General features: G+C 67.7%; 50 protein-coding genes, 1 tRNA gene and 3 pseudogenes. 15 read left to right on the forward strand and 39 right to left on the reverse strand.

Annotated features, from left to right (window positions below):
- From ACRDTL_RS16685 to ACRDTL_RS16715, 7 genes and pseudogenes are all read right to left on the reverse strand, one after another.
- Positions 1-379: pseudogene (locus ACRDTL_RS16685) on the reverse strand (cysteine--1-D-myo-inosityl 2-amino-2-deoxy-alpha-D-glucopyranoside ligase); the annotation flags it as partial.
- A gap of 23 nt (positions 380-402) precedes the next feature.
- Positions 403-1,170 carry a 3'(2'),5'-bisphosphate nucleotidase CysQ gene (locus ACRDTL_RS16690; protein WP_431507818.1) on the reverse strand — a complete coding sequence of 256 codons (768 nt, stop codon included), beginning with the start codon at positions 1,168-1,170 and terminating at the stop codon, positions 403-405.
- An 86-nt stretch (positions 1,171-1,256) separates the two neighbouring features.
- Positions 1,257-2,081 carry an SCO1664 family protein gene (locus ACRDTL_RS16695; RefSeq protein WP_431507819.1) on the reverse strand — a complete coding sequence of 275 codons (825 nt, stop codon included), beginning with the start codon at positions 2,079-2,081 and terminating at the stop codon, positions 1,257-1,259.
- Complete coding sequence (locus tag ACRDTL_RS16700; protein WP_431507820.1) at positions 2,065-2,652, reverse strand: DUF3090 domain-containing protein; 588 nt, start codon at positions 2,650-2,652, stop codon at positions 2,065-2,067. Before ACRDTL_RS16700 ends, ACRDTL_RS16695 begins: the two co-directional genes overlap by 17 nt.
- A gap of 67 nt (positions 2,653-2,719) precedes the next feature.
- Positions 2,720-3,424: a histidine phosphatase family protein gene (locus ACRDTL_RS16705; protein ID WP_431507821.1), complete on the reverse strand. Its 705-nt coding sequence runs from the start codon at positions 3,422-3,424 to the stop codon at positions 2,720-2,722.
- Positions 3,421-4,251: an undecaprenyl-diphosphate phosphatase gene (locus ACRDTL_RS16710; RefSeq protein ID WP_431507857.1), complete on the reverse strand. Its 831-nt coding sequence runs from the start codon at positions 4,249-4,251 to the stop codon at positions 3,421-3,423. Before ACRDTL_RS16710 ends, ACRDTL_RS16705 begins: the two co-directional genes overlap by 4 nt.
- A gap of 50 nt (positions 4,252-4,301) precedes the next feature.
- On the reverse strand, positions 4,302-4,610 hold the full coding sequence (locus ACRDTL_RS16715; protein ID WP_431507822.1) for a hypothetical protein: 309 nt from the start codon (positions 4,608-4,610) through the stop codon (positions 4,302-4,304).
- A gap of 176 nt (positions 4,611-4,786) precedes the next feature.
- Between ACRDTL_RS16715 and ACRDTL_RS16720 the strand changes: the two genes are divergently transcribed.
- Genes ACRDTL_RS16720 through ACRDTL_RS16730 form a run of 3 tightly spaced genes read left to right on the forward strand, consistent with a single transcriptional unit; the run spans position 4,787 to position 7,121 of the window.
- Complete coding sequence (locus ACRDTL_RS16720; protein ID WP_431507858.1) at positions 4,787-5,776, forward strand: YncE family protein; 990 nt, start codon at positions 4,787-4,789, stop codon at positions 5,774-5,776.
- The gene (locus ACRDTL_RS16725) at positions 5,773-6,030 is read left to right on the forward strand and encodes a DUF5703 family protein (RefSeq protein ID WP_431507823.1); all 258 of its coding nucleotides are present in this window, start codon (positions 5,773-5,775) and stop codon (positions 6,028-6,030) included. Before ACRDTL_RS16720 ends, ACRDTL_RS16725 begins: the two co-directional genes overlap by 4 nt.
- A gap of 8 nt (positions 6,031-6,038) precedes the next feature.
- On the forward strand, positions 6,039-7,121 hold the full coding sequence (locus tag ACRDTL_RS16730) for a quinone-dependent dihydroorotate dehydrogenase (protein ID WP_431507859.1): 1,083 nt from the start codon (positions 6,039-6,041) through the stop codon (positions 7,119-7,121).
- A gap of 121 nt (positions 7,122-7,242) precedes the next feature.
- On the opposite strand, the pseudogene pstS reads toward ACRDTL_RS16730, so the two are convergent.
- From pstS to ACRDTL_RS16745, 3 genes and pseudogenes are all read right to left on the reverse strand, one after another.
- Positions 7,243-8,361, reverse strand: a pseudogene (pstS, locus tag ACRDTL_RS16735) (phosphate ABC transporter substrate-binding protein PstS).
- A gap of 218 nt (positions 8,362-8,579) precedes the next feature.
- Positions 8,580-9,110: a YbhB/YbcL family Raf kinase inhibitor-like protein gene (locus ACRDTL_RS16740; RefSeq protein ID WP_431507824.1), complete on the reverse strand. Its 531-nt coding sequence runs from the start codon at positions 9,108-9,110 to the stop codon at positions 8,580-8,582.
- A 20-nt stretch (positions 9,111-9,130) separates the two neighbouring features.
- Positions 9,131-10,495, reverse strand: coding sequence for a M20/M25/M40 family metallo-hydrolase (locus tag ACRDTL_RS16745; protein ID WP_431507825.1), 1,365 nt, complete (start codon positions 10,493-10,495; stop codon positions 9,131-9,133).
- A 127-nt stretch (positions 10,496-10,622) separates the two neighbouring features.
- On the opposite strand from ACRDTL_RS16745, the gene ACRDTL_RS16750 reads away from it, so the two are divergent.
- Positions 10,623-10,708, forward strand: a tRNA-Leu gene (locus tag ACRDTL_RS16750).
- A 215-nt stretch (positions 10,709-10,923) separates the two neighbouring features.
- Positions 10,924-11,616: pseudogene (locus tag ACRDTL_RS16755) on the forward strand (phosphoribosyltransferase); the annotation flags it as partial.
- 40 nt (positions 11,617-11,656) lie between these two features.
- On the opposite strand, the gene ACRDTL_RS16760 reads toward ACRDTL_RS16755, so the two are convergent.
- The 14 genes from ACRDTL_RS16760 to ACRDTL_RS16825 form a co-directional block, all read right to left on the reverse strand.
- On the reverse strand, positions 11,657-12,073 hold the full coding sequence (locus ACRDTL_RS16760) for a hypothetical protein (protein WP_431507826.1): 417 nt from the start codon (positions 12,071-12,073) through the stop codon (positions 11,657-11,659).
- An 85-nt stretch (positions 12,074-12,158) separates the two neighbouring features.
- The gene (wag31, locus tag ACRDTL_RS16765) at positions 12,159-12,977 is read right to left on the reverse strand and encodes a DivIVA-like cell division protein Wag31 (protein WP_431507827.1); all 819 of its coding nucleotides are present in this window, start codon (positions 12,975-12,977) and stop codon (positions 12,159-12,161) included.
- A 236-nt stretch (positions 12,978-13,213) separates the two neighbouring features.
- Positions 13,214-13,504 (reverse strand): YggT family protein, encoded by a 291-nt coding sequence (locus ACRDTL_RS16770; RefSeq protein WP_431507828.1) that lies wholly within the window; start codon positions 13,502-13,504, stop codon positions 13,214-13,216.
- Positions 13,505-13,594: 90 nt separating this feature from the next.
- Positions 13,595-14,242 carry a cell division protein SepF gene (locus tag ACRDTL_RS16775; RefSeq protein ID WP_431507829.1) on the reverse strand — a complete coding sequence of 216 codons (648 nt, stop codon included), beginning with the start codon at positions 14,240-14,242 and terminating at the stop codon, positions 13,595-13,597.
- A gap of 316 nt (positions 14,243-14,558) precedes the next feature.
- On the reverse strand, positions 14,559-15,275 hold the full coding sequence (pgeF, locus tag ACRDTL_RS16780; RefSeq protein WP_431507830.1) for a peptidoglycan editing factor PgeF: 717 nt from the start codon (positions 15,273-15,275) through the stop codon (positions 14,559-14,561).
- A gap of 29 nt (positions 15,276-15,304) precedes the next feature.
- Positions 15,305-16,444: a cell division protein FtsZ gene (gene ftsZ / locus ACRDTL_RS16785; RefSeq protein WP_431507860.1), complete on the reverse strand. Its 1,140-nt coding sequence runs from the start codon at positions 16,442-16,444 to the stop codon at positions 15,305-15,307.
- A 251-nt stretch (positions 16,445-16,695) separates the two neighbouring features.
- Positions 16,696-17,619, reverse strand: a complete 924-nt coding sequence (locus tag ACRDTL_RS16790; RefSeq protein ID WP_431507831.1) for a cell division protein FtsQ/DivIB — start codon at positions 17,617-17,619, stop codon at positions 16,696-16,698.
- Positions 17,616-19,079, reverse strand: coding sequence for a UDP-N-acetylmuramate--L-alanine ligase (gene murC / locus ACRDTL_RS16795; protein WP_431507832.1), 1,464 nt, complete (start codon positions 19,077-19,079; stop codon positions 17,616-17,618). The genes ACRDTL_RS16790 and murC overlap by 4 nt, the downstream gene beginning before the upstream one ends.
- The gene (gene murG, locus ACRDTL_RS16800; protein WP_431507861.1) at positions 19,076-20,185 is read right to left on the reverse strand and encodes an undecaprenyldiphospho-muramoylpentapeptide beta-N-acetylglucosaminyltransferase; all 1,110 of its coding nucleotides are present in this window, start codon (positions 20,183-20,185) and stop codon (positions 19,076-19,078) included. Before murG ends, murC begins: the two co-directional genes overlap by 4 nt.
- Before the next feature lie 68 nt (positions 20,186-20,253).
- The gene (gene ftsW / locus ACRDTL_RS16805; protein ID WP_431507862.1) at positions 20,254-21,732 is read right to left on the reverse strand and encodes a putative lipid II flippase FtsW; all 1,479 of its coding nucleotides are present in this window, start codon (positions 21,730-21,732) and stop codon (positions 20,254-20,256) included.
- Positions 21,733-21,750: 18 nt separating this feature from the next.
- Positions 21,751-23,208 (reverse strand): UDP-N-acetylmuramoyl-L-alanine--D-glutamate ligase, encoded by a 1,458-nt coding sequence (gene murD, locus ACRDTL_RS16810; RefSeq protein WP_431507833.1) that lies wholly within the window; start codon positions 23,206-23,208, stop codon positions 21,751-21,753.
- Positions 23,209-23,281: 73 nt separating this feature from the next.
- Entirely contained in the window at positions 23,282-24,361 is a 1,080-nt protein-coding gene (gene mraY, locus ACRDTL_RS16815; protein ID WP_431507834.1) for a phospho-N-acetylmuramoyl-pentapeptide-transferase, read from the reverse strand.
- Positions 24,358-25,860 (reverse strand): UDP-N-acetylmuramoyl-tripeptide--D-alanyl-D-alanine ligase, encoded by a 1,503-nt coding sequence (locus tag ACRDTL_RS16820; RefSeq protein WP_431507835.1) that lies wholly within the window; start codon positions 25,858-25,860, stop codon positions 24,358-24,360. The genes mraY and ACRDTL_RS16820 overlap by 4 nt, the downstream gene beginning before the upstream one ends.
- Positions 25,857-27,419, reverse strand: coding sequence for a UDP-N-acetylmuramoyl-L-alanyl-D-glutamate--2,6-diaminopimelate ligase (locus ACRDTL_RS16825; protein ID WP_431507836.1), 1,563 nt, complete (start codon positions 27,417-27,419; stop codon positions 25,857-25,859). The genes ACRDTL_RS16820 and ACRDTL_RS16825 overlap by 4 nt, the downstream gene beginning before the upstream one ends.
- Positions 27,420-27,621: 202 nt before the next feature.
- Between ACRDTL_RS16825 and ACRDTL_RS16830 the strand changes: the two genes are divergently transcribed.
- From ACRDTL_RS16830 to ACRDTL_RS16840, 3 genes are read left to right on the forward strand one after another with little or no spacing between them, the layout of a single operon-like run.
- Positions 27,622-27,909: an antitoxin gene (locus tag ACRDTL_RS16830; RefSeq protein WP_431507837.1), complete on the forward strand. Its 288-nt coding sequence runs from the start codon at positions 27,622-27,624 to the stop codon at positions 27,907-27,909.
- Positions 27,896-28,336: a type II toxin-antitoxin system VapC family toxin gene (locus tag ACRDTL_RS16835; protein WP_431507863.1), complete on the forward strand. Its 441-nt coding sequence runs from the start codon at positions 27,896-27,898 to the stop codon at positions 28,334-28,336. Before ACRDTL_RS16830 ends, ACRDTL_RS16835 begins: the two co-directional genes overlap by 14 nt.
- Positions 28,337-28,495: a hypothetical protein gene (locus tag ACRDTL_RS16840; protein ID WP_431507838.1), complete on the forward strand. Its 159-nt coding sequence runs from the start codon at positions 28,337-28,339 to the stop codon at positions 28,493-28,495.
- A 16-nt stretch (positions 28,496-28,511) separates the two neighbouring features.
- Here ACRDTL_RS16840 and ACRDTL_RS16845 read toward each other — a convergent pair whose 3' ends face one another.
- The 5 genes from ACRDTL_RS16845 to ACRDTL_RS16865 form a co-directional block, all read right to left on the reverse strand.
- Positions 28,512-30,500, reverse strand: a complete 1,989-nt coding sequence (locus tag ACRDTL_RS16845; protein WP_431507839.1) for a peptidoglycan D,D-transpeptidase FtsI family protein — start codon at positions 30,498-30,500, stop codon at positions 28,512-28,514.
- Positions 30,497-31,489 (reverse strand): FtsB family cell division protein, encoded by a 993-nt coding sequence (locus ACRDTL_RS16850; protein ID WP_431507840.1) that lies wholly within the window; start codon positions 31,487-31,489, stop codon positions 30,497-30,499. Before ACRDTL_RS16850 ends, ACRDTL_RS16845 begins: the two co-directional genes overlap by 4 nt.
- The gene (gene rsmH / locus ACRDTL_RS16855; RefSeq protein ID WP_431507841.1) at positions 31,489-32,676 is read right to left on the reverse strand and encodes a 16S rRNA (cytosine(1402)-N(4))-methyltransferase RsmH; all 1,188 of its coding nucleotides are present in this window, start codon (positions 32,674-32,676) and stop codon (positions 31,489-31,491) included. The genes ACRDTL_RS16850 and rsmH overlap by 1 nt, the downstream gene beginning before the upstream one ends.
- Entirely contained in the window at positions 32,651-33,082 is a 432-nt protein-coding gene (gene mraZ / locus ACRDTL_RS16860) for a division/cell wall cluster transcriptional repressor MraZ (protein ID WP_431507842.1), read from the reverse strand. Before mraZ ends, rsmH begins: the two co-directional genes overlap by 26 nt.
- A gap of 281 nt (positions 33,083-33,363) precedes the next feature.
- Positions 33,364-33,756 carry a DUF3040 domain-containing protein gene (locus ACRDTL_RS16865; protein ID WP_431507843.1) on the reverse strand — a complete coding sequence of 131 codons (393 nt, stop codon included), beginning with the start codon at positions 33,754-33,756 and terminating at the stop codon, positions 33,364-33,366.
- Positions 33,757-33,948: 192 nt separating this feature from the next.
- Between ACRDTL_RS16865 and ACRDTL_RS16870 the strand changes: the two genes are divergently transcribed.
- Together ACRDTL_RS16870 and ACRDTL_RS16875 are read left to right on the forward strand one after the other, a co-directional pair.
- Positions 33,949-34,548: a GNAT family N-acetyltransferase gene (locus ACRDTL_RS16870; protein ID WP_431507844.1), complete on the forward strand. Its 600-nt coding sequence runs from the start codon at positions 33,949-33,951 to the stop codon at positions 34,546-34,548.
- A 25-nt stretch (positions 34,549-34,573) separates the two neighbouring features.
- Positions 34,574-35,281: an LppM family (lipo)protein gene (locus ACRDTL_RS16875; RefSeq protein ID WP_431507845.1), complete on the forward strand. Its 708-nt coding sequence runs from the start codon at positions 34,574-34,576 to the stop codon at positions 35,279-35,281.
- On the opposite strand, the gene ACRDTL_RS16880 is transcribed toward ACRDTL_RS16875, so the two are convergent.
- The gene (locus ACRDTL_RS16880) at positions 35,260-36,150 is read right to left on the reverse strand and encodes a mycobacterial-type methylenetetrahydrofolate reductase (RefSeq protein ID WP_431507846.1); all 891 of its coding nucleotides are present in this window, start codon (positions 36,148-36,150) and stop codon (positions 35,260-35,262) included. The two genes, ACRDTL_RS16875 and ACRDTL_RS16880, sit on opposite strands and share 22 nt — an antisense overlap.
- 129 nt (positions 36,151-36,279) lie before the next feature.
- On the opposite strand from ACRDTL_RS16880, the gene idsA2 reads away from it, so the two are divergent.
- Both idsA2 and ACRDTL_RS16890 read left to right on the forward strand, forming a co-directional pair.
- Positions 36,280-37,359, forward strand: coding sequence for a bifunctional (2E,6E)-farnesyl/geranyl diphosphate synthase (gene idsA2, locus ACRDTL_RS16885; RefSeq protein ID WP_431507864.1), 1,080 nt, complete (start codon positions 36,280-36,282; stop codon positions 37,357-37,359).
- 5 nt (positions 37,360-37,364) lie between these two features.
- Positions 37,365-38,894, forward strand: a complete 1,530-nt coding sequence (locus ACRDTL_RS16890; RefSeq protein WP_431507847.1) for an alpha-(1->6)-mannopyranosyltransferase A — start codon at positions 37,365-37,367, stop codon at positions 38,892-38,894.
- Here the strand turns inward: ACRDTL_RS16890 and ACRDTL_RS16895 are convergent.
- On the reverse strand, positions 38,881-39,285 hold the full coding sequence (locus ACRDTL_RS16895) for an Rv2175c family DNA-binding protein (RefSeq protein WP_431507848.1): 405 nt from the start codon (positions 39,283-39,285) through the stop codon (positions 38,881-38,883). The genes ACRDTL_RS16890 and ACRDTL_RS16895 overlap by 14 nt on opposite strands.
- A 115-nt stretch (positions 39,286-39,400) precedes the next feature.
- On the opposite strand from ACRDTL_RS16895, the gene ACRDTL_RS16900 reads away from it, so the two are divergent.
- Positions 39,401-40,525: a protein kinase domain-containing protein gene (locus ACRDTL_RS16900; RefSeq protein ID WP_431507865.1), complete on the forward strand. Its 1,125-nt coding sequence runs from the start codon at positions 39,401-39,403 to the stop codon at positions 40,523-40,525.
- An 11-nt stretch (positions 40,526-40,536) separates the two neighbouring features.
- On the opposite strand, the gene ACRDTL_RS16905 is transcribed toward ACRDTL_RS16900, so the two are convergent.
- Genes ACRDTL_RS16905 through ACRDTL_RS16915 form a run of 3 tightly spaced genes read right to left on the reverse strand, consistent with a single transcriptional unit; the run spans position 40,537 to position 43,270 of the window.
- A complete protein-coding gene (locus ACRDTL_RS16905; protein ID WP_431507849.1) occupies positions 40,537-41,925 on the reverse strand; it encodes a class II 3-deoxy-7-phosphoheptulonate synthase in 1,389 nt (462 codons plus the stop codon).
- A 25-nt stretch (positions 41,926-41,950) separates the two neighbouring features.
- Positions 41,951-42,439 carry a polyadenylate-specific 3'-exoribonuclease AS gene (locus ACRDTL_RS16910; RefSeq protein WP_431507850.1) on the reverse strand — a complete coding sequence of 163 codons (489 nt, stop codon included), beginning with the start codon at positions 42,437-42,439 and terminating at the stop codon, positions 41,951-41,953.
- 6 nt (positions 42,440-42,445) lie between these two features.
- Positions 42,446-43,270 carry a hypothetical protein gene (locus ACRDTL_RS16915; RefSeq protein WP_431507866.1) on the reverse strand — a complete coding sequence of 275 codons (825 nt, stop codon included), beginning with the start codon at positions 43,268-43,270 and terminating at the stop codon, positions 42,446-42,448.
- A 132-nt stretch (positions 43,271-43,402) separates the two neighbouring features.
- Between ACRDTL_RS16915 and ACRDTL_RS16920 the strand changes: the two genes are divergently transcribed.
- A complete protein-coding gene (locus ACRDTL_RS16920) occupies positions 43,403-44,701 on the forward strand; it encodes a glycosyltransferase 87 family protein (RefSeq protein WP_431507851.1) in 1,299 nt (432 codons plus the stop codon).
- On the opposite strand, the gene ACRDTL_RS16925 is transcribed toward ACRDTL_RS16920, so the two are convergent.
- The 5 genes from ACRDTL_RS16925 to ACRDTL_RS16945 all read right to left on the reverse strand — a co-directional run bounded on the left by ACRDTL_RS16925 (position 44,698) and on the right by ACRDTL_RS16945 (position 48,179).
- Positions 44,698-45,423, reverse strand: coding sequence for a lysophospholipid acyltransferase family protein (locus ACRDTL_RS16925; protein ID WP_431507852.1), 726 nt, complete (start codon positions 45,421-45,423; stop codon positions 44,698-44,700). The genes ACRDTL_RS16920 and ACRDTL_RS16925 overlap by 4 nt on opposite strands.
- Positions 45,424-45,569: 146 nt before the next feature.
- The gene (locus tag ACRDTL_RS16930; RefSeq protein WP_431507853.1) at positions 45,570-45,953 is read right to left on the reverse strand and encodes a hypothetical protein; all 384 of its coding nucleotides are present in this window, start codon (positions 45,951-45,953) and stop codon (positions 45,570-45,572) included.
- Between the two features lie 46 nt (positions 45,954-45,999).
- Positions 46,000-47,274, reverse strand: a complete 1,275-nt coding sequence (locus tag ACRDTL_RS16935) for an ArsA family ATPase (protein ID WP_431507867.1) — start codon at positions 47,272-47,274, stop codon at positions 46,000-46,002.
- A complete protein-coding gene (locus tag ACRDTL_RS16940; RefSeq protein ID WP_431507854.1) occupies positions 47,267-47,704 on the reverse strand; it encodes an SRPBCC family protein in 438 nt (145 codons plus the stop codon). Before ACRDTL_RS16940 ends, ACRDTL_RS16935 begins: the two co-directional genes overlap by 8 nt.
- 85 nt (positions 47,705-47,789) lie before the next feature.
- Entirely contained in the window at positions 47,790-48,179 is a 390-nt protein-coding gene (locus tag ACRDTL_RS16945) for an SRPBCC family protein (RefSeq protein WP_431507855.1), read from the reverse strand.
- A 91-nt stretch (positions 48,180-48,270) separates the two neighbouring features.
- Here ACRDTL_RS16945 and ACRDTL_RS16950 point away from each other — a divergent pair.
- Positions 48,271-49,204: AMP-binding protein (locus ACRDTL_RS16950; protein WP_431507856.1), on the forward strand; the 934-nt coding region annotated here is incomplete at its 3' end.

The following is a 49,204-nucleotide window of genomic DNA, read 5'->3' on the forward strand; positions in this document are numbered from 1 at the left end:
CCAACTCGACGACTTCTGCCACGGCCTCGGTCGCCGCGACGTACTCGCGCGGCGGCAGCACCCGCAGCGCCGCCATGTCGTCACAGAACAACGTCACCTCGCGGGCCGCGAGGTCACGCCAGTCCACGCCGTCGCGATCGGCGCGTTCGAACAGCGGATCGTCGACGTCGGTGACGTTCTGCACGTAGTGCACCTCGTGGCCGAGGTCCAGCCACAGCCGGTGAATCAGGTCGAACGTCAGGTACGTGGCGGCATGACCGAGATGGGTGGCGTCATAGGGTGTGATCCCGCAGACGTACATGGTGGCGGTGTCATAGAGTCGCAGTTCCGGTCCGCGACCGGGCAGAGCCGGTGGCGGTGTGAACGGCCAGGACTGCATACCGTCGACTGTAGGGTGTGCGTTCAACTCGCCAACCGAATGGCACCCAGCAGCACGTCAGCCAGCTCGGAGCGACACATCAGAAAGTCGGGCAGATAGGGGTCGGGCCGGTTGTAGACCAGCTCGGAGCCGTCCAGCCGGGACGCGTGCATACCCGCGGCCAGCAGCACGGCGGCCGGTGCGGCCGAATCCCACTCCCACTGCCCGCCGGCGTGGATATACGCGTCGGTGTCGCCGCGCACCACCGACATCGCCTTGGCCCCGGCCGAACCGATCGGTACCACTTCGATGTCCAGCCGATTGGCCAGCCGGTACAGCACCGCAGGCGGGCGGTTGGCGCTGGCGGCGATGCGGATCGGCCCGGAATGCGCAGACTCATCAGCGCGGACGGTATCGCTTCGGTACAGCTCACCCATCGCGGGTAGCGCGACCGCGGCGTCGGTGATCGCACCGCGCGAACCGCCGTCACGCCGCCACAACGCCACGTGCACGGCCCAGTCGTCGCGTCCGGGTGTGGAGAATTCACGGGTGCCGTCCAGCGGGTCGACGATCCACACCCGGTCGGCCTGCAACCGGGTCAGGTCGTCGTAGGCCTCCTCGGACAGCACCGCGTCACCGGGCCGCTCGGCATGCAACCGCCGCAGCAGCAGCGAGTTGGCCCGGCTGTCGCCCGCGTCACCCAGCAGCCACGGATGGCCGAACCCCACCTGGTCGCGGACCGCCAGCAGCAGCTTTCCGGCATCGGCGGCCAGGTCGGCGGCCAGCGCCGCGTCGGTCAGATCCGGGCTCACCCGATCCAGTATTGCTCAGGCTTTCGCGTTGATGCGATGAAGGGGCGGGGCCTCCGCTCCTTCATCGCATCAACGTTGCGACGAAACTAAAACGCCGGCCAGGGAATGGGCCGATGCCGGTCCGGGCTGGGCATCACCGGATTGTTCAGCAGCACTCGGGCGCGACGGCATAGCGCCGCGATTTCGGCGGCGGTGATGTGCCCGGCCAGCTCATCAGCGAGCGGGCCGGCCAACGCGTCGACCAGCCGGGTCACCGCGTCCAGGATCTCGTCATCGACAGGCTTGCCGGCCCAACCCCACAACACCGTGCGCAGCTTGTCTTGAACATGCAGACACACCCCGTGGTCGACGCCGTAGATTCGGCCGTCGGTGCTGCGCAGGACGTGGCCACCCTTGCGGTCGGCGTTGTTGATCAGGATGTCGAACACCGCCATCCGCCACAGCCTGATGTCGTCGGCGTGCATCAACACGACTTCATCGCCCGCGTAGTCGTAGGCCTGTAGCACTGGCAGATAACCCGGACGCAACCTGCCAGCTGGAAACAGATCCACCAGGTCGGGGCCGGAGTCGGCGTCCAGTTCTCGCGCGTCGGGTGTATCGCCGGGTTGATCGATCCACTGTTGCAGCATGCCACGACCGGCCGGTCCAACCCGAATGATGGTGTAGGGCACGATGTTCCAGTCCAGCTGCGTCGACACCAGGTAGGCGCCGAGTTCGCGGCCGGCCAATGTGCCGTCGGGAAAGTCCCACAGTGGCTGCTCGCCGGCGATCGGCTTGTACACGCAGTGCACGCTGTGCTGGCCAAGTGTTGATTCGCAGATAAAGGTGGCGTTGCTCGCCGAGCGAATGCGTCCCAGCACGGTCAGCTCGCCGCGCCGCAGCACCTCGCGATCGTCAGTCCTCGACGTCATCGTCAGACCCCAACACAGCGCTACGCCGGTAGCCGTTGGTGCGCGCACAGATGTGCCCGTCGGGGTCCAGCGGTTCGTCGCACAGCGGGCATGGCGGACGCCCCGCTGAGATCACCCGCGTGGAGCGGGTGGCGAACTGCCGTGCCGACTCCGGTGTCAGGAACACCCGCACCGCGTCGGGACCCTCGTCGGTGTCGTCGAGCACTACCGACGCGTCGAACTCGGTGTCGGTGACTGCCAGCAGTTCGACCACCACGGTCTGCGCTTCGGAATCCCAGCCCAGGCCCATGGTGCCGACCCGGAACTCGGCGTCGACCGGCGTGATCAGCGGGCTGAGGTCGTCGACCTCGCTGGGTTCCGGCGGCACCGGTGTGCCGAATCGGCGATTCACCTCGATCAGCAACGCACCGATGCGCTCAGCGAGCACCGCGACCTGCTGCTTTTCCAGCACCACCGACACCACCCGGGCGTCGTGCACCGCCTGCAGGTAGAAAGTGCGGTTCCCGGGCTGCCCGACGGTCCCGGCCACGAAGCGGTCGGGTGTCCGGAAAACGTGGATTGCACGAGGCATGGTAGCTCCAAAATACCGGCTATTGCCGCTGCGTCGTAATGCCTTAGCGGTCAGCGGGCCATCGGACTCAGTCGGTCGAACCGCCAACCACGGCGTCGCCGGGCGGCGGCTCACCGTCCTGCTCACCGGTCGCCGAACGCGTGGTCGTCACCGCCGACGACAGCCGCGCACCGGTGTGGTTGACGTGCAACACGAACGGGCGTAGTTGGGTGTAGCGGATCACACTCATCGACGCCGGGTCGGCCATGATCCGCTGGAAGCCGTCCAGGTGCAACCCAAGCGCGTCAGCAACCACTGCCTTGATGACATCGCCGTGGGTGCAGGCCAGCCACAGCGCGTCACCACCGTGCTGCTCGGCCAGCCGCCGGTCGTGCTCTCGGACCGCGGCCACCGCACGCGCCTGCACCTGCGCCAACCCCTCACCGCCGGGGAACACCGCCGCGCTGGGCTGAGCCTGTACCACCGCCCACAGTGGCTCTTTGGTCAGATCGGCGATTTTGCGGCCGGTCCAGTCGCCGTAGTCCACTTCGGCCAGCCGTTCATCGGCGAGCGGTGCCACGCCCAGCGCCTCGGCGAGCGGTTCGACGGTGCGGCGGCACCGCAGCTGCGGTGAGTGCACCACCGCCCGGATCGGCAGGTCGGCGATGTGATCGACCAGCTCGGCGACCTGGCGGCGGCCCTTCTCGTCGAGGTCGACTCCATCGGAACGGCCGGCCAGGATGTGCGCGGTGTTGGAGGTGGACCGCCCGTGCCGCAACAGGATGACGGTCATGTCGGGCTCAACGCTCCGGTCGCCAGCAGGATCAGCACACCGATCCCGACGACCACCCGGTAGCCGACAAACCAGTACATCGGGTGCCGGAGCAGGAACCGCAGAAACCACGCCACCGCGGCCAAGCCGACGACGAACGCGATCGCGGTGGCCACCGCCAGCTGTGGGCCCGTCGCGCTCATCCCCTCACTTACCGGGTGAAAAGCGTCGGGCAGCGAGAACAACCCGGACGCGAACACCGCCGGAATGGCCAGCAGGAAGCCGAACCGGGCAGCCAACTCCCGGTCGAGTCCCATCGCCAATCCAGCGCTGATGGTGGCCCCGGACCGCGACACGCCGGGGACCAACGCCAGCGTCTGGGCGATCCCCACCACGACGCCGTCGCGCCAGGTCAGCTGGTCGATGTGACGGGTCTGTCGCCCGAGGTACTCCGCGGCGGCGATCACCGCGGAAAACACCACCGACGCCGTCGCCACCACCCACAGGTTGCGCACACCCGTGCGGATCTCATCGGTGAACAGTAAGCCCAGGACGCAGATCGGGATGGTCCCGATGATGACGTACCAACCCAGCCGGTAGTCGGCAGTGCGATTCTCGGTGGCGACCAGGCCGCGCAGCCACGCAGTGACGATGCGCACAATGTCGCGCGCGAAGTAGACCAACACCGCGAGCTCGGTGCCCAGCTGGATAACGGCGGTGAACGACGCGCCGGCATCGCGAGCGAACAGGATGCGCGACGCGACCGCCAGGTGTCCCGACGACGAGACCGGCAGAAACTCGGTCAGCCCCTGGATCACGGCCAAAACGATGACCTGCCACCAAGACATCGCCGGCGCCGCAGTCACGACGACGACCGTACCTGTTGCGCGGGGGCGAACTACGCGACAGCCAGCGCAACCGAATCCCGCACCGCAGCCGCCAGGCTGCGCTCGTCGCTGACGTCGATGTCGACGACGCTTCGCCGCTCGGTCGCCACCACGTCCTCGGGCTGCGGGACCGGCCCGCTCAGCCTGGGCCGGTACACCTCGACGAGCAGCCACTGACGTTCGATGCGGAAAGCGAAACTGCGACCATCACCGACCTGACCGAACCCACTGGCCAAGACCTTGCCGGAGAAGACGCCCGTCCACATGTCCTCGATAGCGAAATCGCAATCGTCCCATCGGCGGTGTTGAGTGAGGGTCATGCGCCGACCCTACCTCTGCGCGACCGCCGCACATGGACGACGGGGCCGGGTCGCACCCGACATTGTTCCTTACAATCGGACCCCGATTCGACATCCCGTCGCATAGTGAAGAAAGTTACCCATTGCCGTCAGACTGTAAACCCGGTGAACACCCAGCTCGCCGCCATATCGCCGGCCTGCTGCTGGTGTTGACGCTGGTCACGGGGTGCGGGTCGAAGCCGCTCGATGACTCGCCACCAACGATCCAGCCGGCGCATCCGGCCGAATCGCCGCCGGTATCCAGTCCTCCGGCCGGTGTGGTACGCCCGCTCGGAGGCCATCCGCGGGCCGCGATATTCGACAGCCGCACCGCTGCACTCGCAGTGCTGGTCCCCGGGCCGGACCCGGCTGCACCGGCGAGCCTGGCCGTACTGGGTGCCGACCAAAACCCGCCCCGCAGCATCGAGCTGCCCGGGCCGGCGACGGCACTGACCGGTGACGGCGCCGGTACGGTTTTCCTGTCCACCCGCGGCGGTTACTTCGCCGTGGATCTGTCCGCCGGCCGGGTCGCCCGCGTCGACATCGGCGAAGCGCAAAACGTGGAGTTCACCGCGATCGCCCGGCGCGCCGACGCCACGATGGTGCTGGGTACCGCCGACGGCATGGTGTACACGCCTGCCTCCGGAACCGCCGCCAACCGGACGAAAATCTATGCCCGAGTGGATTCTCTTGTGGCGCAGGGAAATACCGTGGCGGTCTTGGACCGCGCGCAGACCTCGGTCACCACGATCGGCGCCGACGGCACCCTCGGGCAGGCGCTCCGCGCCGGCCAGGGCGCCACCACCATGGCCACCGATCCGCTGGGCCGGGTACTGGTCATCGACACCCGCGGCGGCCAACTGCTGGTGTTCGGTGTCGACCCGTTGATCCTGCGTCAGGCCTACCCGGTACGGCAGGCCCCATACGGCCTGGCCGGGTCCAAGCGGTTGACCTGGGTGTCGCAGACTGCGGCCAATTTGGTGATTGGTTACGATCTGGACACCGGAATCCCCGTGGAAAAGGTACGTTACCCAACCGTGCGGCAACCCAACTCGCTGGCCGTCGACGACACGTCGGACACGCTGTACGTCGTGTCGGGTTCCGGTGCGGGAGTCCAGGTGATCGAGCACGCGGCGGGTCCGCGTTGACGGCGGCACGATGGGCCCGGTTGCCGGCGGGATGGGACGCCGAGATGTCCGACGATTACGAGTGGGTGCCGCTGCGCCTGCCGCCGGAGGTGACCAGGGTCAGCGCGTCCACCCGGCTATCCATCGAAGCCGAGTACCGCGGCTGGGAGTTGACCCGGGTACGGCTCTACACCGACGGTAGCCGTCGGGTCTTGTTGCGCCGCAAGAAATCTCGCGTTGACAGCGAGCGGTCAGCCGACCAGCCGGGACTGTGAGCCACCCGATGTACGGCGCGCTGCGCCGGGTGCTGTTTTTGCTGCCCGCCGAACGCATCCACACGATGGTGTTCGCGGCGCTGCGGGTCGCGACCGCCGCAGCCCCGGTTCGCCGGCGAATGCGCCGGCTATTGGCGCCGATCGACCCCGTGCTGGCCAGCACCGTGTTCGGTGTGCACTTCCCGGGACCGTTGGGGCTGGCCGCGGGCTTCGACAAGGACGGCCGCGGACTGGATAGCTGGGGTGCGCTGGGTTTCGGCTACGCCGAGGTGGGAACGGTCACCGCGCACGCGCAGCCGGGAAACCCGCCCCCTCGCCTGTTCCGGCTACCCGCCGATCGCGCCCTGCTGAACCGGATGGGGTTCAACAACTCCGGCGCCGGCACGCTGGCGTCCCGGCTCGCGCGCCATCGCCCCGACGTGCCGATCGGGGTCAACATCGGCAGGTGCAAAGGCACCCCGCCCGAGCGGGCCGCCGATGACTACCGGGCCAGCGCCCGGCGCCTCGGCCCGCTGGCGTCATATCTGGTGGTCAACGTGAGCTCGCCGAACACGCGGGGGTTACGCGATCTGCAGGCAACCGCCGCGCTGCGGCCCATCCTGTCCGCCGTGCTCGAGGAGACCTCGACGCCGGTGCTGGTCAAGATCGGGCCGGATCTGGCCGACGCCGATATCGACGACATCGCGGATCTGGCGGTCGAGGTGGGTCTGGCCGGCATCGTCGCCACCAACACCACGGTGTCGTACGACGGTCTGGCCACACCCGGGCTCGACACGCTCGGCCCCGGCGGCATCTCCGGGCCCCCGCTGGCCCCGCGGGCCACCGAGGTGCTGCGCCGGCTCTACGACCGGGTCGGCGATCGGTTGGCACTGATCAGTGTCGGCGGCATCGAGACCGCCGATGACGCCTGGGAGCGCATCACCGCGGGCGCGTCGCTGCTGCAGGGCTATACCGGCTTCATCTACGGCGGCGGGCTGTGGGCCAGACACATCCACGACGGCATCGCCCGTCGGCTGCACGACGGCGGGTTCGCCTCGCTGAGCGAGGCCATCGGCTCGGGTAGCGCTGAACGTGACGGGCCGCTGGGTTAGTTTGCGCCTTCTTACCCGTGCCCCGCTTGACGACCCTGTTGTTGCCGCTCCGGGGTGTCGGCCTCACGCTGCATCCGCGCGCGAAACCAGCTCGGTGTCGCTGTCCGTCGAGCTCCTCTGATCACGCGATCGCGTTGACCGCGGTCTCCAGTTTGGATTGGAACGACTTCGGCACCGGAATGTATCCATACTGGTCCAGATCATCTTGGCCGGCGCCGATTGCGGCCTGCATAAACGCTTTTACCGCCGGGCCGGTCGCGGGATCCGGATACTTCGAGCAAACGATCTCATAAGTTGCCAGCACGATCGGGTAGGCGCCGGCTTGTGTCGGCTTGTAGAACGACGACGTGTCCAGCACCAGGTCATTGCCCTGTCCCGCGAACTTGGCCCCGGCAATGGTCTTGCCGACCGAGTCTTTGGTGATCGACACCGGATCCGGACCTGCGGACGTGATGATCTGGGCCATGTGCAACTGACGGCCCACCGCGAACGACCACTCGTTGTAAGTGATCGACCCGTCGATGCTCTGCAGGATCGTCGATGTGCCATTATTGCCCGCGGCGCCCTGACCGACTCCGCCGTTGAAGGTCTGGCCCGCGCCTTTGCCCCACGCACCGTTGGATGCGGCGTCGAGGTATTTCTGGAAATTGTCTGTGGTACCTGACTTGTCGCTGCGGAAGACGACGTGAATGGGCGTTGAGAGCAGGGTCATGCTCGGATTGAGCGCCTTGATCGCCGGGTCATCCCAGCTGGTGATGCCGCCGTTGAAGACCTTGGCCGTCGTGGGCCCGTCCAGGTTCAGCGAACCCACGCCATTGAGGTTGTAGGTCACGGCGATCGGGCCGAACACCGTCGGCAGATTCCACGCCGGCGAACTGCATCGCGCCGCCGCCCTCTGCGGCTCCCCCGTCGATGAATCCAGCGCCACGTCGGAGCCCGCCAGATCGGTCTGGTTCGCGACGAACTGCTCCACTCCTTTGCCGGAGCCATTTGCGGCGTAGTCCAGCGTGGAGCCCGGGCACGCCCGGATATAGGCGTAGACAAATTGTTCTATCGCGTGTTGTTGCGCGGTCGAGCCGCTGGCATGGAGTTTCGTCTTACCGCCGCAGTCCACTGGCGCCGACTCGGCACCGGATCCAGACGATCATGGTGAGGCATTTGTATTGGTAACGCATGCCGACAACACCAGTGCGCCGGCGGCCAGGAGGCTCAGTGTGGTACCAGGTCGGTTGAACTTCACGAAACTCCTCCGAAGAGCCAGGGTGACGAACACACTCACTTCACCACCGAGCCGACGCCTTAACCCGCAGATGCGCCGCAGCTCGGCAACAGAACGATGAGCTTACCCGTGAAGTAGTTAAAAGTAGACATTTGCCTATTTAAATAGCATTTAGTTCACGAAATTGATGAACTCTGGCGGGCCGCCGCGCAGACGTCGAAGGTCACCGGCTGATGGCGCTACCGCTGTTCGTAGGTGCCGTAGATGACTGCCCGCGCAATCGCGTGCTGGAACAGGTTGAAGCCGAGGAACGCGGGGCTGGCGTCCTCGCCCAGCTCGAGTGTGTCGACGTCGACCGCGTGCACGGTGACGTAGTAGCGGTGCGGACCGTGGCCAGGTGGCGGCGCGGCGCCGACGTAGCGACGCATACCGGCGTCGTTGACCAGGGTGATCGCGCCGCCCGGCAGCTCGCGGCCGTCACCGACGCCGTCGGGCAATTCGTTGACATCGGCGGGAAGGTTGGCCACCGCCCAGTGCCAGAACCCGGACAGGGTGGGGGCGTCGGGGTCGTAAACGGTGACCGCGAAGCTGCGGGTCTGCTTGGGGAAGCCCGACCAGCTCAGCTCCGGGCTGACGTCTTCGCCGCCGGCCCCCATGATGCCGCTGATCTGTGCGGTGGCCAGCGGCTGTCCGTCGGTGAGGGACGCCGATTCCAGATGAAACGACGGCAGCTTGGGCAGCGTGGCATACGGGTCGGGCGGTGCGATCATGGTCAGTCCTCTCGTGTCGCCTAGCAGTGTGTCAAAAAGTGTGCTAGCACTCCGGTACCGAACTTCAACGCGTCGACGGGTACCCGCTCGTCGACCCCGTGGAACAACGCGGCGAAATCCAGTTCCGGCGGCAACCGCAACGGGACGAAGCCAAAGCAGCGAATACCCAACCGCGCGAACGCTTTCGCGTCCGTCCCACCGGAGAGCATGTAGGGCACGGTCCGGGCCCCGGGATCGGCCGCCAGCAGGGCGGCGTTCATCGCGTCGACCAGGTCGCCGTCGAACCCGGTCTCGTACGACGGCAGCGACGTGATCCACTCCCGGGTCACGTCAGGACCGATCAGCTCATCGACCTCGGCTTCAAACGATGCTTGCCGCCCGGGCAGCACACGGCAGTCGACCGTGGCCTCGGCCATGGCCGGGACGACGTTGGCCTTGTAGCCGGCCCGCAGCATCGTCGGGTTGGCGGTGTCGCGCAGGGTGGCCTTCAGGATTCGGGCAATCGGTCCCAGCTTGTCGATGGTTCCCTCCAGGTCGGGGGAATCGGCGTCGAAACTGTGCCCGGTCTCGTCGCCGACCGCGGCCAAAAACTGCACGACGGTGTCGGTCAGCACCAGCGGGAACTGGTGGCGGCCCAGCCGGGCGACCGCCTCGGCGACGGCGGTGACGGCGTTGTGGTCGTGCACCATCGAACCGTGGCCGGCCCGGCCGCGCGCGGTCAATCGCATCCACTGCAGCCCCTTTTCGGCCGTCTCGATCAGATACAGCCGGCGCTCCCCGCCGTCGCGGCGCGGCACCGTCAGTGAGAAGCCGCCGACCTCGCCGACCGCCTCGGTGACGCCGTCGAACAGGTCGGGTCGATTGTCGACCAGCCAGTGCGACCCGTATTTGCCGCCGTTCTCCTCGTCGGCGACGAACGCGAACACCAGGTCGCGGGGCGGGACAATCCCGGCGCGGCGGAACTGGCGGGCGACCACGACCATCATGCCGACCATGTCTTTCATGTCGACCGCTCCGCGGCCCCAGACATAGCCGTCCGCCACCGCGCCGGAGAACGGGTGCACACTCCAATCGGCCGCCTCGGCGGGCACCACGTCGAGATGACCGTGGATCAGCAGCGCGCCGCGGGAGCTATCGGCACCCGCGAGCCGGGCGAACACGTTGCCACGGCCGGGGGCGCCGGACTCGACGTACTCGACCTGGTAGCCGGCATCCTGCAGTTGACCGCCGACCCACCGGGCACACTCGGCCTCACCTTTGGTGGTCTGCACGTCGCCGGTGTTGGTGGTGTCGAACCGGATTAGCCTGCTGACCACGTCCACCACTTCGTCGGCCAGGTCGAGGCCAGCATGGGTTGGGACGGTCACAATCACCTTTCCTACCATCGGAAGGGCCCGCAGGGTTCATTGGCGGCGACCCGCCGCACTCGGCTCCGCCGAGCTTGCGATCGCCGCTGGGTTTGGGTCCGGCCCCGCCGATCCGATAGCCTTAGCTGCCAAATTGGTTGGCTTGGTCCGAGTGGCGGAATGGCAGACGCGCTAGCTTGAGGTGCTAGTGCCCTATTACTGGGCGTGGGGGTTCAAGTCCCCCCTCGGACACTCCTCTGCGAATCCGCATGCTGCACAACAGGCTTCGAAACAGACCGGACGAGTGCGACATCCAACATCGCCTGGAAGCCGCGCCGACTTCGAGGTCGCACGATACGACACAGCCCGAAGCGGTTTCACCTCGCCGCTGCCCGGGAAGCCCTAATCGAGCACACGGTCCCGGTCGGTCGTAGGCTTGGTATGGCCGGCACGGCAAACAATTGCGAGTACGACGCATGAACCCATCGGGTGGCTTTTTGCGGCGGGAATCCCGACGCACGTTCAGTAACCGCAGGGAAGCCGGTCGAGTACTGGCCGAGCAACTGGCGGCATATCGCGGCCAAAAAAGGCTGCTGGTGCTCGGGCTGGCCCGTGGTGGGGTTCCGGTCGGCTGGGAAGTCGCCGCGGCGCTGGACGCCGAGTTGGACGTATTCCTGGTGCGCAAGCTGGGTGTGCCACAGTGGTCCGAACTCGCGATGGGCGCGTTGGCCAGCGGGGGCGGCGTCGTGATGAACGACGACGTGGTCTCGAGCCTGCGCATCAGCGACGAGCAGGTGCGCGCGGTGATCGATCGTGAGACGGCGGAGCTCACCCGGCGCGAGCAGGCGTACCGCGGCGACCGGCCGGCAGCCGACCCGCACGGCAAGATCGTGATCCTGGTTGACGACGGCATCGCCACCGGCGCGAGCATGCTGGCTGCGGTGCGCGCGCTGCGCGCCGCCGGGCCGGAAGCGGTCGTGGTCGCGGTCCCGGTGGGGCCGCCGTCGGCGTGTCAGCAACTGGCGCGGGAGGCCGACGCCGTGGTCTGCGCAACCATGCCACCCGATTTCGAGGCGGTGGGCCAGGTGTTCGCGGACTTCCATCAGATCACCGACGACGAGGTCCGCGAATTGCTCGCCACGCCGACGGTGCGCGAGTGAGCATCGCCGCCGGCTGTCGCCAGCAGGCCGTCGGCCCCGATTAAGCCTTCGGCTCGTCGCCGTCGTCGGCGTCGTCGTCGGAGCCGGAATCCGCCGATCGCACCGGAACCTGTTCGCCGCCCGCCTCTTCGGTGCTCTCGTCGTCCTCGCCGGAGGCGTCCTCGGGATAGTCCGTGTAGTGCACTTCCTGGGTGCCGGCATCGCCCGCGGCGCTCACCTGGTCATAATCCGCGGTAACTTCCTCGGCACGTGGCTTGGGACCGTCCTGCCCGGCGGCATTGGTGGCGGTATCGGTCTGATGCCGCTTGCGTTCTTGCAGGGCATCGATAACCAGCAGCACCACACCGATAACACTGGCGGCGATGCACACCCACGCCACCAACTCATTGCTGGTGACGACCGCGAACACCAACGCGGCAAGGCCTATCACCGCTAAGACCAGCGCGATTATCAGCATCGGTTAACCTCCAGCCGGCGGGTTGGGACACCTAGACAACCGAGACTGCACGGTACCAACCACCGGCCCGGCACATTCGATCCAGTTAGTTATTACCCCGATTGAACTGGTTGAATCCCCCGGCTTCGTTGGTTGCGCTGGAGTCGACCGGCGCGGCCGATCCGCGCTGTCCCAGCTCCTCGAGCTGCGACTCCAGGTAGGTCTTGAGCCGGGTGCGGTACTCGCGTTCGAAGGTGCGCAGCTGTTCAAGGCGGCCTTCGAGCACGGTGCGCTGTTGATTGATGGTGCCCATGATCTCGGAGTGCTTGCGTTCGGCGTCGGCCTGCAACGCATCGGCCTTTTCCTGAGCCTGGCGCAACTGGGTCTCGGAGCGGGTCTGCGCGTCGGTCAGCATCGCGTCGGCTCGCTGCCGGGCGTCGGCGACGGTGCTGTCGGCTTCGCGCTGGGCGTCGGACAGGATCTGGTCGGCGTTGGCGCGGGCGTCGGCCAATAGTTTGTCCGATTCGGCCTTGGCCGTGCCGGTCAGCCGGTCGGCGGTGTCCTGGGCCAGGCTGAGTACCCTGGCGGCCTTGATCGCCTGTTCCTCGCTGACGCTGGCAGCGGTCGCGGCGACCGCGGGCTCCGGCGCTTCGTACGCCGGTTTGGCCGGTGCGGGTTCCGGCTCGGGTTCGTGCACCGGCATGGCCTTGGTGGGTTCGGCGCTGCCGCCGGCCTGGGTGCTGGCCAGCTCCTGGTCCAGCTCGCTGACCCGCTGACGCAGATCCGAGTTCTCCTCGATAAGCCGGATCAACTCGGTCTCAACCAGGTCGAGGAAGGCGTCGACCTCATCTTCGTTGTAGCCACGCTTGCCGATCGGCGGCTTACTGAACGCCACGTTGTGGACGTCGGCTGGTGTCAGCGGCATTATTTGCCCCCTCGGGTCTGGACCGGTCAAACCGACCCCGCAGAGTGTAGATCGGTATGAACAGTGTGGTAGCTGTAGTGCAACTGCCGCCCATCCTGTCACAACAGACCCGCCGGTTGCCTATCGGTCGATAATTAAGACCGAATTTCACAGTTTAAGAGGACACAAATCGTGGCTCAACAAACAAATGCCGCGGATGGAACCGTCTAAAGCGCATTGGCAGAGGCGGTCGCGGCTCACCCGTGATAAGCCAGCGCCTGATCCCAGGCGATGAATGTCACCAATAGCAACACCATAATGGACAGGTCGAAACGGATTGCACCGATAGTGAGCTGCGGTATGAGCCGGCGCAGCAGCTTCACTGGTGGATCGGTGATCGACATGATGATCTCCAGGATCACCGCGGTGGCCCCGCGCGGGTGCCAGTCGCGGCTGAACGACCGGATGAACTCGATGACGATGCGAGCGATCAGCAGCAGCCAGAAGATGAACAGCGCAAGGCCCACGATCTGAATGAACTGCGCCAACTAAAGCCGACCTTACTGGTGTGGATGTGACAGTCACGGCAGCGCCGACTGCGACCGGCGCTGCGCTAGCCAGCCTACCGGGTCCGGCGGTTACTGGTAAGCGTAGAAGCCGGTTTCGGCGATTCGGCGGCGTTCCTCCGGAGACACGTCGACATCGGCGGGTGAGAGCAGGAAGACCTTGGTCGCAACCTTGTCGAACGAACCGCGCAGCGCAAACGCCAGCCCGGCCGCGAAGTCGACGAGTCGCTTGGCATCGGCGTTGTCCATCGACACCAGGTCCATGATCACCGGGGTGCCGTCGCGGAAGCGCTCGCCGATGGTGCGGGCCTCGCTGTAATCCTTGGGTCGCAACGTGGTGATCTTCGACAGCGGGTGACCCTCGTCGAACAGCATCGCCATCCGGCGCGGATCCATCGCCAGCGCGCCACGGGTGGACGCGCGCAACGAGCCGAATCGCGGCCGGGACAATTCGCTCCGGTCGTAGTCGCGCGGCCCGAACCGGTGGTCGTCGCCGTAGCTGCCGCGGTAGCTACCCGGCGGGTAGTCACCCGGTTCGCCGTGCGGGTCGTCGTACTCGCGCCCGTCGAAGCGGCCGTCATAGCGGCCGTACCCGTCGTCGGCGAACCGGTGACGGGGGTAGCCGCGGGCGGGACCGCGGTCGTCGTCGTAGTACTCGTCGTCGTAGTCCTCCATCGGGGCCATACCGAAGTAGGCCTTGACCTTGTGCAGTGTGCTCATCGCTGGACCCTTCTGCCTCGGTGTCTGTGATGAAAATGTGACGGGAGTGACTATTCACGGTGACGGTAACGGTCGCTGACCCAATAACGCGGTACCGACACGCAAACAGGCCGAAGCATGTTTGAGCGCGCATTCCAGGTCGTTTGACATGCCGGCCGACCGTCCCGCCGCATTCGGATGGGCCCGGTCTCCGATTGCGGGCGCTCGAAGGCCGCATCTGGATCTCACTGAAACGGCGGGATACCCATCAACCCAACAAGTTTCGAAGACTCGGCGGTCAACGGACCGGCCGATTCTGATTCCCGGCTCACGGCGCTCAATCCATCCACACCACCGACGCCAGGCGTCCGGTCGGCGCGCCGCGGCGATGACTGAACAAATTGACGTCTTCCACTGTGCAGCGCGGGTCGATGTCGATCGCGATGACTCCCAGAGTGTCGAGTTGGCGAGCAATTCCGGCGCGCAGGTCCAGTCCGGGAGTGCCGGCCGAGGTGGTGGTACGGCTACCCGGCAACGTCGCTTCGACGTCGTCGGCCATAGCGGCGGGCACTTCGTAATTGCGGCCGCTGACCGCCGGGCCGAGCAGCGCGGAAACATCCTCGACATGCGCACCGACGGCCAGCATCGCCTCCAGCGCGCGAACCACCACGCCGTCACGCGCCCCGACGCGACCGGCGTGCACGGCGGCGACCACTCCGGCGCGCGCGTCGGCCAGCAGCACCGGCACGCAATCGGCGGTCAGCACGGCCAGCGCCAGCCGCGGCGTACCGGTCACCAGGGCATCGGTGCCCACCTTGCCGCCGACCGCGGCGCACTGCGGTCCGTCGACCACGGCAACCCGGTCGCCGTGTACCTGATTCATCCAGATCACCCGGTCATCGGTCATCCCGATCACCGCGGCCAGCCGGGCCCGGTTGGCGGCCACCGCGGACGGGTCGTCACCGACGTGGTCGCCCAGGTTGAAAGTGTCGAACGGCGCCGCCGAGACGCCGCCCGCCCGGGTGGTCGTCACCCGCCGGATGCGAACGCTCACCCGCCCAGTATCCGGCACGCGCAGGTGGGCTAGCGGCGCATGAATGGCGGCACGTCGACGTCCTCGTCGTCGTCACCCCCGATGTCCAGGGTGGAGCCGTTGGTCGGCAGCGGCACGCTGATCGCGTCGGCGGGCTCGAACAATGGCGAGCTGACCTTGCCTGCCTTGGCCGACGCGATGGGCTGGGCTTGATTTGCCCCGACGACCGGCTTGCGGCCGGGCCCGGTGGCGTCGAAACCCGCCGCGATCACGGTGACCCGCACCTCGTCGCCGAGCGAGTCATCGATGACGGTCCCAAAGATGATGTTGGCGTCCTGGTGAGCGGCGTCCTGCACCAGCGAGGCGGCTTCGTTGATCTCGAACAGGCCCAGGTCGCTGCCTCCCGCGATCGACATCAGCACACCCTGCGCGCCTTCCATGGAGGCTTCCAGCAGCGGCGAGTTGATCGCGATCTCGGCAGCCTTGAGCGCCCGGCCATCGCCGCGGGCTGAGCCTATGCCCATCAGCGCGGTGCCGGCGCCGCTCATAATGCCCTTGACGTCGGCGAAGTCGACGTTGATCAGCCCGGGGGTGGTGATCAGGTCGGTGATGCCCTGCACCCCGTTGAGCAGCACCTCGTCGGCGCTGCGGAACGCGTCCATCAACGACACCGCGGCGTCGCCCATCTGCAGCAACCGGTCGTTGGGAATCACGATGAGCGTGTCGCAGCTTTCCCGCAGCGTGGTGATACCCGCCTCGGCCTGGTTGCCGCGCCGGTTGCCCTCGAATGAGAACGGCCGGGTCACCACACCGACGGTGAGCGCACCCAGCTTGCGGGCGATGGTCGCGACGACGGGTGCCCCGCCGGTGCCGGTGCCGCCTCCTTCGCCGGCCGTGACGAACACCATGTCGGCGCCGCGGAGCAGCTCCTCGATGTCGTCCTTGGCGTCCTCGGAGGCCCTGCGGCCGACCTCCGGGTCGGCGCCGGCGCCCAATCCGCGGGTGGAGTCGCGCCCGACGTCGAGCTTGACGTCGGCATCGCTCATCAACAACGCCTGCGCATCGGTGTTGATCGCGATGAACTCAACACCTTTGAGGCCTTGCTCGATCATCCGGTTGACGGCATTGACGCCGCCACCGCCGATACCGACGACTTTGATGACGGCCAGGTAGTTATGCGGGGGGGTCATCATTGAAGTCTTCCTCCCTGGTGGGATTGGCGTAGTGCCGCCTTATCTGCTGGGCAAACCCTCAACCTCAACCAGAGGCTTAGAGTTATGTCAAGTAGTTCCGCGCAACCAAAACGGTAGGACCACCACACCGGCTATCCGTGCAGGCGCGCCGACGCGCCGCAACTTTTTCTCAGCGCGCCGCGAGCGTCACGGTGGAGCAACGCTCGACGCCGAGCGTCACGCGGGAGTGACGCGCTGGCCGGCCCGCCCTATTTGACCGTCGGCAGGTCGGGGCTGGACACGTCGTAGGTCCGCCCGGGCTGGGTCAACAATGCCGCCAGCTTCTCGGCTTTTTCCGCGGTGCGATCCGTGGTCCCCCAGATCACCGTGCGTCCGTCGGCCAGCGTGAGGGTGATCGAGGCCACCGACGGAGCCGCGATCCGGCCCACCTGAGCAACCACCTCGGGACGCAAGGCAAGCAGCACCTCGAGCGCCGCCTTGGTCGCCGGATCGGTCGGACCGGGATCGGCGACGTCGATGTACGGCAGCGCCGGTGGTGGTGGGGCGGTCGCAAAGTCGACGCCGTCGCGGTCGTAGAGATGCGGACCGTCGGGAAAGTCCTTGACCACCACCGGAACCCGTTCAACGATGGTGATTCGCAACGCCGACGGGTACTGGCGCTGCACCCGGGCGCTGGCCACCCGGCGGATCGCCGCCACCCGGTTGGCGACCTGGTCGGTGTTGATCTGCAGCAGCGGCGTACCGAGCCGGACCCGAGCCACATCAAGTACCTCGTCGCGGGTCACCGCCCCGGTTCCGGAGACGATGATGCTGCGTGCCGACATCACCGGCGTGAAGTAGAGGATCAGGCCGAGTGCGACGACCACCGCACTGAGGACCAGCGTCGCCAACGCCACCTTCAGGCCCCGAACCGCGCCCCGCGGGACGGGTTTCGGCTCGGGCCGTCCGCGGGCTTTGCGTTTGGCAACACGTCGGGCCTGCTCGATCGCCGTAGCGCGCGCCTGCGCTGCGCGGCGCTCGGCGCGTTCCCGGCGGGCCTGCCGGCGCGGTCCCTCGACCGGATCCGCCGCGCCCGCCCGGTCGGGCGCCGCGGGTATCGGTTCGGTGACAGTGGTTTCCGCTACCGGGTCGCTCACTGCCTCGCCTGCCGGGCCGCCGTTCGGTTCGCTCACCACAGCACCCCCGACCGGCCCGGCGCGCTGCGATTGGCGCGAAGCCGCAGCGCGGTGACGATCTCCGGGCCGAGCATCGTCACGTCGCCGGCGCCCATCGTGACTATGACGTCGCCCGGCCCGGCGGCGGCGGCCACCGCGTTGGCGACTGCCGACAAGTCCGGCAGATAGTGCACCGGCACGCTGACATGCTCGGCGACGCTCGCGCCGCTTACACCCGCGAGGGGTTGTTCGCGAGCGGCGTAGACGTCGAGCACGAAAACCTCGTCGGCCGCATTCAGGGCGGCGCCGAATTGTGCGGCAAAAGTCTTTGTCCGCGAATACAAATGCGGTTGGAACACCACCAGCGACCGGGCGGACCCGCTCTGCTGCAGCAGGGTGCGGACGGCTGCCAGCGTCGCGCTGATCTCGGTCGGATGGTGGGCGTAGTCGTCGAACACCCGCACCGACCCGGCGATCCCGATCAACTCGAACCGCCGACGAACGCCCTCGAAACCGGCCAGCCCATCCAGTACACATTCGGGTTCCGCGCCGATCTCAATCGCGGCCAGCAGCGCCCCCAACGCGTTGAGCGCCATGTGTCGACCGGGCACCGACAGCCGCATCACCCGCGGGTGGACTTCACCGGGCAGTGCGACGTGCGCGACCGCGCCGGTGCCCTGCTGTTCCCAGGACAGCAGCGTTCCGGCCAATGCGTCGGACCCCTCGGGCGACGAGCCGTACCGCAACACTCGAATCCCCAGCGCCGCAGTCCGTTCGGCCAGTGCCGCTGCACCCGGGTCGTCGGAGCACACGACGACCGCTCCGCCGGGGGCGAGCCGCTCCGCGAACGCGTCGAACACCGCGGTGTAGGCGTCGGCGCTGTCGAAGAAGTCCAGGTGGTCGGACTCGATGTTGGTGACGACGGCGACATTCGGCGTGTACTCCAGCAGCGAGCCGTCACTCTCGTCGGCCTCGGCGACGAAATATTCGCCACTGCCATGGTGCGCGTTGGTGCCGGCCTCGCCGAGTTCGCCGCCGACCGCGAAGGACGGGTCCAGCCCGCAGTGCTGCAGCGCGACGATGAGCATCGACGTCGTGGTGGTCTTGCCGTGTGTGCCGGTGACCATCAGTGTGGTGCGCCCGGCCATCAGCTTGGCCAGCACCGCCGGCCGCAGCACCACCGGGATGCCGCGGCGCCGGGCTTCGACGAGCTCGGGATTGGTCTTCGGGATCGCGGCATGGGTGGTGATCACCGCGGTGGCGCCGCCGGGCAGCAGGTCCAGCGACGACGCGTCGTGGCCGATCCGGATCAGCGCACCGCGAGCGCGCAACGCGCGCACCCCCCGGGACTCCTTGGCATCCGACCCCGATACCAGCCCGCCGCGGTCAAGCAGAATGCGGGCAATCCCCGACATGCCCGCTCCCCCGATGCCGACCATGTGCACCCGCCGCAGCTCCGGCGGCAACGGCGCGGTCATCGGCGCCCCCTGCCCGCTTCGTGCGCCTCTTTTGCCAGGTCCAGCGCGACCTGAGCCACCCGTCGGGCCGCGTCGCGGTGCCCGACCCGTGCCGCCGCGGCCATCATCGCCGCCAGCCGCGACCCATCACCAAGCAATCCGGCCACCGTGTCGGCCACGAAACCCGGTGTCAGGTCGGCGTCGGCGACCAGCAGGCCACCACCGGCATTGACCACCGGCAGCGCGTTGAGCCGCTGCTCACCGTTGCCGATCGGAAGCGGCACGTAGACCGCCGGCAATCCGACGGCCGACACCTCGGCGACCGTCATCGCCCCGGATCGACAGATCGCCAGGTCGGCGGCCGCATAGGCCATATCCATCCGGTTCAGGTACGGCACGGCCACATACGGCGGATCGCCAGGCCGGGTGGGCCGCAGGTCGAGGGTGTTCTTCGCGCCGTAAGCATGCAGCACCGACACCCCGGCGGCGGCCAGATCGCCGGCGGCCGCGGCGACCGCCCGGTTGATCGACGCCGCCCCCTGCGAACCGCCGAACACCAGCAGCACCCGGGCATCCTCGGGGACCCCGAAGTGGGCACGGGCCGCGGACCGCAGCGCCGCGCGATCCACTGCGGTGATCGCCGCCCTTACCGGCACGCCGACCACCTCGGCATCCGGCAGGCCGGAATCGGGCACCGCGGCGAGCACTCGCCGCGCGCTGCGCGCACCCACCCGATTGGCCAGTCCGGCGCTGGCGTTGGCCTCGTGGATCACCACCGGGACGTGCCGGCGCCGGGCAGCCAGGTAGGCCGGCAGCGCCACGTAGCCGCCGAAGCCGATCACGACGTCGGCGGCGACGTCGTCAAGCACGGCTCCGGTTTGCCGGATGGCACGCACCACCCGCACCGGCAGCCGGGCCAGGTCACTGCCGGGTTTGCGCGGCAGCGGAACCGCCGTGATCAGCTCGAGCCGGTAGCCGCGCTCGGGCACCAAGCTGGTCTCCAGCCCACGCTGGGTGCCCAGCGCGGTGATCTGGACCTGCGGATCCAGCGCGACCAGCGCGTCGGCGACGGCCATCGCGGGCTCAACGTGGCCGGCGGTGCCACCGCCGGCCAGCACCACCGACACCGACGTGCGGCCGGACCGGGCCCTCGAGTCGTTGCCCCGCCCGCTGGCCGGCTGCCTGATGCAGTCGTTCACCCGTAACGTTGACCTTCCAGTGCGGGAGCACGCCCACCACGCCCATGACGCTGGGCGGTGTAGCGCTTGCGATCGCCACGTCCATGATGCACCGACCGGCGGGGCTGTCCCGGTCGCATGGCCCGGTCGGCCGCCGGCGTCCGATCTTGCGGCCGGGCCCGCAGGCGGTCACGCAGCGCCTCGACCCGGGTCGGCGCGTAGGGCTCGGGCAGCGGCAGCCGCAGCAGCCGGTTCATCCGGTCGTCGCGGCCGGCACGCAGCGCGGCCACCGCCTCCGGTTCGTGGCGGGCCGCGTTCGCCATCACTCCAATCATCAGAAGTGTTGTCGCGCTGGCTGTTCCACCGGCGGAGATGAGCGGCAGCTGCAGGCCGGTCACCGGCAGCAGCCCGATCACGTAGCCGACGTTGATGAACGACTGCCCGATCACCCACATTGTGGTAGTTGCGGTCAGCAGCCGCAGGAACGGGTCAACGGAGCGCCGCGCGATGCGCATCCCGGTGTAGGCGAACAACCCGAACAGCGCCAGCAACCCGAACGCACCGACGAAGCCGAGCTCCTCGCCGATGATCGCGAAGATGAAGTCGTTGTGGGCATTGGGCAGATAGTTCCACTTGGCGGTGCCCTGGCCCAGGCCGTCACCGAAGATACCGCCGTTGGCCAGCGCGAACTTCGCCTGTTTGGCCTGGTAGCCGGAGCCTTGCGAGTCGGCGGCGGGATCGAGCCAGGACCGCACCCGGTCGGACCGGTAGCCCTCCGACACCGCCAGGATCGCCGCCGACACAATGACCGCCAACAGCGAGCTGCAGAAGACGCGCAACGGCAGGCCGGCATACCAGAGCAGGGCCAACAGGATGATGCCCAGCGACACCGTCTGCCCCAGGTCGGGTTGGGCGACGATGAGGGCCAGCGCGATGACGGCCGCCGGCACCAGCGGCACCAGCATCTCCCGCAGTGACGCCCGCTCCATCCGCCGAGCGGCCAGCAGGTGCGCCCCCCAGATGGCAAAGGCGATCTTGGTCAATTCGGAGGGCTGCATCGAAAAGCCGGCGATCACGAACCATCCGCGGGAACCGTTGGCCATCTTGCCGATTCCGGGCACCAGCACCAACACCAGCAACACGATGGTGAGCGCGAAGCCGGAGAACGCCATGCGCCGCATGAACCGCACGGGCACCCGCAACGCGAGATAACACGCCACCAGCCCGATGACCGTCCACAGCACCTGCCGACCGAAAATCACCCACGCCGACCCGTCGTCGTCGTAGGAGCGCACCCCGGAGGCAGACAGAACCATGATCAGACCGAGGGTCGTCAATAGCGCAGCGACGGCGATGATCAGGTGAAACGACGTCATAGGCCGGCCGAGCCAGGCGCCGAACCGGGTCCTGGGCGCGGTGGCGCCGGATGCGGCGGATTCCTCCGCGATCTCAGGCGGCTGTCCGCCGTTGGTTCCCCGGCGTAACAACCGGGCCAGCGCATTGGTCACCGTCGCCTACCTGGCGATGGCGCGCACGGCGGCCGCGAACGCGTCGCCGCGCTCGACGTATCCGCTGAACTGGTCGAAGGACGCCCCGGCCGGCGCCAGCAGCACCGTGTCACCGGGTCTGGCCAGGTCTGCAGCGGCGGCCACCGCGGCGGTCATCACGCGAGTGCCGACCGTCTCGCCGGACCGAAGAATAACTCTGGTCACACGAGTAACAGGAGCCTCAGCAGCCGCATGCATATCAGCATCCTCGCCCGTCACAACCTGCACGACGGGGACATCGGGCGCGTGTCGCGATAACGCCTCGGCAACCTGGCCCCGATCACGGCCGATCAGCACCACGCCGACCAGCCGGTTCGCCACCCGGGCGACCGCCGCGTCGACCGAGGCGCCCTTCAGCAGACCGCCGGCGATCCACACCACCTGCGGGTATGCCAGCAGCGACGCTTCGGCGGCGTGCGGGTTGGTGGCCTTGGAGTCGTCGACGTAGCTGACCTGGCGGACGGTGGCCACCACCTCGGCGCGGTGCCGGCCCACCCGAAACGACGCCAACGCGTCGGCGATCGGCCCGGCGCCGACGTCGACGCTGCGGGCCAGCGTCGCCGCCGCCAGCGCATCGAGCACGCCCACCGGTCCGGGTACCGATATCGAGGAGATCGGCGCCAGGGCCAGATCTTCGGCGAACGCGCGGTCGACGAGCATGCCGACGCGGACACCGAGTTCGCCGGCGGCCGGCTCACCGAGCCGGAAGCCGACCCGAACGGGTGCGGGCGCGGAAACCAACAGTGCGGCCGCGCGGGCGTCATCCAGCCCGGCCACCGCGACGCGGCCGGTGAGCACGCGTGCCTTGGCGGCGGTGTAGTCGGCCATGTCGGCATGCCAGTCCAGGTGATCCTCGGCGATGTTGAGCACCACACCGGCGTCCGGCCGCAGCGACGGCGCCCAGTGCAGTTGGAAGCTGGACAGTTCCACCGCCAGCAGGTCGGCGGGTTCGCCGAGCGCGTCGAGCACCGGGTTGCCGATGTTGCCGCACAACTTGGCGTCAAGGCCCCCGGCGGTCAGCATCGCCTGCAACATCGACGTGGTGGTGGTCTTGCCGTTGGTGCCGGTGACGGCCAGCCAGCGCCGTGGCGGCCCGTAGTGTCCCGCGGCGTCGAGCCGCCAGGCCAACTCGACGTCCCCCCAGACCGGTACCCCCGACGCCGCGGCGGCGGTCAGCACCGGCGCGGTCGGCCGGAAGCCGGGACTGGTCACGACCAGCGCATAGTCGGTGATGCGCTCGGCGGCGGTCGACGGGCTGACCACCGGCGTCCCGGCGTCGGCGTGCCGCTGCCGGGTGACCGGGTCGTCGTCGCACAGCGTTGCCCTCGCATCCAGCGTGTCCAGCGCCGCCAGCACCGAGCGGCCGGTGACCCCGCCGCCGGCGATCAGCACGCGGCCGCCGGAGTCAAGCGGATGCATCGTCATGTGCGCCGCTCCTCCTCATCGCTTCGTCCCCAGCTTCGCGGGGGCCCACCGCATCGTCGCCGGCGCGGCCATGTCAACCGCCGGTCGCGGCCAGCCACTCGCTGTAGAACAGCGCCACACCCAGCCCGCAGCTGATCGCGGTCAGCAGCCAAAACCGGATGATCACCGTGGTTTCGGCCCAGCCGACCAGCTCGAAATGGTGGTGGAACGGCGCCATCCGGAAGACCCGTCGGCCGGTGGTGCGGAACGCCAGGACCTGCAGCACGACCGAGGTGATCTCGGCGACGAACAGCGAGCCGAGCACTATCGCCAGGATCTCGGTGCGGCTGGTCACCGACAGCCCCGCGATGATGCCGCCCAGCGCCAGCGACCCGGTGTCGCCCATGAAGATTTTGGCCGGCGCGGCGTTCCACCACAGAAAGCCGATGCACGCGCCCGCCGTCGCCGCCGCGACGAGCGCCAGGTCCAGCGGATCGCGCACGTTGTAGCAGCCCAGACCCGGAGCGGTGGCGCAGGCATTGCGGTATTGCCAGAACGTGATCAGCACGTAGGCGGCGGTGACCATCGCCATGCTGCCCCCGGCCAGCCCGTCCAGACCGTCGGTGAAGTTCACCGCGTTCGACCAGGCGTAGACGACGACCACGCAGAACAACACGAACAGCACGGGAGCCAGTGTGACGGTGGCGATTTCACGTACGTAGGAAAGGTCGGCGCTGGCCGGCGTAAAGCCGTCGTTGTTGCGGAATCCCAGCACCAGCACACCGAACAGCACGGCGGCGCTGATCTGCCCGACCGTCTTGGCGGTCTTGTTCAATCCGAGGTTGCGGGCGCGGCGGATCTTGATCAGGTCGTCCACGAATCCGACGGCGCCCAGCACGGTGGCCAAAAACAGCACCAGCAGACCCGACGCCGACGGCCGTCCGCCGTCGAACGCCATGCCGGCGAGGTGGGTGCCCAGATAGCCGGCCCAGATGCCGGCCAGGATCGCCACCCCGCCCATCGACGGTGTGCCGCGCTTGGTGTGGTGGGTGGGTGGGCCGTCCTCGCGGATTTCGTGGCCGAATCCCTGCTTGGTGAACAGCCGGATCAGCAGCGGGGTCAACACAATCGACACCGTCACCGCGATCGCGACGGCGATGAGGATCTGGATCATCGGGAAACGCCCCGGCCGTCATCGGCGATCAGGGCGTCGGCGAGCGCTCCCAGCCCGGCGGTGTTGGATGCCTTGACCAGCACCACGTCCCCCGGCTGCAGTTCGGCCCGCAACAATGCCAGGGCGGCATCGGCGTCGGCGACAAGGCTGGCCTCCGCCCCCCATGAGCCCTCCATCACCGCACCCTGGTGCATGGCGCCCATAGACCTCCCCATTCCGACGACAACGAGTCGAGACACATCTAAGCGCACGGCTAACCGGCCGATGCGGTCATGCTCGGATATCGCGTCGTCGCCGAGTTCGGCCATCTCGCCGAGCACCGCCCAACTGCGTCGCCTTCCCCGTGCCACCCAGGCCAGTGCCTGCAGACCGGCCCGCATCGAATCCGGGTTGGCGTTATAGGCGTCGTCGATCACGGTCACCCCGTCGGCGCGGGTAATCACCCGCATCCGGTGCGCTGACACCGGATGCGCATCGGCCAGCGCGGCGGCCACCTGCTCGGCGCGGGCACCGCACTGCAGCGCGACCGCCGCCGCACACAGCGCGTTGCTCACCTGATGGTCGCCGTGCACAGCCAGCGCGACGTCGATGGCGTGTTCATCGGTGTGCAGGGCGAAGTGTGGCCGGGCCAGCTCGTCGAGCCTCACCGCGCCGGCCCAGACGTCGCTGGGCCCGGCGGTGGTGTGCGGGGAGCGGCTGACTTTGATCACCCGTGCGGCGGTTTTGTCGGCCATCGCCGCCACCGCCGGGTCGTCGACATTGAGGATGACCACGCCAGATCGTGGAACAGCTTGTGGCAGTTCAGCTTTGGTATCCGCGATGGCCTCGCGTGTTCCGAACTCGCCCAGGTGTGCGGTGCCGACGTTGAGCACTACCCCGATCGCGGGTGGTGCGATGGCCGCCAGCGCGGCGATGTTGCCGGGATGACGTGCCGAGAGCTCGAGGACCAAGTAGTCGGTGCTTTCGGTGGCGCGCAGCACCGTCCAGGGATGGCCGAGCTCGTTGTTGAACGACCCCGGTGGCGCCACCACCTCGCCGAGCGGCGCGAGCACCGCGGCCAGTAGGTCCTTGGTCGAGGTTTTGCCCGACGAGCCGGTGATCCCGACAATGGTCAGTCCCTTTTCGACCAGGCGCGCGGCCACCGCTGTCGCCAGTTTGGCCAGCGCGGCCAGCACCGCCGCGCCCGACCCGTCGGTGTCATGCTCGAGCACGCCGGAGCGGCGGGCTGCCTGCGGGTCGGGTGCGACCAGGACCGCGGGTACGCCGACCGGGCGGGCGGCCAGCACGGCGACCGCGCCGGCCGCCACTGCAGATGCGGCGTGGTCGTGCCCGTCCGAGCGGGCGCCGGGCAGCGCCAGGAACATCCCGCCCGGCGTGACTCGGCGCGAGTCGAACTCGACGGTGCCGGTCACGCGCAGCCCGGCGGCGGCGGCCGGCGAGATGTCGGCCAGCTGTCCGCCGACGATCTCGGCGATCTCGGCGACGGTCAGGGCGATCATTCCCGCTCCTGAAGGGCGGCGGCCAGTTCGACCCGGTCATCGAACGGGCGGGTCTGCCCGCCGGCGCTTTGCCCGGTTTCGTGGCCTTTGCCGGTGATCAGCACGATGTCACCAGAGCCGGCCCAGGCGACCGCACGCCGGATCGCGGCCCGCCGGTCGCCGATTTCGGCGATTTCTGCGCCGCTGCCGGCGTCGGCGGCGCCGGCCAGAATCTCGCGGCGAATCGCCGCCGGGTCCTCGCTGCGCGGGTTGTCGTCGGTGACGACGACGAGGTCGGCCAGCTCGGCGGCGATTTTGCCCATCGGCGCCCGCTTCCCGGGGTCCCGATCGCCACCGGCCCCGAACACCACCGCCAGGCGGCTGCCGGAACGACGAACGGCCTGCAGCACCGCACCCAACGCGCCCGGCTTGTGGGCGTAGTCGACCAGCGCGAGAAAGTCCTGGCCGCGATCGATCTGCTCCAGCCGGCCCGGCACACTGGTGTCACGCAGCCCGAATGCGGCCTGCTCCGGAGAAACCCCGAGCCTGTCCAGAATCGCCAGTGCGACAAGGGCATTGGCGATGTTGTAACTGCCCGGCAGCCCGATGCCCACCCGATGATGCACGCCCGCCGGGTCAACCGCAGTGAACTCGGCCCCGCCGGCGTCGGCGGCAACGTCTTCGGCGCGCCAGTCCGCGGGCCGGTCGGCGGCGCTGACCGTGATCACGCTGCCGGCCCGAGCGGCCATCGCTTCACCCGCGTCGTCGTCGACGCATACCACCGCGGTGCGGGCATGCAGCGCTGAGGCCGGGTCGAACAACCGCGCCTTGGCCTCGAAGTAGTCGGCCATGCTGGAGTGGAAGTCCAAGTGGTCGCGGGACAGGTTGGTGAAAGCGCCGAGCACGAAGCGCACACCGTCGACGCGGCCCAGCGTCAGCGCGTGGCTGGACACCTCCATCACGACGGTATCCACACCACGTTCAGCCATCACGGCGAGCTGGGCCTGCAGCGCGGGCGCCTCTGGTGTGGTCAGCGCGCTGGGGACGTCGGCGCCGTCGATGCGGATGCCGATGGTCCCGATCAGCCCCACCGTCCGCCCCGCCGCCCGCAGCCCGGCCTCGACCAGATAAGTCGTGGTGGTCTTGCCTGAGGTCCCGGTGATCCCGACAACGGCCAGCCGCTGCGACGGGTGACCGTACGCCGTGGCGGCCAGCTCACCGAGCACGGTGCGCGGCGCCGGGTGGATCAGCACCGGGACCGCTGTGGCCATCTGCGCGACTCCGTCGGCGTCGGTGAGCACCGCCACGGCCCCGCGCTCGATCGCTGCGCCGGCGTAGCGGGCACCATGGGTCGACGCGCCAGGCAGGGCGGCAAACAGATCGCCGGGCAGCGCGTCCTGTGCTCGCAGCGTCACGCCGGTGACCCGTAGGTCAGGGACCACGCTCCGGTCGGCGGATACCGCGCCGACCTGGGCTGCCAGCACCGACAGCGGCACGCCCGCACCGACGCTCGGGCGCAGCACAGCGGCCACCGTCATCACCTCCGTTCGCCGCCTGTTCCGGACGCCATTAACGGCCATGACACCTTATCTAGCGCGGCAACGTCGCAGGGCCGGGTAGCGACGCGCTGCGCGGATACCACCCCGGCCGCAGGGCGGAGCCCAACCAGACCAGTCAACGCGCACCGTACGGTCGCGCAAGCCCGTTACGGGCGTGGGTTTTCCTTGGATGCGGCCATCCGGGTTCTGTGCCATATAACCAGCAAGCTGTTAAACTGGGAAAATGAAAACCACGCTGGATCTGCCCGATGAGCTGATGCGCGCCATCAAGGTCCGCGCGGCTCAGCAGGATCGCAAGATCAAGGATGTCGTGGCCGAGCTTCTCAGACGCGGCCTGTCTCAGGCAGACAGCGGGCCCCCGATCTCACCCGCACGGCGGGTGCGGCTTCCACTCGTGCACTGTGAACACCCGGCTCGCCCCGATCGCGAGATGACGCCGGAGCGTGTCGCCGCCGCTCTGCTGGACCAGGAAACCGACTGGGCGTCCGGGCGTGACGATGCAGCTCTGTGACACCAACGTCTGGCTCGCCCTGGCACTTTCCAGACACCCCCACCACCCCACCGTGCGAGCGTGGCTGGACGCCGTCGACGAGCCTGCGGTCATTCACTTCTGCCGCGCAACCCAGCAGTCGTTGCTACGGCTACTGACCAGCCGCGCGGTCCTGGGCGCGTACGGCAATGCTGCGCTGACCAACGCCGAAGCATGGTCGGTCTATGCCGCGTTGTTGGCAGACGATCGCATCACGATGACCGGTCAGGAACCCAATGGTCTGGAAACCCAGTGGAAAATGTTCGCGGTTCGCCAGTCGGCCTCACCCAAGATCTGGATGGATGCCTATCTGGCCGCATTCGCGTTCACCGGTGGATTCACGTTGGTGACCACTGACACTGATTTCAGGCAGTACCAGGGAATCGATCTGCGGCTGTTGACTCAATAGGTGTTTGACAGCGTCAGCACCCAGCAGCCATGGTGCTGCGCCGTGGGCTTCGAACAGGCACGCCAGCGCATATGCGGCGGCGCGGATCGCATCGGGGCTTGCGGCGGGATACTGGCCGGCCAGTTGCGCTTTGACCGCGACGAGCGCGCGAACCAGTGAACTCCGTAATGCCGTCCTACATCGCTTGCAGCGTCAGCCGCGGCCCGGGGTCGGGTGACAGCGGGACATTCTCGCGCTGCATCAGCCAGGATGCGATGTTGTGGAACAGCGGTGCCGCCGATGTCCCGGGTGAGCCGTCGGCGGCGTGGTGCGGGTTGTCCATCATGATTCCGATCACGTAGCGCGGGTCGTCGGCAGGGGCCATACCAGCGAACGTGATCCAGTAGACATCATCGAAGTAGCAACCACAGGCCGGGTTAATCTGTTGTGCCGTACCGGTTTTTCCGGCGATCTGATAGCCCTCGACCGCGGCCTGGGGCGCAGTGCCCTGCTGGGTGCCCATCGGGTCGCGCTGCACCACCGCGCGCAGCATGTTGCGCACGGTGTGCGCGGTCTCTGCCGATACCACCCGAACGCCTTGTGGCCGCGGCTCTTCGGTGCGGCTGCCGTCGGGCGCGATCGTCGCCCTGACGATGCGCGGCGGCATCCGCAGCCCGTCGTTGGCGATGGTCTGATACATGCCGGTCATCTGCAACAAGGTCATCGAAAGTCCTTGACCAATAGGCAGGTTGGAGAATGTGCTGCCCGACCACTGGTCGATCGGCGGCACCAGCCCCGCACTCTCACCGGGCAACCCGACACCGGTGCGCTGACCCAGCCCGAACCTTTTCAGCATGTCGAAGTAGCGCTCCGGACCCACCCGTTGGGCCAGCATCAGTGTGCCCACGTTGGACGACTTCCCGAACACGCCGGTGGTGGTGTAGGGCATCACGCCGTGGCCCCAGGCGTCGTGCACGTCCACCCCGCCCATGTGGATCGAGCCGGGCACCGACAGCACCTCGTCGGGATTGGAGAGGCCGTATTCGATGAGCGCGGACGCGGTGACGACCTTGTTCGCCGAGCCGGGCTCGAACGGCGAGGACACCGACAGGTTGCCCATCTGCTTGTTGCCCTGCCGGCCGACGTCTTGGGACGGGTCGAAAGTGTTGTCGTTGGACATGGCCAGCACCTCACCGGTCTTGGCGTCGAGCACGACGGCCGAGACATTGCGGGCGCCCGCAAGATTCTTGGCCTGCTGCACCTGCTGCTGGACGTAGAACTGGATGTCATCGGCAATGGTGAGCTGCACGGCCGAACCGTTGACCGCCCGGTGCTGGTTGCGGTAGCTGCCGGGGATCACCACGCCGTCGGATCCGCGGTCGTAGGTGATTGAGCCGTCGGTTCCGGCCAGCGCAGCGTCCAGCGAATCCTCCAGGCCCAGCAGACCGTGACCGTCCCATGCGACGCCCCCGACGACGTTGGCCGCCAGCGATCCGCCCGGATACTGGCGCAGGTCCTGCCGCTCGGCGCCGACTTCGGGATACTTCGCGGTGATCGCGCTGGCGATCGCCGGATCGACCGCGCGAGCCAGATAGACGAACGTCTGGTCGCTGCGCAGTTTCTTTTCCACGGTGGCCGCATCGGGCTTGTTGTTCAGCCGGGTCGAGACCTCGTTGGCGATGTCGTGCAGCCGCTGCTGCAGGTCAGGAGCGTTGGCATCCTTCTGGTTGGCTTCGGCCAGTTGCTTGCGGATCTTGCGCGGTTGGAACGTCAGCGCGCGGGCTTCGACGGTGAAGGCGAGTTGATCGTTATCACGGTCGATGATGCTGCCGCGCACTGCTTTTTCGGCGTCGGTGACCTTGAGTTGCCCGGCCGCCTCGGCGCGCAGGCCGGCGGCGCGCGGCACCTGCAGATAGAACAGCTGGGTGGCGGCCACGATCAGCGCCAAGAAGATGACCACATTTCCGGCCCGGTAACGGAAGAGGAACGACGCGCCGGCCACCCCCAAATCGACGGCTTGCCGGGTGCGGCGGTCGCGCGCCGAATGGCCGGTCGCGGCCGCCCGTGTCCGCACGTCGTTTTTGGAAGCCTTGACCTTCTTGGAAGCTTTGGGCTTCTTGGGCTTCTTGGCCGGGTTGACTCGCGTTGTCCGTTCCCGCCTCTGGGCGCGGCTTGCGCCGCTCATCTGGTCGCACCGGGCGTCGTGGCGGTCACCGGACCGAACTGCTCACCGCCCAGCGGCATAGCCGTCGGCGGCGCGGGTGGCGCAGCGGGAGGAGCCGGCGCGGAATCGGCGGGCCCGGGCGCGTTCAACTGGCCCGGTAGGTGCTGGGTGCCCAGTGTTGTCGCACCAGCAGGGTCGCGGACCAGAACTTGCGGTCCGGACCCCGGCATGCCCGGCACGCCGATACCCGGCGATATCCGCACCGGCACCTCCACCGGATTGACCGGCGGGGCGGGCGGGGGCGACGGCTTCTCGTCGGGCAGCTTGGTGTTCAGCGGCGGCGGCGGAGCACCCTCGGCCGGCTTGGGCGTGCCGACCACCACCCAGTTTCCGGTGGGATCCTGGACCAAATGGGCGGTATCCCTCGACGGGATCATCCCGAGGTTGCGGCCGGCCTCCGCCAAAGCCGGCGCCGACTGCGCCTCTCGCACCTCGCGCTCGAGCGCCTCCTTCTGCTGCTGCAATATCTGGTTCTTTTGGCGGGCGCTGCCCAGCTGGTAGGAACGCTCGGCGGAGTCGGTGGACAACCACAACGTGATGCCCAGCCCGGCGCCAAGCGAACCGATGACCAACACCACGAACGGCACCTTGCTGGCCAATGTGCGTGGGCGCAGATCAATCGACGCCAGCCGGTGCAGTAGGCGGTCTCGTAACGGAGGCCGAACTACCTTGGGGGCCTTGGCTTTGCGCGCCTTCGCCCTGGCCTTGGCCTGGCTGGTGTTCTTGGGCCGGGCCGGCCGTTCGGCCGGCCGGGAAATCGGCGTGGTTTGCGGCGCAGACCGGGGCACCCGTGGTTCACGAGCAGGCGCCGACGCCTTTCCCGCCCGCGTCCGCGCGCGGCGTCCCGATGTCTTCTCGACCGTTCGGCGCCCGGCCTTTCCGGGGGCAAGTTCGTGTCCGCGGCGACGGTCGTCGTTACGGCGCGGTAGCGCGTCGCGCTTGGCCTTCATCAATCCCCCTCCTTGCTGGCCGGTACCCCGGTTTCGACCCGCTGTAACGCCCGTAGTCGCACTCCGGCGCTGCGCGGGTTGTGCAGTATCTCGTCGTCGCCGACGCGTTCGGCACCGCGCGTCAGCGGCCTGAATTGCGGCCCGAGCCCAGGCAGTTCGACCGGCAAACCGCTCGGTGTGGCCGACGCGGTGGCGTCGGCGAAAGCACGCTTGACGATGCGATCCTCAAGCGATTGGTACGCCAGCACCGCGATGCGCCCGCCGGCGGCCAGCGCGTCCAGCGCGGCCGGCAGCGCGCTGGTCAACGAGTCCAGTTCGCCGTTGACCGCGATACGCAGCGCCTGGAACGTGCGCTTAGCCGGATGCCCCCCGGTGCGTCGCGCCGCGGCCGGGATCGCCTGGTAGAGCAGCGATACCAGCTCACCGGTCGAGGTGAACGGGGTGTGCGCCCGGCGGCGGACGATGTGCGCGGCGATGCGACGCGCGAACCGCTCTTCGCCGTAGCGGCGCAGGATGTCGGATAGCGCCACCTCATCGTAGGTGTTGACGATCTCCGCGGCACTCAGCGGGGACTCGGGGTCCATCCGCATGTCCAGCGGTGCGTCGTGGGCGTACGAGAATCCCCGCTCGGCGCGGTCCAACTGCATGGAGGAGACGCCGAGGTCGAAGAGCACCGCGTCCACCGAACCCGTTGCGGCATAGCCTGATTCGATAAGGGCGGCGGCGATGCCGTCGTAGCGGGTCCGGATCAGCGTCACCCGGTCGGCGAAGCGCGCCAGCCGCGTGCGCGCGATGTCCAGCGCGGTCGGATCGCGATCGAGGCCGATCAGCCGCACCCCCGGCAGCTCGGACAAAAACCGCTCCGCGTGGCCGCCGGCACCGATGGTGGCGTCGACGAGCAGTGCCCCGGATCCGTCGGGCGCCTGCCGCCTCAGCGCCGGGCTGAGCAGCGCGGCACAGCGTTCAGCCAGCACGGGCACGTGACCGAAATCGCCCCTGGTGTCAGGCACGACAACACCTCCCCGACAAGCGGTCCGTCGGCGGACGGGCCAGTGCGCGGCTGCCCCTGCACCGAGGTCCCTGTCCGATAGCACGAACCTGGCGTTGGGGAAGTACGTCAGGGTCGGTTCGGGCAGAGGCCACGGTGCACGGGCATGCGTCTCAGATGATGTCGCCGAGTGCTTCATCGCTGGCCGCGGAGAAGTTCTCTTCGTGGGTCTGTTGGTAGTCGTGCCAGGCCTGCGCGTCCCAGATCTCCAGGTAATCGACCGATCCGATCACCACACAGTCCTTGGACAGGTTGGCGTAGCGGCGATGGTCGGCCGACAACGTGATTCGGCCCTGGGCATCGGGATGCTGTTCGTCGGTGCCGGCGGCCAGGCTGCGCAGAAACGCTCTCGCCTCCGGGTTGCTGCGCGAAGCGCCGCTCGCCCGGCGGGCAAGTTGCTCGAATTCGGCGCGAGGGTAGACGGCCAGGCTGTGGTCTTGGCTCTTGGTGACCATCAACCCTCCTGCCAGCGCGTCGCGGAACTTGGCGGGCAGCGTCAGCCGCCCTTTGTCGTCGAGCTTGGGCGTGTGGGTGCCCAGAAACATCTGGCCACCTCCCGCCACGGCGCAGGGCCCGCGCGCCACCTCCCGACTTCAGCCACCATACCCCACAATCCCCCACTCAGCCCCATCTATTTGATAACAGGTGGATGTTTTACCGGTACGCACACCACGCCGGCCGGACCGGCCTCGGATACCGGAGCGTTATTTATAGAGGAATCCCCAGATCAACGACGATCCGACGGTAAGTGGGGCGTTGTGGGGCCCGGCTTGCCCGGGCATGAAAAAGGGGCAGCCGACGATGGCTGCCCCGGGTCGACTGGACGTTACGGGTCGAAGCGGCGGCGGAACCGGTCTTCCATTCGGCTGGTGAAGGACCCACCGGCACCCTTGGCGCGACGCTGGCGCGGCGCCTGCCCGGAATCCCGCCTGCCGGAAAGCCGCGGACCGGTGATGGCGAAAATCACGCCGCCGAACATGACCACGAACCCGACGACGGAAAGAATCGGGAAGGTCCAGATCATGGTGGCCTTGAACGCCACCCCGGAAACCAGCATGCCCAGGCCGATGACGAACAGCGCTGCACCCTGTAACCGACGCCGTGCCGTCGGCGCCCGCAATCCCCCGCCCCGGACACTGGAAGCGAACTTGGGGTCTTCGGCGTAGAGAGCGCTCTCGATCTGGTCAAGCATCCGCTGCTCATGATCGGAGAGTGGCATTCGTCCCTCCTTGCCGACTAGATGTCCGTTAGTGGACACCTACCTCAGATGATACGAGGTCCGTGTGCGCCGTACCACTGGGTTCGTCAGCCGATTGTAGCTGCGACCGATTGCCGTTCGATACGCGCGGCGCGACCCCGATAATGGCAAGGGAGCTGTGCCGCAGATGATCGCCGAGGAGGGCACCGCGAGTTGGCGACATTCCTCATCGACCTACCGCCGCATGACATGCGGCGCCGTCTCGGTGACGCCTTGGGCGTGTACGTCCACGCGATGCATTATCCCCCCGGCACCGAAAACCAACGCGCGGCAATGTGGTTGGAGCACACCCGCCGGCAGGGCTGGCAGGCGGTGGCCGCGGTGGAGGCGGACAGCCGGCCCGGGGACACGCCGTCGGCCGCGAAGCTGAGCAGCGCGCCCTTGCTGGGCGTGGCTTACGGGTACTGTGGCGCGCCCGATCAGTGGTGGCAGCAGCAGGTGGTATTGGGGTTGCAGCGCGGCGGCTTTCCCGGCGCCGAGATCGCCAGGCTGATGGCCAGCTACTTCGAGTTGACCGAGTTACACATCCATCCCCGGGCGCAAGGCCATGGATTGGGCGAGGCGTTGGCGCGACGGCTGCTCGCCGGACGCGCGGAGGAGAACGTGCTGCTGTCGACCCCGGAAACCAACGGTGAGGCCAACCGCGCGTGGCGACTGTACCGGCGGCTGGGGTTCACCGACATCATGCGCGGCTACCACTTCGCCGGCGACCCGCGAGCGTTCGCGATCCTGGGCCGCAGGCTGCCGCTATAGCGGATCGGTCTGGCACGATGACCTGATGCGTGCCCGCTGCCTGTCGCTCCCGGCCCGTCGTGGTCGATTGCTCGCGCTGCTCTTGCTGCTGTTGGTGGTGCCCACGGCCGCCGGATGTGTGCAGATCAAGGCGTCAATCACCATCTCGCCCGACGACCTGATATCCGGGCAGGTCACCGCCGCGGTTAAGCCGCGCAACGACAAGGACGCCGGGCCGCAATTCGATTCCAACCTGCCGTTCAGCCAGAAAGTGGCGATCTCCAAATACAACCGCGACGGCTATGTGGGTTCGCAGGCCGTGTTCTCCGACCTGACGTTTGCCGAACTGCCGCAGCTGGCGAACATGAATCCAGACGCCGAGGGCGTGAATCTGACCTTGCGCAGAGCCGGCAACCTGGTGATTTTGGAAGGCCGGGCCGATCTGACCACGCTGACCGATCCGGACGCCGATGTGCAGCTGAGCGTGGCCTTCCCCGGCCCGGTGACCTCGACCAACGGTGACCGCGTCGACGCAGAGATGGTGCAGTGGCGGCTCAAGCCGGGCGTCGTCAGCACCATGACCGCCCAGGCCCGCTACACCGATCCCAGCACCCGTTCCTTCCGCGGCGCCGCGTTGTGGCTGGGGCTGTCGTCAATAGCGGTGGCCGGATTGGTGGCGCTGCTGGCCTGGCTGGGTCGAGACCGCTCTCCCCGGTTCGCCGAACCCCGCGACTACGGCGCCGGCGACCAGTAATCGAGCATCTCCGCGAACGTCTCGAACGCCGCTGCCGACACGCCATACGTCGCCTCGAGATGAATGCTCAGCGGAAAACCCAGGTCGGCGATGCCATCGATCACCCGCTTGTAGAGGTCGACCATGAGTTTGCGCCGTTGCGCGGGCTCGCTGTTCGCCAACGTCTTGACGAACGCCTGCTCGTCGGCGACGGCGGCGTTGCCCGGATCCTGGATGAGCCAATTGATGAAACCCACCCGGTTCTCCACCTTCGGGACGAAGCCGAACGACAGCAAGATCTCGGGCCGATGGTCCGTGTTATTGGCAAACTCGGCCAGGAAACCTCCGATGGCATCGGAATACAACAGCTGGGTCTGAGCGAAGGTCGCACCCCGATCGCATTTGAAACGAAAGCGGCCCTGTTCGCCCTCTCGGGTGGGGATCAGGATCACGCCGCGGTTGTGCACCGACCCGCGATAAATGGAAAGGGCATCAGTTGGCGCGACGCCGGAGCCTTCGCCGTCCTGCATGGTGCGCGGTACGCCAACGAAGACGATGCCCTCGATTCCGGCAGCCACCAAATCGGTGAGCCGCCGGCGCAGGGAGGGCTCATCGGAGAAAGCGGTGACCTGGCTGCACAGTCCATTCACCCCGGGCAGCTCCGGTTTGATGATCGACCAGAACTCCAGCACGTCCAGTTTTGGTTTCATCTCGACGGGCCGGTCATCCTCCTCGGCGATCAACCCCGGCATCATCACGTGCCCGATGCGGCCCTCGATGCCGGAGTCCGCGGCGAACTGCAGCACTTTTCGGGCGTCTTCGATTGCCTGCTGCGAACCACGATCAACGTTCGGCGGCACCAGCTCAATCGCGATGGTGTTCAGGGTCACCGGGCTGCTCCTCATTGGATGGCTACGACAGCATAGGTGTCAGATAGTGAGCCTGTCGAAGCAACTGGTCGGGCGACCGCCGACATAGACTGTCGGCGCAGGACAGCTATAGCAGAAAGGGGTGCCGCGCTGAGCCTCCAAGCAGCGGCAACCGTCAAGTTCGCCGACGCCATCACCGAAGCGCTGCGAGCGTATTTGCACGACCGCCGCACGGACTCCGCGTATATCGGGAGCGACTACGACGGCCTGATCGCCGGGCTGGAAGAGTTTGTGCTCAGCGGCGGCAAGCGACTCCGGCCGGTCTTCGCTTACTGGGGCTGGCGCGCGGTGGCGACCAAAGAGGCCGATGCGCAAGTGATGCTGCTGTTTTCCGCGCTGGAGTTGCTGCACGCCTCCGCACTCGTGCACGACGACGTGATCGACGGCTCGGCGACCCGGCGCGGCCGGCCGACCACGCACGTGAAGTTCACCGCCTTGCACCGCAATCGGCGGTGGCGGGGATCGCCGGACCGGTTCGGGATGTCGGCGGCGGTACTGCTCGGTGACTTGGCGCTCGCCTGGGCCGACGACATCGTCGCCGGCGTCGATCTGCCATCCGATGCCCGCCGCCGCGTCCGCCAAGTATGGGCCGATATCCGCACCGAGTTGCTCGGCGGCCAATACCTGGACATCGTGGCCGAGGCCAGCGGCGCCGAGTCGGTCTCCGCGGCGATGACCGTCAACGCGTTCAAGACCGCTTCATATACGGTGTCGCGGCCGCTGCAATTGGGGGTTGCCGCTGCGGCGGACCGGCCCGACGTTCAGGAGCTCTTCCATCAGGTCGGCACCGACCTGGGGGTGGCGTTCCAGCTACGCGACGATGTGCTGGGCGTGTTCGGAGACCCGGCGGTCACCGGCAAGCCGGCCGGTGACGATCTGCGGTCCGGCAAGCGCACCGTGCTGCTGGCCGAGGCAATGGAATCGGCCGACAAATCGGATCCCGTGGCCGCCAACATGTTACGGACCTCGATCGGAACCGACCTGACCGACGCGCAGGTACGCGACGTGTGTGGTGCCATCGAAGCGGTGGGCGCGCTGGCCGCGGTGGAGGACCAAATCGAGCGGCTGACCCGACGGGCATTGGCCACCCTGGCCACCGCACCGATCGACCCGGCGGCAAGGACAGGGCTGTCCGAGCTGGCTCGGCTGGCCGCCAACAGGGTCACCTGAGCCTCATGCCCACCCCGACACCCGCATCGACCACCAGCTCGGCCGCCGATGGCCCACACCATATTTCGCGTCTCCGGGAATTCACCGCATCGCACGACGCACGCCCGGCGATGCGGGGCTGCCTGGGTGCGGTGCTGATCACCGCGGGCGGGCTCGGCGCGGGCAGTACCAAGCCGCACGACCCGCTGCTGGAGTCGCTGCACTTGTCCTGGCTGCGCTTCGGCCACGGTCTGGTGCTGTCCTCTGTGCTGTTGTGGTCCGGTGTCGCGTTGATGCTGATCGCGTGGCTTGGGCTGGGCCGCCGGGTCATTGACCGCAGCGCTACCGAATACACCATGGTCGTCACTACCGGCTTCTGGCTGCTTCCGTTGCTGGGATCGGTGCCCGTCTTCAGCCGCGACACCTATTCGTACCTTGCTCAGGGGGCGCTGCTGCGCGACGGCCTGGACCCCTATGCCGCCGGTCCGGTTGACAACCCGAATGCGTTGTTGGACAACGTCAGTTCCATTTGGACAATCACCACTGCGCCGTACGGTCCGGCGTTCATTCTGATCGCGAAGCTGGTCACGATGCTGGTCGGCAATCATGTGATCGCCGGAACCATGCTGCTACGTCTGTGCATGCTGCCCGGACTGGCGCTGTTGATCTGGGCGGCGCCGCGGATTGCCCGGCATCTCGGCGCCGACGGGCCGACCGCGCTGTGGATCTGCGTACTCAACCCGCTGGTGATCATCCATCTGATGGGAGGCGTGCACAACGAGATGCTGATGGTGGGTTTGATGGCCGCCGGCATCGCGCTGACCTTCGAGTGCCATCATGTCGCGGGCATCGCGCTGGTTGCCGTCGCGATAGCGGTCAAGGCCACCGCCGGAATCGCGCTGCCGTTTTTGGTCTGGGTGTGGATGCGTCATCTGTCCGACCGACGGGGATACCGGTCGCTGCCGGCATTCGCTTCGGCCACCGCGACGTCGGTGGTGATCTTCGTGGCCGTCTTCGCGGTGTTGTCCGCGGTGGCGGGGGTGGGTCTGGGCTGGCTGACCGCGCTGGCCGGTTCGGTGAAGATCATCAACTGGCTGACCGTGCCAACCGCGGCGGCCAATCTGGTGCATGCCATCGGCAGTTGGTTTTTCGCCGTCAACTTCTATGCGGTGTTGCACGTCACCCGGATTGCCGGGATCGTGATCATTGCCGTGGCGCTGCCGCTGTTGTGGTGGCGATTCCGGCACGACGACCGCGGGGCGCTCACCGGCATCGCGTGGGCGATGCTGATCGTGGTGTTGTTCGTGCCCGCCGCGCTGCCCTGGTACTACACCTGGCCGCTGGCGGTGGTGGCTTCGCTGACCCAGTCACGGCCGGCGATCGCGGCGATCGCCGGGTTTTCTACGTGGATCATGGTGATCTTCAAACCCGATGGCGCGCACGGCATGTACTCGTGGCTTCACGTCGGGATCGCGACGAGCTGTGCGCTGATCGCGTGGTACTCGCTGTACCGGGCACCCGAGGTGCCGGTCAGTACGCCGCTCAGCAAGCCATAGCCTGTGCCCGGCGCAACACTTCGCGGGCCTGGTGTGCATGCAACGCGTCGACTGGCCGCGCGTTGCTGATGGCGTCGCGTGTGCCGTCGCGGGTGACGGTCAGCGACGGGTCGGGGGTGAACAGCCAGCGCACGATCTCGGTGTCGTGGTAGCCGCCGTCGTGCAAGACCATCAGCAGCCCCGGCAAGCTCTTGACCACGTGACCGGACTCGGTGAAGAAAACCCGCGGCACCACCACGTCACCGGCACGTCGGACCGCGACCAGATGGCCTTCCCGCAATTGCTGGTGCACCTTGGTTACCGGCACGCCCATCAGCTTCGCGACGTCGGGCAGCTCGTAGGTGGGTTCGTCGGGGTCCAGGACGTCGTCGCCGGCCGGAATGCTGCTCATCGCGTTCAGTCTAGAACCGTTTGCGGCACGCTGAGTGTGCGTTTCGGGCGGAAATCGCAGTGCCACCTACGATGAGCCCGTGGCAGCAGCTGCGGCGGATCCCCTAGTCGGCACGATGCTCGACGGGCGGTACCAAGTTGTGGGCAAGATCGCCACCGGCGGTACCTCAACGGTGTACCGCGGCCTCGACGTCCGCCTGGATCGCCCTGTCGCGGTGAAGGTGATGGATTCACGCTACGCCGGCGACGAGCAATTCCTGACCCGGTTCCGGCTCGAGGCCACGACCGTCGCCCGACTCAAGGATCCGGGCCTGGTCGCGGTCTACGACCAGGGCCTTGACGCCCGGCACCCGTTTTTGGTGATGGAGCTCATCGAGGGCGGCACCCTGCGCGAGCTACTGACCGAGCGTGGTCCGATGCCGCCGCATGCCGTGGCCGCCGTGCTGCGTCCGGTGCTGGGCGGGCTTGCCGCCGCGCATCACGCCGGCCTGGTGCACCGCGACGTCAAACCCGAGAACGTGTTGATCTCCGACGACGGTGAGGTCAAAATCGCCGACTTCGGGTTGGTGCGTGCCGTCGCGGCGGCCGGAATCACCTCGACCAGCGTCATTCTCGGCACCGCAGCCTACCTGTCCCCCGAACAGGTTCGCGACGGAAAGGCCACCCCGCGCAGTGATGTCTATGCGGCCGGGATCGTGGCCTACGAGCTGCTCACCGGGGACACACCGTTTTCCGGAGACTCCGCACTCTCGGTCGCCTATCAACGGCTGGACGCCGACGTGTCGCCGCCGAGCACGGTTATCGACGGTGTGCCGCGTCAGTTCGACACACTGGTGGCGAGCGCGACCGCGCGCGACCCGGCCGAGCGGTACGCCGACGCGCTCGACATGGCCGCCGAGCTGGATGCGATCGTCGACGAACTGGCACTGCCGCGATTCCGGGTCCCGGCGCCCCGTAACTCCGCGCAGCACCGGTCTGCCGCGCTGTATCACAGCCAAAAACAGCGACCACCCGTGCGCCACCCCACTCGCCAGCTGACCCGTGACTGGGCGGCCAAACCGGAATACCAAAGACGTGGCGGTGCAAGACAATTCGCTGGAATCGAGTTGAGCGAGTTCGCACTCGCTCGTCAGCACGCCCGGCGGATGGTGCTGATCTGGCTCGCGGTCGTGCTGGCGGTCACCGGGCTGGTGGCCGCCGCAGCGTGGACGATCGGCAGCAATCTGGCCGGCTTGCTGTGAGCGCGAGCCGCCTAGTCGCGCAGCATCTCGGCGACCAGGAACGCCAGCTCCAGCGACTGCTGGGTGTTCAGCCGTGGGTCACACGCCGTCTCATAGCGGCCGGTCAGGTCGGTGTCCGAAATGTCCTGCGCGCCACCGAGACACTCGGTGACGTTCTCGCCGGTGATCTCGACGTGGATACCGCCGGGATAGGTGCCCAGCGCCCGGTGCACCTCGAAGAAGCCCTGGACCTCGTCGACGATGCGATCGAAGTGCCGCGTCTTGTACCCGTTGGATGACTCGTAGGTGTTGCCGTGCATCGGGTCGCACTGCCAAATCACCTGATGCCCGGTGGCCTGCACTTTCTCGACGATCGGCGGCAGCAGGTCGCGCACCTTGTTGTTGCCCAGCCGGCTGACCAGGGTGAGCCGGCCCGGCTTGCCCAGCGGGTCGAGCCGCTCGACGTATTCGACGGCCAGCTCCGGGGTCGTCGTCGGCCCGATCTTGACCCCGATCGGGTTGGCGATCACCTCGGCGAACGCGACGTGAGCGCCGTCGAGTTGCCGGGTCCGGTCGCCGATCCACAGGTAGTGCGCCGACAGGTCATAGAGCAGCGGCTCGCCATCCTCGCCGTCCGACAACCGCAGCATGGCCCGCTCGTAGTCCAGCACCAACGCCTCATGGCTGGCGTAGATCTCGGCGGTCTGCAGGTTGCGGTCGGCCACCCCACAGGCGCTCATGAACTTCAGGCCCCGATCGATCTCTGCGGCCAACGCCTCGTAGCGCGCGCCGGCCGGTGAGGTTCGGACGAATTGCCGGTTCCAGTCATGCACCAGATGCAGCGACGCCAGCCCCGAGGAGGTCAGCGCCCGCACCAGATTCATCGCCGCGCTGGCGTTGGCGTAGGCCCGTACCAGGCGCGACGGGTCGTGTTCGCGTGCTGCGGCATCCGGTGCGAATCCATTGATCATGTCGCCGCGATAGGACCGCAGGCCCAACGCATCGAGGTCTGTCGACCTCGGCTTGGCGTACTGTCCGGCGACGCGGGCCAGCTTGACCACCGGCAGGCTGGCGCCGTAGGTCAGCACCACCGCCATCTGCAGCAGCGCGCGCAGGTTCGCCCGGATGTGCGGTTCGGTGTTGTTCACGAACGTCTCCGCGCAGTCACCACCCTGCAACAGGAATGCCTCACCCCGCGCGACCTGCGCCAGCATGTCCTGCAGCCGGACAACCTCGGACGCTACCGTCACCGGCGGCACGCTTTCGAGGACCGTGCGCATCGCCTTGGCCTGGTCTTCCGACCAACTCGGCTGCTGGGTAGCGGGCTTGGCCAACGCGGCATCGAGCCGGGCCCGCAGATCGGCCGGCAACGGCGGCAGCGACGGGAGCTGGTCGATCGGTACGTCGACGGTCCAGTTCACCCGTCTATGGTAACTGGCCCTGTGATCAGGGCGAACCGTCGGCGGTGAGCACCCGGAATCGGCGCAGCTGGTCGCGAGCGTCGATCAGCGCGTCGTGCGCGTCTGGCGACCGGCGCGGCATCCGGGGGCATCCCCGGTCCTCCCACAGCTGGCGCAGTTCCCGGGTGAAGCGGGGTATCGCCGTCGGGAGTTCGGTCATCGGGCCCCACAACTGGCACAACGCGACATGGTCGTAGGCACCGACCCAGGCCCACAGTTCGATCGGCTCGGCGTCCCGGACTCCGAAAAAGGCCTGCAGCTCAGCGCGGATCTGGGCGCGCGAGCGCCACAACGCCGAAGCCGGCGGTGGCAACTTGGGCAGCACGTGGGTGCGCACCCAGCTGCCGGCCCGCTCCGGATCGAACTCGGTGGACACGGCATAGTATTCGCGGCCATCCTCGGCGGCCACCCCGATCGAGATCAGTTCGATGGTGCGGCCGTCCTCGATGAATTCGGTGTCGTAGAAGTACCGCACGACGACCTAACCGCCGGCTGCCAGGGCGCGCTGGGTGCCCGCGGGCGGCGGTGCGGCGTGGACCTCGCGGTCGAGGTGGAAGTCAACGATGCGTTTGTCGGGAATGCGCGGCGTTCCGGCGATGACGTTCTGCAGCCACAGCTTGGCCCGCACGACCGGCCGCCGCAGCTCGCGTTCCCGTTGCAACGCGCGGCGCATCTTGTCCAGCTGCGAGTTGTATCTCCAACGTGCCCACGGGGCATGTGGACGCGACAGCCGGACCGCCCCGATGAAAAGTAAAACGACGAAGAACATGCCGATCAGGCCGGTCCACACCTTGCCTTTCAGCAACACCACGGCCGCCAGCGGCGGAGTGAGCACCATACCGGCGATCACGACGGCCCGCCAGACCGGTGAGTGGGTGGTGTCGTGCCACAGCGCGATAAAAAACATCAGTGGATGCAATCCGAGCACCAGTAGTCCCGCCACCGCGACCGCAGCGAATACCGCATCCACCGAGGTGCGGCCGTCTTCTTCCCAGTAAACGTCGGACAGGTGCAGGATCAGGGCGTACTCGTCGAGCACCAGCGCCGCGCCGATACCGAAAAGGGTCGCCACCGCGGTGAATTCGATCCTGCTCGGGTTGACGGACAAGCTCACCATGGCCACGCCGGACACCATCACCAACACCACGCCGATCACCACGTGGTGGATGTGCACCGACCCGATGTGCACGTTGCGCGGCTGCCACCACTTCGCCGGTAGGCCCAGCTCGGTGCGGCGGCGGATGTAGCGCACGAAGGTTCGCGTCACGAAGAACGTCAGGATGAACGCGACCAGGCAGGACACCATCGGCAGACGACCGGTACCGATGATGTCTTCCTGCAACCAGCGGAGCACCTTAAAAAAACTACGCTCCGATCCGGCCCGGCGCTCGCCGCGACACCGCCCGGCCGGATCAGCACCGATAAGCTGTTCTCCGACATGAGGACATGGCGGTCGCCCGACGTGGGCAGTGCGCGCGGGCGAGTAGCCATCCGGCAGGTCGTCGGACGGGGGTTGCTGGGGCTACTGGCGGCCGCGGCACTCGGCTACGCCGCGTGGCGGCTGCTCGGGCACCCGGCCTACCGCATCGACATCGACGTCTACCGGATGGGCGGGCAGGCCTGGCTGGATGACCGTCCGCTCTACACCGGCGGGGTGATGTTCCACACCCCGATCGGGCTGGATCTGCCGTTCACCTATCCCCCCCTGGCAGCCATCATGTTCTGTCCGTTCGCCTGGTTGGGGCTGCCGGCCGCGAGCCTGACGATCACGTTGACGACGTTGGCGCTGCTGATCGTCTCGACGCTGATCGTGTTGACCCGCCTCGACGTGTGGGCAACCTCCCGGATGGTGCCCGGGCCGGCGTCGCTGCGCCGGTGCTGGCTGGCCGTGCTCATCGCGGCCGCGGCGGCGATCTGGCTGGAGCCCATCGCGTCGAACTTCGCCTACGGGCAGATCAACGTCGTGCTGATGACGCTGGTGGTCGCCGACTGCCTGCCCCGCCGGACAGTCTGGCCACGCGGGGTATTGCTCGGTATCGGTATCGCGCTCAAACTCACCCCGGCCGTGTTCCTTTTGTACTTCTTGCTGCGGCGCGACGCCCGGGCAGCGCTGACCGCGATCGCGGCATTCGTGGCGGCGACCCTGGCCGGTTTTGTGGTGGCGTGGAGCGACTCGTGGGAGTACTGGACCGACACGGTGCGCAACACCGACCGCATCGGCGCCCCCGACTTGAACACGAACCAGAACATCGCGGGCGCGTTGGCCCGGCTTTCTCTGGGCGAGGATCAGCGCTTCGCGCTGTGGCTGGCCGGATGCCTGCTGGTGCTGGCGGTGACCATATGGGCGACGCGACGGGTGCTGGATGCCGGTGAGCCCGCCCTGGCGGTGATCTGTATCGCCCTGTTCGGCTTGGTGGTGTCACCGGTGTCATGGTCACACCACTGGGTCTGGATGCTTCCTGCGGTGTTGGTGACCGGGGTGCTGGCATGGCGGCGCCACAGCGGCGCGCTGGCCGCGGCGGCCGCGGCCGGGCTGGCATTGATGGTGTGGACGCCGATCGACCTGCTCCCCAAGCACCATGAGTCGAGCGCCGCCTGGTGGCGACAACTTGTCGGGGCCTCCTACGTGTGGTGGGCAATGGCGACGCTCGTGACGGTGGGCATTGCCGTCACCGTCCGCCGTGCGCCGCGGGAATCGACCATCTGCGACCCCACACCGGTCTCGGCGGTCGGCTAGCCCGCCGCCGTCTCCGGGATCCGGGTCGCCTCGCTGGCCGATGTCGTGCCGTCGCCATCCTTGACCGAGGCGGCGTAGATGTCGACGTATTCCTGACCGGACAGCCCCATCAGCTCGTAGATCACTTCGTCGGTGACCGCGCGCTCGATAAACCGGTTGCCGGCCAGCCCGTCGAACCGGGAAAACTCCATCGGCGTGCCGAAGCGCACGGTGACCCGGCCGAACCGCCACATCTTGCGGCCGGGCGGATTGACGACGTTGGTGCCGGTCATCGCCACCGGTATCACCGGAACACCGGTGTGCAGCGTCAGCCGGGCCAGCCCGGTCTTGCCCTTGTACAGCCGGCCGTCCGGGGAGCGGGTGCCCTCGGGGTACATGCCGAGCAACTTGCCTGTGCTCAACAGTCGCTTGGCGGTGTTAAGCGCGGCCGCCGCGGTGTCGGCGTCGGTGCGGTCAATCGGGACTTGTCCGGTGCTGCTGTAGAACCAGCGGATGAACCAACCCTTCAACCCGGTGCCGGTGAAGTATTCCGACTTCGCCAGGAAGGTGATGCGCCGCCGTACCACCAGCGGCAGGTAAAAGCTGTCTGCGACCGCCAGATGGTTACTGGCCAGGATCGCCGGTCCGGACTGCGGGATATTTTCCAGTCCTTCGACCCTAGGCCGGCCGAGCATCGCAAGCGGCGGGCCCAGGAAAATGTACTTGAAAAGCCAGTACCACATGGCCCTCCCTCTCGCCCGCACCGGATAGTGTTCTGCGCCAAGAGTACCGATCGAGTGTGGATGCGACCACACGCACGGTCGCGCCTAGCTCCGCCGCGCTTGCGATCGCGCTCACCTTGTCCGGCGGCGACCCGCCGCGATCGCCACTAGTCTTCGACGGTGACGGCGATGGGCTGGTACCGGCTTTTCGCGGGGGCATGGGCGGGCATCTCGGCCCCGACCCCGCCGTCGGGCGGGCCGTTCGGCGGCGGAGGGGTCACCGAGGCGCCCGCGTCCTCGATGATGGTGCGGATCACCGCCAGCAGCGTGACGCTGTGCTCCGCGATGACCGTCAGCAGCGGATGCTGCTCGCCGGTCACCAGCGCGGCCAGCGCGCACAGCGGACACCACACCTGCTGGCACTTGCCGGTGCCGATACCGCCACCCGAGGCCCGCGCCGCCGCCATCCGCACCGCGGGATCGATTCCGTCGAGAATGCTCTGGGCGAGCTTACGCAACTCGGGACCGATGTCGGGATGAACGCCAGTCATAAGCGCCGCTCCTCCTCATCGCTCCGCTCTGCATCGTCGCCGGCGGTCATGCCGGCCACACCTTCGGATCAGGTCGAAAACGCACCGTCAGCTCGCTACCTCGAAGATGCGCGTCGGCCACCCTGCATCGCCGCAGTACGGACGCCAACCGGACTCTGCGCCGCATCGCGCCGGCACCGATGATCAGATCGTCGTCGACCCGACCCAGCCTGAGCGCACCGGAATCGATTTGCGGCAACTCTAGCCGCAGTCGGTAGACGGATTGCAGCCCGGATCCCGATTCCAGGTCCACCACCGGGCGCAACGGCCCGGGCGGCGCGGATCCGTCGCGGCGGCGCACACTGTCCATCAGTTCGGCCAGCGCCTTGGTGCCGATCGGCTCACCGGACAGGTGTGGCGCCAGCACCAGCGCCACATCGCCGATGGTGGCCTCCAGTTCGTCGAGCACGGCGCGTTGCTCACCGATGCGTTCTGCGTACCAGTCGAAGGCCGGATGATCGGGCAGATTGCGATATTCATACGAAGCATCTTGCACCAGAACCTGATTGACGATCAGCTCCTCAACGCGCACGCCCATCAACGCCAGCGAACCCAGCGTGCGGACCGCTTCTGCGGCCACCACCCGTTCGGCGGTCAACACCAGATGCGCACCAACCAGCGCGCCGTCGGTCAGCAGCGCCGACAGTCGCTCGACGCCGGCGCTGACCCGCTCGGCCAGTTCCACCACCGCGGTCGAGCGGGCGTCGTCGGCGGCCGTCGAAAGTCTGCGGTGCCGTGGCCAAGCCCGCTCGACGTAAAGCGCGAACGTGGCGGGCAGGGTCAGCATTCGCAGCGCATCAGCCGTGGAGGCACAGTCGACCACGACGTGGTCCCATGACCCAGCCGCGGCCAATTCGCCGACCTCGTGCAGTCCGAGGACCTCCTGGACACCGGGTAGCGCCGAGAGTTCTTCGGGCGCAATGCTATCCAACTCGGAATCGGGAAAACGACTGCCCAGGGTATCGACCACGTCGCGCCAGCGGAGCTCCAGCAGTGCCAGGGTGTCCAGCGCCAGCGCATCAAGAAAACCGCCGCCGGTGTCGACTCCCCCGGTTTCGAGGTCGGCCATTACCCGGACGGGGTCGCGGCGACCGGTCGGCGGGACCGCGATGCCCAACACATCACCCAGCGAATGTGCTTGATCGGTGGACACCACCAGCACCCGCCGGCCGGCGCGCGCATCGGTAATGGCGGTGGCTGCCGCCAGGGTGGACTTTCCTACCCCGCCCTTGCCGACGAAAAGACTGATCCGGGCCCCGGCGGGCGCTGCCGACTCACTCAGCCTCGACTCGTTTCTTCAGATCCTTCAATGCGGTATCGGTAAGTCTGCGCTCGGCCTTACGTTTGAGCAACCCGATCATCGGCATTGCCAGGTCGACGGTGAGTTCGTAGGTGACGTCGGTGCCAGACCCCTTGGGCGACAACAGGTATGCACCATCGAGCGAGCGCAGTAGCGAGCTTGACACCAGCGACCACCGTACCGAGCCGCGGTCTGCGGGCCAGTTATAGGAGAACACCAGGGTGTCCTTGAGAATGGCGGTGTCCAGCACCATCCGCGCTACCTTGGGGTAGCCCTCGTGGTCGGCCTCGAGTACTTCAGCCTCCTTGTACTCCGACACCCATTCCGGGTAGGAACCGATGTCGGCGATCACATTCATCACCGTACTGGGGTCGGCATCGATGTAGATGGTCTGCGCCGTCTTCTCTGCCACCTGATTGCTTCCCTTTCCCCCGCAAGCGGGTGCCATCCCCAGCCTCTTTCGCTGAAACGGTACTCCCGCGCCGGACCGGACCGGGTCAAGTCACCGGTGAAACCCCGAGGGGGCGGGAGTGCTCCAGCGTCCCCTTTATCTCGAAAGCCATCTTCTTGCCCGCGACCCGGCGGCGGTGCGTCATCCGGGCGAGGTTCATCCGGGCCAACTGCCAGGCCGATACGCCCGACGGCTCGGCGTGCAGGAAGTAGTGCAGCAACACGCCGTCCAGCGACGGTTCGAGCCAGATTTCCATGGTGCCGGTCAGCGCCCCGGTCACCGCCCACCTGATTCCGTTGTCGCCACGCTCTTCGACAACCGCCAGCCGCAGATCAGGCCACCACCGGCGCCAGCCGGCCGGGTCGGCGACGGCGGCACCGACCCGTGCCGGGTCGGCGGCGATAAACGTCTGGTCGGCGACTTGCACGCTGTGCACGGCCCTAGCTTCACACACGTCGGCGTCGCCGCCCACCACGGGCTCGGACTAGGCTGGTCGATACCCAGCGACGTCAAGCGAGGTCAGAAGAGTGCGTGAATTAAGTGTCCCCGCCCCCTTCACGGTGGCCGAACGCGACAACATCGTCGCCGCGGTGTTCGAGCATGAGCGTGATGATCCCGACTTCGTCATTTTCCAACGCCTGATCGACGGCGTGTGGACCGATGTCACGTGCGCGATGGCGGCCACCCAAATCCGCTCGGCCGCATTGGGTCTAATCGACCAGGAGGTGCAGGCGGGTGATCGGGTGGCGATCTTCTCGGCCACCCGCTACGAGTGGGCGATCCTCGACTTCGCGATTCTGTCGGTGGGTGCGGTCACTGTCCCGATTTATGAGACGTCGTCGGCGGAGCAGGTGCGCTGGGTGCTGGCCGACTCCGGGGCGGTGCTGGTATTCGCCGAAACCGACGCCCATGCCACGGTGGTCGCCGAGCTCACCGGCGACCTGCCGGCCCTGCGGCGGGTCCTGCACATCGACGGCCCGGGTCCCCGGGCGCTCGACCAGCTCGCCGAAGCCGGCGCGTCGGTCGACGCAGCCGAGCTGACCCGCCGGCTCGAAATGCTGCGGGCCGAAGACCCGGCCACGCTGATCTACACCTCGGGCACCACTGGGCGGCCCAAGGGCTGTCAGCTGACCCACGCCAACCTGGTCTACGAGACCCGCGGCGCCAAGGAAGCCGTGCCGACGCTGCTGTCCAAGGGCGAGCGCCTGCTGGTGTTCCTGCCGCTGGCGCACGTGCTGGCCCGGGCGCTCACGCTGGCCGCCTTCGCCAACAAGGTGACGGTCGGGTTCACCAGCGACATCAAGAATCTGGTGCCGATGTTCGCGGTGTTCAAGCCGACGGTCGTGGTGTCGGTGCCGCGGGTGTTCGAGAAGGTGTACAACACCGCCTCGCAGAACGCCGCCAATGACGGCAAGGGCCGGATCTTCGCGATCGCGGCCCAGACCGCGGTCGACTGGAGCG

The organism is Mycobacterium sp., assembly GCF_050700595.1.
Classification (GTDB): Bacteria; Actinomycetota; Actinomycetes; order Mycobacteriales; family Mycobacteriaceae; genus Mycobacterium.

What these genes read in the sequence shown, in the direction of transcription:
- ACRDTL_RS16695 (WP_431507819.1), bottom strand. Translation starts at nt 2,081, where the DNA reads ATGACGTCGAGGACTGACGATCGCGAGGTGCTGCGGCGCGGCGAGCTG.
- ACRDTL_RS16700 (WP_431507820.1), bottom strand. Translation starts at nt 2,652, where the DNA reads ATGCCTCGTGCAATCCACGTTTTCCGGACACCCGACCGCTTCGTGGCC.
- ACRDTL_RS16705 (WP_431507821.1), bottom strand. Translation starts at nt 3,424, where the DNA reads ATGACCGTCATCCTGTTGCGGCACGGGCGGTCCACCTCCAACACCGCG.
- ACRDTL_RS16710 (WP_431507857.1), bottom strand. Translation starts at nt 4,251, where the DNA reads ATGTCTTGGTGGCAGGTCATCGTTTTGGCCGTGATCCAGGGGCTGACC.
- ACRDTL_RS16715 (WP_431507822.1), bottom strand. Translation starts at nt 4,610, where the DNA reads ATGACCCTCACTCAACACCGCCGATGGGACGATTGCGATTTCGCTATC.
- ACRDTL_RS16730 (WP_431507859.1), top strand. Translation starts at nt 6,039, where the DNA reads ATGTACGGCGCGCTGCGCCGGGTGCTGTTTTTGCTGCCCGCCGAACGC.
- ACRDTL_RS16740 (WP_431507824.1), bottom strand. Translation starts at nt 9,110, where the DNA reads ATGATCGCACCGCCCGACCCGTATGCCACGCTGCCCAAGCTGCCGTCG.
- ACRDTL_RS16745 (WP_431507825.1), bottom strand. Translation starts at nt 10,495, where the DNA reads ATGGTAGGAAAGGTGATTGTGACCGTCCCAACCCATGCTGGCCTCGAC.
- ACRDTL_RS16760 (WP_431507826.1), bottom strand. Translation starts at nt 12,073, where the DNA reads ATGCTGATAATCGCGCTGGTCTTAGCGGTGATAGGCCTTGCCGCGTTG.
- wag31 (WP_431507827.1), bottom strand. Translation starts at nt 12,977, where the DNA reads ATGCCGCTGACACCAGCCGACGTCCACAACGTGGCGTTCAGTAAGCCG.
- ACRDTL_RS16775 (WP_431507829.1), bottom strand. Translation starts at nt 14,242, where the DNA reads ATGAGCACACTGCACAAGGTCAAGGCCTACTTCGGTATGGCCCCGATG.
- ftsZ (WP_431507860.1), bottom strand. Translation starts at nt 16,444, where the DNA reads ATGACCCCCCCGCATAACTACCTGGCCGTCATCAAAGTCGTCGGTATC.
- murC (WP_431507832.1), bottom strand. Translation starts at nt 19,079, where the DNA reads ATGACCGCGCCGTTGCCGCCGGAGCTGCGGCGGGTGCACATGGTCGGC.
- murD (WP_431507833.1), bottom strand. Translation starts at nt 23,208, where the DNA reads ATGACGATGCATCCGCTTGACTCCGGCGGCCGCGTGCTGATCGCCGGC.
- mraY (WP_431507834.1), bottom strand. Translation starts at nt 24,361, where the DNA reads ATGATCCAGATCCTCATCGCCGTCGCGATCGCGGTGACGGTGTCGATT.
- ACRDTL_RS16820 (WP_431507835.1), bottom strand. Translation starts at nt 25,860, where the DNA reads ATGATCGCCCTGACCGTCGCCGAGATCGCCGAGATCGTCGGCGGACAG.
- ACRDTL_RS16825 (WP_431507836.1), bottom strand. Translation starts at nt 27,419, where the DNA reads ATGGCCGTTAATGGCGTCCGGAACAGGCGGCGAACGGAGGTGATGACG.
- ACRDTL_RS16830 (WP_431507837.1), top strand. Translation starts at nt 27,622, where the DNA reads ATGAAAACCACGCTGGATCTGCCCGATGAGCTGATGCGCGCCATCAAG.
- ACRDTL_RS16835 (WP_431507863.1), top strand. Translation starts at nt 27,896, where the DNA reads ATGCAGCTCTGTGACACCAACGTCTGGCTCGCCCTGGCACTTTCCAGA.
- ACRDTL_RS16845 (WP_431507839.1), bottom strand. Translation starts at nt 30,500, where the DNA reads ATGAGCGGCGCAAGCCGCGCCCAGAGGCGGGAACGGACAACGCGAGTC.
- ACRDTL_RS16850 (WP_431507840.1), bottom strand. Translation starts at nt 31,489, where the DNA reads ATGAAGGCCAAGCGCGACGCGCTACCGCGCCGTAACGACGACCGTCGC.
- rsmH (WP_431507841.1), bottom strand. Translation starts at nt 32,676, where the DNA reads ATGAAGCACTCGGCGACATCATCTGAGACGCATGCCCGTGCACCGTGG.
- mraZ (WP_431507842.1), bottom strand. Translation starts at nt 33,082, where the DNA reads ATGTTTCTGGGCACCCACACGCCCAAGCTCGACGACAAAGGGCGGCTG.
- ACRDTL_RS16865 (WP_431507843.1), bottom strand. Translation starts at nt 33,756, where the DNA reads ATGCCACTCTCCGATCATGAGCAGCGGATGCTTGACCAGATCGAGAGC.
- ACRDTL_RS16875 (WP_431507845.1), top strand. Translation starts at nt 34,574, where the DNA reads ATGCGTGCCCGCTGCCTGTCGCTCCCGGCCCGTCGTGGTCGATTGCTC.
- ACRDTL_RS16890 (WP_431507847.1), top strand. Translation starts at nt 37,365, where the DNA reads ATGCCCACCCCGACACCCGCATCGACCACCAGCTCGGCCGCCGATGGC.
- ACRDTL_RS16895 (WP_431507848.1), bottom strand. Translation starts at nt 39,285, where the DNA reads ATGAGCAGCATTCCGGCCGGCGACGACGTCCTGGACCCCGACGAACCC.
- ACRDTL_RS16900 (WP_431507865.1), top strand. Translation starts at nt 39,401, where the DNA reads ATGCTCGACGGGCGGTACCAAGTTGTGGGCAAGATCGCCACCGGCGGT.
- ACRDTL_RS16915 (WP_431507866.1), bottom strand. Translation starts at nt 43,270, where the DNA reads ATGGTGTCCTGCCTGGTCGCGTTCATCCTGACGTTCTTCGTGACGCGA.
- ACRDTL_RS16920 (WP_431507851.1), top strand. Translation starts at nt 43,403, where the DNA reads ATGAGGACATGGCGGTCGCCCGACGTGGGCAGTGCGCGCGGGCGAGTA.
- ACRDTL_RS16925 (WP_431507852.1), bottom strand. Translation starts at nt 45,423, where the DNA reads ATGTGGTACTGGCTTTTCAAGTACATTTTCCTGGGCCCGCCGCTTGCG.
- ACRDTL_RS16930 (WP_431507853.1), bottom strand. Translation starts at nt 45,953, where the DNA reads ATGACTGGCGTTCATCCCGACATCGGTCCCGAGTTGCGTAAGCTCGCC.